This window comes from Bradyrhizobium cajani (assembly GCF_009759665.1).
Lineage (GTDB): Bacteria > Pseudomonadota > Alphaproteobacteria > Rhizobiales > Xanthobacteraceae > Bradyrhizobium > Bradyrhizobium cajani.
This window is the reverse complement of record NZ_WQNE01000031.1, coordinates 57,411-103,530: the sequence shown is the minus strand read 5'-3', so window position 1 is coordinate 103,530 and position 46,120 is coordinate 57,411. Positions and strand designations below refer to the sequence as shown.

At 64.6% G+C, this 46,120-nt stretch carries 40 protein-coding genes, 3 pseudogenes and 1 riboswitch; of the genes and pseudogenes, 7 read left to right on the top strand and 36 right to left on the bottom strand.

Annotated elements, in window-relative coordinates:
* Positions 1–234: 234 nt before the first annotated feature.
* The 12 genes from surE to GPL20_RS29765 all read right to left on the bottom strand — a co-directional run bounded on the left by surE (position 235) and on the right by GPL20_RS29765 (position 12,264).
* Positions 235–1,002, bottom strand: coding sequence for a 5'/3'-nucleotidase SurE (surE, locus tag GPL20_RS29820; protein WP_157334413.1), 768 nt, complete (start codon positions 1,000–1,002; stop codon positions 235–237).
* Between the two features lie 108 nt (positions 1,003–1,110).
* Complete coding sequence (locus GPL20_RS29815; protein ID WP_157334411.1) at positions 1,111–1,476, bottom strand: hypothetical protein; 366 nt, start codon at positions 1,474–1,476, stop codon at positions 1,111–1,113.
* Between the two features lie 61 nt (positions 1,477–1,537).
* Positions 1,538–2,869, bottom strand: coding sequence for a serine--tRNA ligase (gene serS, locus GPL20_RS29810; protein ID WP_157334408.1), 1,332 nt, complete (start codon positions 2,867–2,869; stop codon positions 1,538–1,540).
* A 191-nt stretch (positions 2,870–3,060) separates the two neighbouring features.
* Positions 3,061–3,873, bottom strand: coding sequence for a twin-arginine translocase subunit TatC (gene tatC / locus GPL20_RS29805; protein ID WP_157334405.1), 813 nt, complete (start codon positions 3,871–3,873; stop codon positions 3,061–3,063).
* Complete coding sequence (gene tatB / locus GPL20_RS29800) at positions 3,870–4,364, bottom strand: Sec-independent protein translocase protein TatB (RefSeq protein WP_157334403.1); 495 nt, start codon at positions 4,362–4,364, stop codon at positions 3,870–3,872. Before tatB ends, tatC begins: the two co-directional genes overlap by 4 nt.
* A gap of 87 nt (positions 4,365–4,451) precedes the next feature.
* On the bottom strand, positions 4,452–4,685 hold the full coding sequence (locus GPL20_RS29795) for a twin-arginine translocase TatA/TatE family subunit (RefSeq protein WP_157334401.1): 234 nt from the start codon (positions 4,683–4,685) through the stop codon (positions 4,452–4,454).
* 166 nt (positions 4,686–4,851) lie between these two features.
* Entirely contained in the window at positions 4,852–5,616 is a 765-nt protein-coding gene (gene scpB / locus GPL20_RS29790) for an SMC-Scp complex subunit ScpB (protein ID WP_157334399.1), read from the bottom strand.
* Positions 5,617–5,637: 21 nt separating this feature from the next.
* Complete coding sequence (locus GPL20_RS29785) at positions 5,638–6,477, bottom strand: segregation and condensation protein A (protein WP_157334389.1); 840 nt, start codon at positions 6,475–6,477, stop codon at positions 5,638–5,640.
* On the bottom strand, positions 6,474–7,502 hold the full coding sequence (gene nagZ, locus GPL20_RS29780) for a beta-N-acetylhexosaminidase (RefSeq protein ID WP_157334386.1): 1,029 nt from the start codon (positions 7,500–7,502) through the stop codon (positions 6,474–6,476). Before nagZ ends, GPL20_RS29785 begins: the two co-directional genes overlap by 4 nt.
* Before the next feature lie 46 nt (positions 7,503–7,548).
* Complete coding sequence (locus GPL20_RS29775; RefSeq protein WP_157334438.1) at positions 7,549–9,114, bottom strand: SPOR domain-containing protein; 1,566 nt, start codon at positions 9,112–9,114, stop codon at positions 7,549–7,551.
* 141 nt (positions 9,115–9,255) lie between these two features.
* Positions 9,256–11,046 carry an arginine--tRNA ligase gene (gene argS / locus GPL20_RS29770; RefSeq protein ID WP_157334384.1) on the bottom strand — a complete coding sequence of 597 codons (1,791 nt, stop codon included), beginning with the start codon at positions 11,044–11,046 and terminating at the stop codon, positions 9,256–9,258.
* Between the two features lie 9 nt (positions 11,047–11,055).
* Positions 11,056–12,264, bottom strand: a complete 1,209-nt coding sequence (locus tag GPL20_RS29765) for a deoxyguanosinetriphosphate triphosphohydrolase (protein WP_254126184.1) — start codon at positions 12,262–12,264, stop codon at positions 11,056–11,058.
* 121 nt (positions 12,265–12,385) lie between these two features.
* On the opposite strand from GPL20_RS29765, the gene erpA reads away from it, so the two are divergent.
* Positions 12,386–12,715, top strand: a complete 330-nt coding sequence (gene erpA / locus GPL20_RS29760) for an iron-sulfur cluster insertion protein ErpA (protein ID WP_157334379.1) — start codon at positions 12,386–12,388, stop codon at positions 12,713–12,715.
* A 9-nt stretch (positions 12,716–12,724) separates the two neighbouring features.
* Here erpA and GPL20_RS29755 read toward each other — a convergent pair whose 3' ends face one another.
* A complete protein-coding gene (locus tag GPL20_RS29755; RefSeq protein ID WP_157334436.1) occupies positions 12,725–15,055 on the bottom strand; it encodes an ATP-binding protein in 2,331 nt (776 codons plus the stop codon).
* A gap of 133 nt (positions 15,056–15,188) precedes the next feature.
* On the opposite strand from GPL20_RS29755, the pseudogene xth reads away from it, so the two are divergent.
* Positions 15,189–15,986, top strand: a pseudogene (gene xth, locus GPL20_RS29750) (exodeoxyribonuclease III).
* A 53-nt stretch (positions 15,987–16,039) separates the two neighbouring features.
* Here the strand turns inward: xth and GPL20_RS29745 are convergent.
* From GPL20_RS29745 to GPL20_RS29735, 3 genes are all read right to left on the bottom strand, one after another.
* Positions 16,040–16,885, bottom strand: a complete 846-nt coding sequence (locus GPL20_RS29745; RefSeq protein ID WP_157334377.1) for a tetratricopeptide repeat protein — start codon at positions 16,883–16,885, stop codon at positions 16,040–16,042.
* Positions 16,872–18,596: a dihydroxy-acid dehydratase gene (gene ilvD, locus GPL20_RS29740; protein ID WP_157334375.1), complete on the bottom strand. Its 1,725-nt coding sequence runs from the start codon at positions 18,594–18,596 to the stop codon at positions 16,872–16,874. The genes GPL20_RS29745 and ilvD overlap by 14 nt, the downstream gene beginning before the upstream one ends.
* Positions 18,597–19,053: 457 nt before the next feature.
* Positions 19,054–19,248 (bottom strand): hypothetical protein, encoded by a 195-nt coding sequence (locus GPL20_RS29735; protein WP_157334372.1) that lies wholly within the window; start codon positions 19,246–19,248, stop codon positions 19,054–19,056.
* A gap of 103 nt (positions 19,249–19,351) precedes the next feature.
* Here GPL20_RS29735 and GPL20_RS29730 point away from each other — a divergent pair, with 103 nt between their 5' ends.
* Entirely contained in the window at positions 19,352–19,972 is a 621-nt protein-coding gene (locus GPL20_RS29730) for a hypothetical protein (RefSeq protein WP_157334369.1), read from the top strand.
* A gap of 362 nt (positions 19,973–20,334) precedes the next feature.
* Here GPL20_RS29730 and GPL20_RS29725 read toward each other — a convergent pair whose 3' ends face one another.
* From GPL20_RS29725 to GPL20_RS29705, 6 genes are all read right to left on the bottom strand, one after another.
* Positions 20,335–20,913 carry a hypothetical protein gene (locus GPL20_RS29725; protein WP_157334367.1) on the bottom strand — a complete coding sequence of 193 codons (579 nt, stop codon included), beginning with the start codon at positions 20,911–20,913 and terminating at the stop codon, positions 20,335–20,337.
* A gap of 73 nt (positions 20,914–20,986) precedes the next feature.
* Positions 20,987–23,221: a TonB-dependent receptor gene (locus GPL20_RS29720; protein WP_254126188.1), complete on the bottom strand. Its 2,235-nt coding sequence runs from the start codon at positions 23,219–23,221 to the stop codon at positions 20,987–20,989.
* Between the two features lie 114 nt (positions 23,222–23,335).
* Positions 23,336–23,549, bottom strand: a riboswitch (cobalamin riboswitch).
* An 86-nt stretch (positions 23,550–23,635) separates the two neighbouring features.
* Entirely contained in the window at positions 23,636–23,893 is a 258-nt protein-coding gene (locus tag GPL20_RS29715; protein ID WP_157334365.1) for a hypothetical protein, read from the bottom strand.
* 136 nt (positions 23,894–24,029) lie between these two features.
* Positions 24,030–24,239 carry a hypothetical protein gene (locus GPL20_RS29710; protein WP_157334363.1) on the bottom strand — a complete coding sequence of 70 codons (210 nt, stop codon included), beginning with the start codon at positions 24,237–24,239 and terminating at the stop codon, positions 24,030–24,032.
* A gap of 153 nt (positions 24,240–24,392) precedes the next feature.
* Positions 24,393–24,569 (bottom strand): hypothetical protein, encoded by a 177-nt coding sequence (locus tag GPL20_RS39040; protein WP_167533278.1) that lies wholly within the window; start codon positions 24,567–24,569, stop codon positions 24,393–24,395.
* Between the two features lie 104 nt (positions 24,570–24,673).
* Positions 24,674–26,410, bottom strand: a complete 1,737-nt coding sequence (locus GPL20_RS29705) for an adenylate/guanylate cyclase domain-containing protein (protein WP_157334361.1) — start codon at positions 26,408–26,410, stop codon at positions 24,674–24,676.
* Positions 26,411–26,731: 321 nt separating this feature from the next.
* Here GPL20_RS29705 and GPL20_RS29700 point away from each other — a divergent pair, with 321 nt between their 5' ends.
* Positions 26,732–28,927: a lytic transglycosylase domain-containing protein gene (locus GPL20_RS29700; protein WP_157334359.1), complete on the top strand. Its 2,196-nt coding sequence runs from the start codon at positions 26,732–26,734 to the stop codon at positions 28,925–28,927.
* A 75-nt stretch (positions 28,928–29,002) separates the two neighbouring features.
* Here GPL20_RS29700 and GPL20_RS29695 read toward each other — a convergent pair whose 3' ends face one another.
* The 3 genes from GPL20_RS29695 to GPL20_RS39705 form a co-directional block, all read right to left on the bottom strand.
* Positions 29,003–29,218, bottom strand: a complete 216-nt coding sequence (locus tag GPL20_RS29695; RefSeq protein ID WP_157334346.1) for a hypothetical protein — start codon at positions 29,216–29,218, stop codon at positions 29,003–29,005.
* Between the two features lie 143 nt (positions 29,219–29,361).
* Entirely contained in the window at positions 29,362–29,550 is a 189-nt protein-coding gene (locus GPL20_RS29690) for a hypothetical protein (RefSeq protein ID WP_157334344.1), read from the bottom strand.
* Between the two features lie 443 nt (positions 29,551–29,993).
* On the bottom strand, positions 29,994–30,359 hold the full coding sequence (locus tag GPL20_RS39705) for a hypothetical protein (RefSeq protein ID WP_246251079.1): 366 nt from the start codon (positions 30,357–30,359) through the stop codon (positions 29,994–29,996).
* Between the two features lie 305 nt (positions 30,360–30,664).
* Here GPL20_RS39705 and GPL20_RS29680 point away from each other — a divergent pair, with 305 nt between their 5' ends.
* The 3 genes from GPL20_RS29680 (at position 30,665) to GPL20_RS29670 (ending at position 33,800) form a co-directional block, all read left to right on the top strand.
* Entirely contained in the window at positions 30,665–32,650 is a 1,986-nt protein-coding gene (locus tag GPL20_RS29680) for a PAS domain S-box protein (RefSeq protein WP_157334342.1), read from the top strand.
* A complete protein-coding gene (locus tag GPL20_RS29675; RefSeq protein WP_254126190.1) occupies positions 32,647–33,318 on the top strand; it encodes a response regulator transcription factor in 672 nt (223 codons plus the stop codon). Before GPL20_RS29680 ends, GPL20_RS29675 begins: the two co-directional genes overlap by 4 nt.
* Before the next feature lie 95 nt (positions 33,319–33,413).
* Positions 33,414–33,800, top strand: a complete 387-nt coding sequence (locus GPL20_RS29670; RefSeq protein ID WP_157334427.1) for a response regulator transcription factor — start codon at positions 33,414–33,416, stop codon at positions 33,798–33,800.
* A gap of 42 nt (positions 33,801–33,842) precedes the next feature.
* Here the strand turns inward: GPL20_RS29670 and GPL20_RS29665 are convergent, their stop codons facing one another.
* The 11 genes and pseudogenes from GPL20_RS29665 to adh form a co-directional block, all read right to left on the bottom strand.
* Positions 33,843–34,814: a tripartite tricarboxylate transporter substrate binding protein BugD gene (locus GPL20_RS29665; RefSeq protein WP_167533277.1), complete on the bottom strand. Its 972-nt coding sequence runs from the start codon at positions 34,812–34,814 to the stop codon at positions 33,843–33,845.
* A gap of 186 nt (positions 34,815–35,000) precedes the next feature.
* Complete coding sequence (locus tag GPL20_RS29660; protein WP_157334338.1) at positions 35,001–36,242, bottom strand: threonine synthase; 1,242 nt, start codon at positions 36,240–36,242, stop codon at positions 35,001–35,003.
* Between the two features lie 136 nt (positions 36,243–36,378).
* Positions 36,379–37,800, bottom strand: coding sequence for a dihydrolipoyl dehydrogenase (gene lpdA, locus GPL20_RS29655; RefSeq protein WP_157334336.1), 1,422 nt, complete (start codon positions 37,798–37,800; stop codon positions 36,379–36,381).
* 17 nt (positions 37,801–37,817) lie between these two features.
* Positions 37,818–38,048, bottom strand: coding sequence for a hypothetical protein (locus GPL20_RS29650; protein ID WP_157334334.1), 231 nt, complete (start codon positions 38,046–38,048; stop codon positions 37,818–37,820).
* A 24-nt stretch (positions 38,049–38,072) separates the two neighbouring features.
* Positions 38,073–39,422: a pyruvate dehydrogenase complex dihydrolipoamide acetyltransferase gene (locus GPL20_RS29645; RefSeq protein WP_157334332.1), complete on the bottom strand. Its 1,350-nt coding sequence runs from the start codon at positions 39,420–39,422 to the stop codon at positions 38,073–38,075.
* 62 nt (positions 39,423–39,484) lie between these two features.
* Entirely contained in the window at positions 39,485–39,937 is a 453-nt protein-coding gene (locus tag GPL20_RS29640; protein ID WP_254126192.1) for a nucleoside deaminase, read from the bottom strand.
* Positions 39,938–39,939: 2 nt separating this feature from the next.
* Complete coding sequence (locus tag GPL20_RS29635) at positions 39,940–40,242, bottom strand: DUF5076 domain-containing protein (protein ID WP_092181243.1); 303 nt, start codon at positions 40,240–40,242, stop codon at positions 39,940–39,942.
* 3 nt (positions 40,243–40,245) lie between these two features.
* Positions 40,246–41,634, bottom strand: a complete 1,389-nt coding sequence (locus GPL20_RS29630) for a pyruvate dehydrogenase complex E1 component subunit beta (protein WP_157334330.1) — start codon at positions 41,632–41,634, stop codon at positions 40,246–40,248.
* A 30-nt stretch (positions 41,635–41,664) separates the two neighbouring features.
* Positions 41,665–42,687, bottom strand: coding sequence for a pyruvate dehydrogenase (acetyl-transferring) E1 component subunit alpha (gene pdhA, locus GPL20_RS29625; protein ID WP_157334328.1), 1,023 nt, complete (start codon positions 42,685–42,687; stop codon positions 41,665–41,667).
* 254 nt (positions 42,688–42,941) lie between these two features.
* A pseudogene (locus GPL20_RS29620) lies at positions 42,942–44,150 on the bottom strand (glycerophosphodiester phosphodiesterase family protein); the annotation flags it as partial.
* Between the two features lie 341 nt (positions 44,151–44,491).
* Positions 44,492–46,010 (bottom strand): annotated as a pseudogene (gene adh, locus GPL20_RS29615) (aldehyde dehydrogenase).
* Positions 46,011–46,120: the final 110 nt, after the last annotated feature.

The following is a 46,120-nucleotide window of genomic DNA, read 5'->3' as shown; positions in this document are numbered from 1 at the left end:
GGTTCCTTTCCCTCGGCGACCCATCTCAGTTCCTCTCGATCTGAGTGAATCTGCTCTAATACCTCGATTCTCAGTTCGATCGGATTGCGATTTTCTGACTCAGTAAGACTAAAGCGCGATGAGATTGAGACGAATCGTCATCGCGCTTTAGGTTATTGTTGGAGCATGATCTTTTCGGAAAACCGCTTCACACTTTTCCGGATCATGCTCTAGCCGCCATTTTCAGGCCGTCCCTTACTTCAACGTCGCGCTCAGCGCTTCGGAGAACGCTTCGTTGGTGCGGTCGAGCCTGAGCGGCGTGACCGAGACATAGCGCTCGCGAAGCGCAGCGAGATCCGTGCCGTCGGCGGGCGTGTCCATCATCGCCGCGCGCTCGAAGCCGATCCAGAAATAGGGATTGCCGCGGCCGTCCTTGCGCTCGTCGATCCGGAGAAAGCCGAGATTGCGCTTGCCCTGACGGGTCACGCGGATGCCGAGCACATCCTCCGGCGCGCAGGCCGGGAAGTTGACGTTGATGACGGTGTCCTTCGGGATACCCGCGGCGATCACCTTGCGTAGGATATCGGGCCCGAACTTGCGCGCGGTATCCCACGGCAGCCGCTCGCGCGTCTCGACGCTGAACTCCTGCGACAGCGCGAATGACGGCAGGCCCAGGATGGTGCCTTCCAGCGCGCCGGCAATCGTGCCGGAATAGACCACGTCTTCGGCGACGTTGCGGCCCTTGTTGACGCCGGACAGCACAAGATCCGGCGGCTTGGTGCCGAGGATGTGACGCGCGCCCATGATGACGCAGTCGGTCGGGGTGCCGCGCACGGCGAAGTGCCGCGGGCCGACCTCGCGCAGGCGCAGGGGATCGTTCAGCGACAGGGAATGCGACACGCCGGACTGGTCGAGTTCGGGCGCCACCACCCAGACGTCATCGGACAATGCGCGCGCGATCTCCTCGACCACCTTGAGGCCGGGGGCGTGGATGCCGTCGTCGTTGGTGCAGAGAATGCGCATGCGAAGGGTCGATTCCTGAAGCGGGTCCGAGCCGTCTTATCCGGCTATGGCCGATCAGGCAAACTTGGCCGGCCGCAGCCCGGTGGCCGGTTCCGGGGCTTCCCCGTCTCAGCGGCGGATGCGCCATTGCGGCAGGAAGCGCGCCAGCCGGCCTTCCGCACGCAGCCTCATCGCCGGCAGCATCGGACTCAGCGCGGGTGAGGCTTCGATCGCGCCAAGCGCTTCCAGCTGCGCCACGATCGGAGCCGAAACCGGGGATTTGGGATAGCGGCCCCGCGCCACCGTCAATGCCTTGTCGAAATCCGCAGCATTGACCCCGGGCTTGGCGCGCCGGCTCTGCACGAGCTCGTCGTCCCAGAGCCGTGCGATCTCGATGTCGAGCACGCCGCGCAGGCGCTGATCCACGGCCTGGATTCCGGCACCTGTCACAGCCCATTGTCGGCCGACCCAGAAGATGTCGCGGTGCAAGGCCATGAACGGCGGGGGTTCGCGTGGACGGGCCGGCAGGATAGCCGGCCGCCCGATCTTCGCAACCCTACTCGCGCGCGATCACCTTCAGCCCGCCCATGTAGGGCTGGAGCACGTCGGGGACCGCGATCGAGCCGTCCTCCTGCTGGTAGGTTTCCATCACCGCAATCAGAGCGCGGCCGACCGCTGTGCCGGAGCCGTTGAGCGTGTGCACGAAGCGCGGCTTGCCGTCCGGCCCGCGCGAGCGCGCATCCATGCGCCGCGCCTGGAAGTCGCCGCACACTGAGCAGCTCGAAATCTCACGGAACATGCCACCGTCGCCCTGCCCGGGCATCCAGACCTCGATGTCATAGGTTTTTTGCGACGAGAAACCCATGTCGCCTGCGCAGAGCGTCATCACGCGGTAGTGCAGATCGAGCTGGCGCAGCACCTCCTCGGCGCAGGCCAGCATCCGCTCCAGCTCGTCCTTGCTCGTTTCCGGCGTCGTGATCGACACCAGCTCGACCTTGGTGAACTGGTGCTGGCGGATCATGCCGCGCGTGTCGCGCCCGGCAGCGCCCGCCTCGGCGCGGAAGCACGGCGTCAGCGCGGTGAGCCGCATCGGCAATTGCTTCTCGTCGAGGATGGATTCGCGCGCGAGGTTGGTCAGCGACACCTCGGCGGTCGGGATGAGGCCGAGGCGCTCGGTCTTGAGCCGTTCATGGTCGGGCGCAGCGAGCAGCTCGCCCTTGATCGCCCAGAACTGATCGTCCTCGAATTTCGGCAACTGCCCGGTGCCGAACATCACCTCGTTGCGCACCAGAAGCGGCGGGTTGATCTCGGTGTAGCCGTGCTCGGTGGTGTGCAGGTCGAGCATGAACTGGCCGATCGCGCGTTCGAGCCGCGCCAGCCCCTTCTTCAGCACGACGAAGCGCGCGCCGGAGAGTTTTGCCGCCGCCTCGAAATCCATGTAGCCGAGCGCGGTGCCGAGATCGTCGTGCAGCTTCGGCGCAAAGCTGTAGTTGCGCTTGGTGCCGAACACGTGGTGCTGCACGTTGCCGTGCTCGTCTACGCCATCGGGCACGTCGTCGAACGGAATGTTCGGGATAGCGGACAGCTCTTTTGTCAGCTCCTCGTCGGCGGCCTTCGCGGCCGCTTCGAGCTCCGGCATTGTCGTCTTCAGCTCGGCCACCTCAGCCATCAGCTTCGCAGCACGCGCCTCGTCCTTCGCCTTCTTGGCATCGCCGATCTCCTTCGAAGCCGCGTTGCGCCGTGCCTGCGCCTGCTCGGAGGCCAGGATCGCCGCGCGCCGCATCTCGTCGATCGCGAGCAGCGAGGCCGACAACGGCTTCAGGCCGCGCCGCGCGAGGCCGGCGTCGAAGGCTTGCGGATTGTCGCGGATCGATTTGATGTCGTGCATGGCGGTGGTCCTGGATCAGCGCGTACACATACAACGGCGAACGTTGTACGTCAGCGCGTCTCCTAGCACGGCTGTCATCGCCCGCGAAAGCGGGTGATCCAGTATTCCAGGGACGGCAGCGATTCTCCGAGAGGCCGCGGCGTGCTGGATTCCCCGCCTTCGCGGGGAATGACGGCGGAGAATGGGGCGCCCTACTCCGCCGGATTCGCCGGCGACGACACGTCGGTGCCGGTGGCGGCCTGCGCGGCAGCCGCCTTCTTCTCCACCATCCCCACCGCGATGATCGAGCCCTCGTACAGTGCCAGCAAGGGGATCGCCAGCGAGCACTGGCTGAGCACGTCAGGCGGCGTCAGCACGGCCGCAATGACGAAGGCGATCACGATGAAATAGCGGCGCTTCTCGCGCAGCATTTTCGAGGTGACGATGCCGATGCGGCCGAGCAGCGTCAGGATCACCGGAAGCTGGAAGGCGATGCCGAAGGCGAAGATCAGCGACATCATCAGCGACAGATATTCGCCGACCTTGGGCAGCAGCTGGATTTGCGCGGTCTCGTCGCTGCCGGCCTGCTGCATGCCGAGCGAGAAGCGGACCAGCATCGGCAGCACCACGAAATAGACCAGCGCGGCGCCCAGCACGAAGAAGAACGGAGTGGCGACCAGATACGGCAGGAAGGCCTGCTTCTCGTGCTTGTAGAGCCCCGGCGCCACGAACTTGTAGATCTGGGTCGCGACGATCGGGAACGAGATGAAGCCCGCGCCGAACAGCGCCAGTTTGAGCTGGGTGATGAAATACTCCAGCAGCGCGGTGTAGATGAACTTGGAGTTCTCGGGACCCGCGACCCACACGAACGGCCAGACCAGCACGTTGTAGATCTGCTTGGCGAAGAAGAAACAGAAGATGAAGGCAACGCCGAAGCCTAGTAGCGCCTTGATCAGCCGCGACCGCAGCTCGATCAGGTGGTCCATCAGAGGGGCTTTGCTGGCCTCGATATCGGCGTCGGTCATGACGCTTTGGCGTCCTTGATCGCTTCGGATGGCGCGGTGTCCTGCGTGACCTGCGCCTGCTCGACCTCGCGGGTGATCGCGAGCGGCTCGTTCGCGGCTGCATGCGCCTCTGCTTCCATGAAGGTCGCCGGCGTCGGGGCTTCCGGCGTGGTGGGCGTCGTCGGCGGTTCAACGGCAGTCGTCGTGGACGTCTCGGCCGGCTTGTCCAGCGCATCGACGCGCAGTGCGTCGCTGACGTCCTTCTGGAGTGAGGTCAGCGGATTGAAGCCGGTGGCGGCTTCCTTGACCTCATCAAAGCTCTTCTTGAGGTCGGCCATCTCGGCTTCGCGCATCGCTTCCTGGAACTGGCCCTGGAATTCGGCGGCCATCTTGCGGGCCTTGCCCATCCACTGTCCGACCATGCGCAGCACGCCCGGCAGCTCTTTCGGGCCGATGGCGACCAGGGCCACGACCCCGATGAGGACCAGTTCACTCCACCCGATGTCGAACATGAGGTCTTCCGTTCACGCCAGCCGTAACCGGCCCAATCCTTGCGCGCAGGATCGGGGCCGCTACCCGCGTCTCGCGTGCTCTCTGGCTCAGACGGCCTTGCTGCCGACGTCGGACCGTGCCGCGGTCGGCGCAGCATTGTTCTCGATGGACTTGGCCGGCTCGGGCTTGTCGGCGACCTTGTCGTCGTCCTGCATGCCCTTCTTGAACGCCTTGATGCCCTGCGCCACGTCGCCCATCAGATCCGAAATCTTGCCGCGGCCGAACAGCAGCAGGACCACTGCGATCACCAAGATCCAGTGCCAAATGCTGAGTGAACCCATCCTGCAACCCTCCAAACGCGCATGGCCGGGGACCCGGCCGATCTTCACCGAAACCTAGGCTTGGCGGGTCTCAAAAACAAGGACCAAGGCAGCGCCAATTCGCTGTTGGCGCTACGTAATCTTGCTAGTGTTAACCGGTCGCAGGGGCCCGCAAACGGACGGACCGTCAGTCCTCGGCGCCGCCTTCGCTGCCACCCTCATTGCCGCCCTCCGGCGCCTCTTCCGGGGTCTCGGGCTCGACCGCAGGCGCCAGCGCGAGATCGAGGTCCTCGCCCGGTTCCAACGGATCCTCGTCCTCACGCAGTGCCGGATCATCCGACGGCGTCGGCACGCTGAATCCGGTCGGCAGCCGCGAATCCAGGAGGCCGGTGCCCTTCAGCTCTTCGAGGCCGGGCAGATCACCGAGCTGTTCCAGCGTGAACTGCGACAGGAAGTCCTCGGTGGTTCCGAAGGTCAGGGGACGGCCAGGCGTCTTGCGACGACCGCGCGGCTTGATCCAGCCGGTCTCCAGCAGCACGTCGAGCGTGCCCTTCGAGGTCACGACGCCGCGGATCTCCTCGATCTCGGCACGCGTCACCGGCTGGTGATAGGCGATGATCGCCAGCACCTCGATCGCCGCGCGCGACAGGCGGCGCGTCTCGGTGCTCTCCCGCGTCATCAACCAGGCGAGATCGCCGGCAGTGCGGAAGGTCCATTTGTTGGCGACGCGCACGAGGTTCACGCCGCGCGAGGCATAGTCCGCCTGCAATTGCTCGAGCGCGGCCTTGACGTCCACACCCTCCGGCATGCGCTTCGCCAGCGTCGCGGTATCCAGCGGTTCGCTCGAAGCAAACAGCAGCGCTTCGAGCAGCCGCAATTCCTCGGGACGTGCCTGGGACTCGTTCTCCATCGGCTCGGCCTCTTCTACCCGCACTTCAGCCAGGCTTGCCATGGCAGATTCTCCTTCTTGCACTTAACCGACCGGCGCATCGGGCGCAGGAGCTGCGTCCACGACCGGTTTGGGGCGCCCCTTCCGGAAATAGATGGGCGCAAACGCCTCTTTCTGGTTCAGCTCGAGCTGACCTTCGCGCACCAGTTCGAGCGCGGCGGCGAAGCTCGAAGCGAACACCGTCGCGCGCTGCGTCGGATCGGCGACATGCCGGATGAGAAAGTCGTCGAGAACGCCCCAGTCGTCCTGTTCGCTGATGCTGCCGACCAGCCGCTCCAGCGTGGCGCGCGCCTCCGCGAGCGACCACACCGTCCGCTTGGCCAGATGCACGCTCGCCAGCACGCGCGACTGGCGCTGCGCGGCATAGGCGGTGAGCAGGTCGTACAGCGTCGCGGTGTATTTCGGATGCTTGATCTCGGCGATCTGCTCGGGCTCGCCGCGCGGGAAAATGTCGCGCTGCAATTGCGGCCTGTTCATCAGCCGGTTGGCGGCTTCGCGAATGGCTTCCAGCCGGCGCAGGCGGTTGGCGAGCGCGGTCGCCATCTGCTCTGCGCTCGGGCCTTCCGCACTCGGCGGCTCCGGCAGCAGCAGGCGCGACTTCAGGAAGGCAAGCCACGCCGCCATCACGAGATAATCGGCGGCAAGCTCGAGCCTGATCTTTCGCGCAGCTTCGATGAAGTGGAGATACTGGTCGGCCAGCGCCAGGATCGAGATCTTGGCCAGATCGACCTTCTGCTGCCGCGCCAACGCGAGCAGCAAATCGAGCGGGCCTTCATACCCCTCGACGTCCACCACCAACGCCGGCTCACCCTCGGCAAGCTCTGCGGGCCGCCCGGTTTCAAACGATAGGATTTCTGCGGTCATGCGGATGCCGTGTTTGCCCGTGCGATCAATGCGTCCAGTTCGGCGCGCGCGCCGATGCGGTCGAACGGCTGCGGCGCCCTGCGCGCGGCGAGCGCGGCATTCGCCCGCTCCAGCGCCCTGCCCGCCAATTCAGGCGTCTGGCCAGCGACCTCGCGCATCTCCTCGATGTTGCCGTTGCAATGCAGGGCCACGTCGCAACCGGCCGCGAAGATGGCGCGGGTCCGCTCGGCGATGCCTCCCGCCAGCGCGTTCATCGACACGTCATCACTCATTAACAAACCCTGGAACCCGATTGCGCCGCGAATCACCTGAGTGATCATTGTCGCAGATGTCGTCGCCGGATGGGCGGGGTCGAAGGCGCTAAACACAACATGTGCAGTCATGGCCATCGGCAAGTCCGACAGCGGCTTGAACGCGGCGAAGTCGGTCCGCTCGAGCTGATCCCTGGGCGTATCGACCGTCGGCAGCTTGAAATGGGTGTCCGCGGTGGCCCGGCCATGGCCGGGGATGTGCTTGAGGACCGGCAGCACGCCGCCCTGCTCCAGTCCCTCGGTGACCGCACGGGCAATCGCCGCGACCTTGCCCGGCTCAGTCCCGTAGGCCCGGTTCCCAATGACCGCATCGGCGCCCGGCACCGGCACGTCGGCCAGCGGCAGGCAATCCACGGTGATACCGAGATCGGCGAGATCGGCCGCGATCAGGCGTGCACTGAGGCGCGCCGCAGTCAGCCCCAGAACCGAATCAGTGTCGTACAAGGTCGCGAACACGGCTCCCGGCGGATAGACCGGCCAGTGCGGCGGCCCCAATCGCTGCACCCGCCCGCCCTCCTGGTCGATCAGGACCGGGGCGTCGGCGGCTCCAGCCACCGCTCGCAATTCCGCAACCAGTGCAGCAACTTGGGCCGGCGTATCGACATTGCGCTTGAAGAGAATGAAGCCCCACGGCCGTTCGGCACGGATGAACTCCCGCTCGGCGGCGGTCAGTTCCGTTCCGGATACGCCGGTAATGAAGGCCCGCGTGCTCATAAGGGCCGATTAACCCTGCCCCGCGAGGGGGTCAAGGAAACGGCCGTTAATTCCTCTGGACGAAGCAGCTCGGTAAGCCGGCGGACTTCAGGCTGTTGCAGGCCTGCGTCGCTTCCTCGGCCGCACCGTAGGGCCCGGCGAAGGCGCGGTAGACAACTCCCTTGCCCTTGTCGGTGAGATCGACCCGCTTGATCACTGGCGAGCGCGAGCCGAGCACGCTGCCATACTTGCTCTGAAGCACCCGGTAGGACGCGGCGGCGCTGTCCTCGCTCTGCTGCGAAGAAACCTGCACGACGTAGCCGCCACCGCCATTGCTGGCGGGCGCAATCTGTGTCGGGCTGGTCGCAGCCATCCGCTGCGGCGGCTCGGCTGCCGGTGACGATTGCGGCGCGAGCGACATGGGTTGATTGGCGCTGGCATTCGCTGACGTCGGCGGATTGCGCGGTGCGATCGGTGCAGCCGGCGCCGCAACAGGCTTCGGCGCAGCTGTCGGCTTGGCGGCGGCGGATTGCGGCACAGCGCTATCGGTCTGATCGCCCTTCACCGCCACGGTCCTGATCGGGCGCGGCGAATTGTTTGGCAGCGTGCCGTTGCTCGGGGTCGGACCCGCGCTCGGCGGCGGCACCGTGGACGGCGAAACGCTCGCCACCGACGGCGGGTTCGCATTCTGGTTCAGCGGCGGAAACACCACGCGTGGACCGCCCGCCTTGGCGGCGACGTCGACGGGCGCCTCCTCGCGCGGCACGATCTTCTCGCTGCCGTCGCCGCTCACCATGCGATCCGGCACCTTGGCCGAGGAGTCCGTCGGCGCCGGCACGATCTTGGTCGGCGTGTTGTCGGCCTTGATGATCGGCGGCTCGCCGCTGCGGGGCGAACCGACATAGGTCTTGTAGGCGAAGGCGGCGCCGGTCCCGACCACGGCAAGCGCCAGGATCGCCGCGACCGTCATCATGCCGCCGCGCTGCTTCTTCGGCTCGTCGAGATCAGCCTCGGGATAGTCGCTCTGGAACGCGTAAGGATCATCCGGATAGGCCGGATCGCGCTGGTAATCCTGCTCGCCCGTCTCCAGTCGCCCGTAGAGCGCATCATCGTAGCGCGACGGATCGGGCTGCTGGTACGGCTGCTCCTCGTAAGCCTGATCGGGCTGCTGGTAAGCCTGATCCTGATAGGCCTGAGCTTGATAGGCGTGATCCTGATAGGCTTGCGGCTGATGAGCATCAGGCTCAGGCGCGGTCGGCTGGGCTGAATAGCGATGCAACGGATGAACCGGGCTCACGGTAACGGGATAGTCAGGCTCCGGCGCAGGTACCGGCTGCGGCTGCACGTTGGCGCGCCGCATCCATGAGGGCGGCCCGGGCGGTGGTGGCGGGGCCTGCTCGGCATAGTCCTGCCGATAATCGTCCTGCGGATAATCGTGTTCCTGATAGCTCGGGATCGGTGCAGGAGCCGCCGGCGGCTTTGCAGTGGGACGCCCCTGCGCCGCGAACGGATCGGTCTGTCCGATCAGGCGGGCGAGTTCGGCCAAGGGATCGTTTTCCGCCTTCCCATGCTGATCGCTACCGCGACCATAGTCATCGGAGGGAAACGGTCTGTCCTGATATCGTTCGGCCATCGTGATGATGCGTCCCTTCGGGAAAGCCGCGCGCCCCTCGACCAAGGCGCGGCCTTCAACCCACAAGGCTTTCAACCAAGTCTAAGCGATCCGGCTTCTGCCGGTTACCCCCAAAAGTCCCCTTAAGTAGTTCGCCCCAAACTACCGCATCTCGTCCGGAGCATGGACGCCGAGGATGGCGAGGCCCGATGCCAAGACAGAGACGACGCCCTGGACCATTGCCAGCCGCGCCTTTGTAAGATCTGCATCATTATTGATAATGAAGCGTAAATAGGGCAAATCGCGCCCCTTCGTCCAAAGTGCGTGAAATTCGCTGGCTAAATCATAGAGATAAAAGGCAATTCGGTGCGGCTCATGGGCCGCCGCTGCCGCTTCCAGCATCCGCGGATAAATTGCAAGACGCTTGAGAAGATCGAATTCGACCGGGTCAGACAGGCGCTCCACCGCCGACTCACTGAGCCAGGCGATGCGCTTGCCGGCATCCTCCGGGAGTTCCGGGAACACCTCGGCCCGCGCGTTGCGGAAGATCGAGTGGCCGCGGGCGTGACCGTACTGAACGTAGAACACGGGGTTGTCGCGCGACTGTTCCATGACCTTGGCGAGGTCGAAGTCGAGCACCGCGTCGTTCTTCCGGTAAAGCATCATGAAGCGGACGGCGTCCTGGCCGACCTCATCCACCACCTCACGCAAGGTGACGAAGTCCCCGCTCCGCTTGGACATTTTCACCGGCTCGCCGTTGCGCAGCAACTTCACGAGCTGGACGATCTTGACGTCGAGCGCCCCCTTGCCGGAGGTCGTCGCCTTCACCGCCGCCTGCATGCGCTTGATATAGCCGCCGTGATCGGCGCCCCAGACGTCGATCATCTCGGCAAAGCCGCGGTCGAACTTGTTCTTGTGGTAGGCGATGTCGGAGGCGAAGTAGGTGTAGGAATTGTCCGACTTGATCAGCGGACGATCGACGTCGTCGCCGTAGGCGGTCGCCTTGAACAGCAGCTGTTCGCGGTCTTCCCAATCCTCGACCGGCGCACCCTTCGGCGGCGGCAGGCGCCCCTCATAGATGTCGCCCTTGGCGCGCAGGAAATCGATGGTCTCGGCCACCTTGTTGTTGCCGTCCTCGATCAGCGAGCGCTCGGAGAAGAACACGTCGTGGCGGATGTTGAGGGCGGCGAGATCGTCCTTGATCTCATCCATCATCATCGCGATCGCCTTGGCGCGAACCGTCGGCAGCCACGCGCCCTCGCTCAGCGCAAGGAGCTTATCGCCATGCTCCTTCGCCAGCGCGGTGCCAACCGGCTTCAGATAATCGCCGGGATAAAGCCCCTCCGGGATCGCGCCGATGTCCTCGCCAAGCGCCTCGCGATATCTCAGGAAGGCAGAGCGCGCGAGCACGTCGACCTGGGCGCCAGCATCATTGATGTAATATTCGCGCGTGACGTCATGGCCCGCGAACTCGAGCAGGCTCGCCAGCGCATCGCCGAACACGGCGCCGCGGCAATGGCCGACATGCATCGGACCGGTGGGATTGGCCGAGACGTATTCGACATTGACCTTGGAGCCGCCGCGAAGGCGGCCGTAATCGGCGCCCTCGCGCAGCACCGTGCGCAGCGCCTCCGCCCAGGCGGCCGGCTTCAGCGTCAAATTGATGAAGCCAGGACCGGCGACGTCGACCTTGGCGATCAGCGCATCGGCGCGCAGCCGCTCGGCGATCTGCTCGGCGAGGTCGCGGGGCTTTGCCTTTGCCTCTTTCGCCAGCACCATGGCGGCGTTGGTCGCCATGTCGCCATGGGAGGCATCGCGCGGCGGCTCGACCACCACGCGCGAGAAATCAATGCCCTCGGGCCAGTTGGCGTCCGCCGCGAGCGCGCGGCAGGCGGCGTGCACACGCGCGAGCACGTCGGCGAACAGATGCAGGGATGAGGATGTGTCGGGCATGGCCGCCGCCTAACGCAAATCCGGGGTCGAGTCAAAGAGCCGCTGGTGCTCGGTTAGGGCGAAACGGTCGGTCATTCCGGCAATGAAATTGCCGATCCGGCGTGCTCGGTCGCCCTCATTGTCCGCCTCCGCTCCCACCAGCCATTCGGGCGGCAACTCGTCCGGCGATGTCAGGTATTTCGCGAACAGGTCGAACAGGATCTGCTCCGCCTCCGCCATCACCCGCATCACCCGCTTGTGGCGGTACATGTGCTGATAGAGAAAGCGCTTGATGGCGGCCTCCTCCTCCGCGACATCGGCCGGGAACGCGATCAGCGCCCGGCTCTGCTGGCGGACATCCTGGGCCGATTGCGGCTTGACCGCCGCAAGGCTCTTCTGCGCCTCGGCGAACACCGCACCGATCAGGTGCGAGATCAGCTCGCGCACCAGCTCGGCGCCGCGCCTGACGTCTTCAAGCTCGGGGTAATGCGCCGAGGTCTCGGCGATGATCTCCGCGGTGAGCGGCATCACCTTCAGATCGTCGAGATGGAACAGGCCGGCGCGCAGGCCATCGTCGATGTCGTGGGCGTCATAGGCGATGTCGTCGGCGATCGCGGCGACCTGCGCCTCGAGCGAGGCGAAGCTCCAGAGCTCGAGATCGTAGGCTTTGTTGTACTCGGCAATGCCGACGGGAACGCCGTGCTCGCGATAGCGCCCGACCGGCGCGCCGCTGCGGTCAGTCAGCGGACCGTTGTGCTTGACGATGCCCTCCAGCGACTCCCAGGTCAGGTTGAGCCCGTCGAACTCGGGATAGCGGTGCTCCAGCGCCGCGACGACACGGAGCGCCTGGGCATTGTGGTCGAAGCCGCCGAACTCTTTCAGGCAGGCATCCAGCGCCCGCTCGCCCGCGTGCCCAAACGGCGGGTGACCGAGATCATGGGCAAGCGCCAGCGTTTCCGTGAGGTCCTCGTCCAGCCCGAGCTGCCGGACCAGTGCGCGGGCGATCTGCGCCACTTCCAGCGAATGGGTCAGCCGGGTGCGGTAATGATCACCCTCGTGGAACACGAACACCTGGGTCTTGTACTTCAGGCGGCGGAACGCGGTGGAATGGATCACCCGGTCGCAATCGCGCCGGAACGGGCTGCGGGTCCGGCTCGGGGGCTCGGTGACCAGCCGGCCGCGGCTGCGATCGGGATCGCAGGCATAGGGCGCGCGGGGGGCTGCCATTCCGACGGACACGGCGAATTTAGTCCCTATCCATTTGATTCTGCGTATGGTGGCACTTAACTATGTCGGACGCGGGATACCAAATGAATTGGGCAAGACTCTTGTGTGACCGCGGGACTATCGGAGACCAATAATGACGACTGAAGTGACCATCAGCGACCGGGCCGCACGCCGGATTGGGGAGATCCTCAAGGGCGAAGGTTCGGGGGCGATGCTGCGCATCTCCGTCGAGGGCGGCGGCTGCTCCGGCTTCCAGTACAAGTTCGATATTGACCGGGCCCGCACCGACGACGATCTCGTGATCGAGCAGGACAATGCGGTGGTGCTGGTCGATTCCGCCTCCCAGCCGTTCCTGGCGGGCTCGCAGGTCGATTTCGTCGACGATCTGATTGGCGCCTCGTTCCGCGTCAACAATCCCAACGCGACCGCCTCCTGCGGCTGCGGGACCAGCTTCTCGGTCTGACATTGCCGGCTACACGCCGGCGATCTGCTTTTCCTCGTCCGTCCACTCCATCTCGACCGGCATCAGATCCGGCTGAAGCGGCGTTTCCTCCCATCCAACGTGGCCGTCCAGCGCGTGCAGCAATGCCGCGACCAGCGCCGGTTTGCGCAGCGGCTTTGCCAGGAAGTCCGACATGCCCGCCTCGCGGCAGATCGTGACGTCTTCGGGGAATGCGTTGGCGGTCAGCGCGATGATCGGCAAGGCTCCGAAGCGCCCCCCTCTCGCGCGGATCGCCCGGGTCGCGGCAAGCCCGTCCATATCCGGCATGCGCACGTCCATCAGGACGACATCATAATCACCTTCCGAGGCCGCCTCGACGGCCTGGACGCCGTCGGTGACGACACGCAGCTCGACGTCGAATGCGCCGAGCATCTTGCTCACGACCATGCGGTTGACGGCGTCATCCTCCGCGACCAGCACCTTCAGCGGCCGGTCGAGCTCGGCGATCCGCGCCTTGAGCTCATCGGCCTCGTCGCCGCCGGCCGCCTGGTCGGATGCCTGCGCCTGGCTCCAGGGCAGCACCAGCGTGAAGCGGAAGGTGGAGCCCTCGCCCGGCGTCGAGGTGACGCCGATGGTCCCGCCCATCTGTTCGATGATGCGCCGGGAGATCGCAAGGCCAAGCCCGGTGCCGCCGAAACGGCGGCTGATCGAGGCATCGGCCTGGGCGAAGTCGCTGAAGAGCTGGCCGAGCTTTTCGGGAGCGATGCCGATGCCGCTGTCGGTCACCGTCCATTCGACGGTGGCGAGCAGATCGCGGCGGGCCTGGCAGACGGCTGATATGGTCACCTCGCCCTGATCGGTGAATTTCACCGCATTGGAGGCGAGGTTGAGCAGCACCTGGCGGATGCGCGCGACGTCGCCGCGCAGCGTCGGGGGCAGGTTCGGATCGAGCTCGACCCTGATCGCCAGCCCCTTGCCCTTGGCGCTCGCGCGCGCAACGGTCGCGACCGTCTCGACCAGCGCCTGCGGCGCGAAGTCGATCGCCTCGAACGCGAAGCGCCCGGCCTCAAGCTTGGAGAGGTCGAGGATGTCGTTGAGGATACGCTGGAGATTGTCGCCGGACTCGCGGATCGTGGTGACGGCCTCGCGCTGCTCCGGATCGAGCTCTGTCTCCAGCAGCATGCTGGCAAGCCCAAGCACGCCGTTCATGGGCGTGCGGATCTCGTGGCTCATCACGGCCAGAAAGTCGGACTTGGCACGGCTCTCGGCCTCGGCCTTCTCGGCGCGCCAGCGCTCGGTGACGTCGCGGCCGAAGCCGCGATAGCCGAGGAACTGGCCGTCGCGATCATAGGCCGGCTTCGCCGTCAGCGACCACAGCCGCGCCTCGCCGCCGGCGACGACCTTGAGATTCATCTCGTGGAGCGGTTCGGCATGCTCCATGAGGCCGACGACATTGTAGGCCGCGGTCTTGTCCTCGGGGCAGAGCATGTCGAGCACGTCGGCGAAGTGCGATCCCTTCAGCAGCGGAAGCGGTAGCTGCGCGACGTCGGCGAAGCGTTCGGGCACATCGACAAGACGCCCTTCGGCATCGGTTTGCCACAGCCAGTCGCTGGCGTTCTCCTGAAAGTCCTTCAGCAGCAGCGAGATGATCTCGGTCTGGCGCTCGAGCTCGAGCTGGGCCTTGAGATTGCCGAGGAACAGATTGCCTTGCAACACGATATTGCGCGCCATGAAGAACGCGAACAGCAGCAGGAACACCGCGGTCACCAGGTAGGGTCCGGTGCCGCACAGCAGCATGGCGCCGGCGCAGGCGATCGTCATGGTGGCGAGATAGACGAGGCCGGCGCGCGGGAAGGTCGACAGCGTGAAGGCGCCGCCGGACATCATGCCGACCATCAGGCAGGCCAGGATGAGCTGGCTGGTCGGCTCGATCCGGCTGAACAGGGCGAGCGGCAGCGTGCCCCAGATCGCGGCGAGGAAAAACGCCTGCCGCAGCATCTGCCGCGCGGCGCGGGGCGAAGCTTCCAGCGGCGGGCTGCGATGCGACCGCCGCCACGCGCGAACCGCGAGCGAGGCGGTGACGGCGAGGGTCATGCCCCAGATCGCGAGGAAGTCGTTCCAGCCCCTGCCCCAGAACAGGATCAGCACGATGGCGACGTTGAGCATGGTGACCGCCATCGTCACCGGGATCAGGCGCGTCACCGCGTCGATCTGCTTGGCGCGGATGCGGCGCATCTCGCGCTCGCTGAGATCGGCGGTCAGGCCGTCCTCGATCTCGAAGCCGCCGAGCCAGTACAGGAACGCACCGATCAGGCCGTCGCGCGGCTCAGTTCGCGTCATGGATTTGTCGGGCCATCCCATCCGTGGAACCATTTTGGACTCAATGGCCCATCGCGCGCTTAAGCCGGGTTAATTTTGTGGGAGATTTTGCGGCGTCCTTGACGGGCGCGTTTGCAGTTTGTTCTAACCATGGCCCCTGCCCGGAGCCGCCGAAATGCCCATCAGAGTTGCTACCTGGAACGTGAACTCGGTCCGGCAGCGGATCGACCTCCTGCTGACCTGGCTGAAGGAATGCCAGCCGGACATCGTCTGCCTCCAGGAGATCAAATGCGTCGACGAGGCCTTTCCGCGGCTGTAGATCGAGGCGCTCGGCTACAACGTGGTCACGCACGGGCAGAAGACATTCAACGGCGTCGCCCTGCTCTCCAAGCTCCGGTTTGACGAGACCAAGTCGGGGCTGGCCGGTGACGACGAGGATGCCCATGCCCGCTTCCTCGAGGGCGTGGTGACGCTCAAGCGCGGGGTGATGCGGATCGCCTGCCTCTATCTGCCCAATGGCAATCCGGTCGGCACCGAGAAATATCCCTATAAGCTCAAATGGATGTCGCGGCTTCTTGAGTATTCGAAGGAGCGACTTAAGACCGAGGAGCCGCTGATCCTCGCCGGCGACTTCAACGTCATCCCGCATGCCCGCGACGTGCACAACCCGGCCGCCTGGACTGAGGACGCCCTGTTCAAGGCCGAGACGCGGGAGAGCTTTCAGTCCCTGCTCGGGCTCGGCCTGACCGACGCCCTGCGGGCGGTGACGGACGAGCCGGGGCTGTATACCTTCTGGGACTATCAGGCCGGGGCCTGGCAGAAGAACCAGGGCCTGCGGATCGACCATTTGCTGCTGTCGCCGCAGGCCAGCGACCGGCTCGCCAATGTCGGGATCGACAGCTATGTGCGCGGCTGGGAGAAGCCGTCGGACCACGTTCCGGTGTGGGCGGATCTGGATCTGGAGGCGGCGTAACTTACGCCGCTTTGGTGGGCACGCTACGCTTTGCCCACCCTAGGGGACCCCGCCTATTCGCGGCGGCCCTGGACCCACTGCTCGAGCATTTGCAGGCACATGGCGCGGTCGTCGTCGGAGGCCTTGGCGAAGGCGCGATTGTAGCTTTCCTTGATCCAGGTCTCTTCGGCGCCGGCGCTGTCGCGCGCCAGGGTCAGCCACATCAGGCCGCGCGCGGCCTGCCGCGGCAGGCGGTCGCCGTTGAACAGCATCTGGCCGAGCAGCGCCTGCGCCTCATGCTGGCCCTTCTGCGCGGCAAGGCCGAGCCAGCGCGCGCCATAGCGGAAATCCTCGCGCGAGGCGTCCGGCGTCTTCAGGTACAGCCGGGCGAGGTCGTATTGCGCGTCCGCATTGCCGAAATAAGAGGCTGCATAGGAGAACATCTCCCGCGCCCGTTCCTGGTCCGGCTTGATCTTCGAATTCGGGATGCCGCTGAGATAGTAGCGGCCGAGCGCGACGAAGGCGTTGGCCACGATCTGCGCCTGCGGCGCCGACGGGCTGTCCTCGGCATGCGCGTTGGCGATCCGGCTGAAATATTCAAAGGCGCGGACGTCGTCCTGGGCCACGCCGTCGCCATTGGCGTACATACGCCCGAGCTTCCACTGCGCGATCGGATGGCCGCCCTCGGCGGCATATTGCAGGGCGCTGAGCGAGGCTTCCTGGGTTGCGACTGCCGGCGGAACCTTGGTGCGCACCGCACCCGCCGCGCTCGGCAAGGTGGTCACGACGGGGATTGTCGCGTCCTTGACGGGGATTGTCGCGTCCTTATTGACCGGCGCACCGTCGAAGGCGAGCGCCGGTGCGGCCAGCGCGGCTGCCCCCAACACAAACGCAACTATGGCACGCCTAGATGTCCGCATAGCACTGTTTCTCGTGCGCGCCGCCCGGATGGGTTACTGCCCCCCCGACCGCGGGTCCAACCTGCTGAGCATATTTCCAGAGCGCACCCGACGTGTGGTTAGTCGCGCGAGCGCTCCATTTGGTTTTGCGCTGGGCGAGCTCCTGGTCGCTCAATTTTACGTCAAGGGTACCGGCGACGGCATCGATCTCGATGATGTCGCCATCCTCGAGCAGCCCGATCGGGCCGCCGACCGCCGCCTCGGGCCCGACATGGCCGATGCAGAAGCCGCGGGTGGCCCCGGAGAAACGGCCGTCGGTGATGAGCGCGATCTTGCCGCCCATGCCCTGGCCGGTCAGCGCTGCGGTGGTCTGGAGCATCTCCCGCATGCCGGGGCCGCCCTTCGGCCCCTCGTAGCGGATCACGATGACTTCGCCTTCGCGATAGGTGCGCTTCTGGACCGCCTCGAAAGCATCCTCCTCACGGTCGAAGCACCTGGCTGGACCGGTAAACCTGAGGTTGGACATTCCCGCGACTTTCACGATCGCACCTTCTGGCGCCAAATTGCCCTTCAGACCGACCACACCGCCCGTCACGGTAATCGGCTTGTCTGCCGGGTGCACCACGTCCTGGTGCGGATTCCATTTCACGCTCTTGAGGTTTTCGGCGATCGTTCGACCGGTGACCGTAATGCAGTCCCCGTGGAGAAATCCGTTGTCGAGCAGCGTCTTCATCAGAAGCGGGATGCCACCTACTTCAAACATGTCTTTGGCGACATAACGGCCGCCCGGCTTCAAATCCGCGACATATGGTGTCTTTTTGAAGATTTCGGCGACGTCGAACAGGTCGAACTTGATTCCGGCCTCGTGTGCGATCGCCGGCAGGTGCAGCGCAGCATTGGTCGAGCCGCCCGAGGCGGCGACAACGGCGGCGGCATTCTCCAGTGCCTTGCGGGTGACGATGTCGCGCGGCCGGAGGTTGGATGCGATCAGGTCCATCACCTTCTCGCCCGCGGTCATGCAGAACGCGTCGCGGATCTCGTACGGTGCCGGGGCACCGGCCGAATACGGCAGTGCGAGCCCGATCGCTTCGGAGACAGTCGCCATGGTGTTGGCGGTGAACTGCGCGCCGCAGGCGCCCGCCGAGGGGCACGCCACCCGCTCGATCTCGTCGAGGTCCTCGTCCGACATGGCGCCGACCGAATGCTTGCCGACCGCCTCGAACATGTCCTGAACGGTGACCTGCTGCCCGCGGAAGTTGCCGGGCAGGATCGAGCCGCCGTAGATGAAAATCGAGGGGACGTTGAGGCGGACCATCGCCATCATCATGCCCGGCAGCGACTTGTCGCAGCCGGCAAGACCGACCAGCGCGTCATAGGCGTGGCCGCGCACCGTCAACTCGACCGAGTCGGCGATGCATTCGCGCGACGGCAGCGAGGAGCGCATGCCATCGTGGCCCATGGCGATGCCATCGGTGACGGTGATGGTGCAGAATTCGCGGGGGGTACCGCCGGCCGACGCGACGCCCTTCTTCACTGCCTGCGCCTGGCGCATCAAAGCGATGTTGCAAGGCGCGGCCTCGTTCCAGCACGAGGCAACGCCGACGAAGGGCTGGTGGATCTGCTCGGTGGTCAGACCCATCGCGTAGAAATAGGACCGGTGCGGCGCGCGCGCAGGGCCTTCCGTCACGTGACGGCTCGGCAGCCTCTGCTTGATGTCGGTCTTCGCGTCCATCGCAAACCAGTTTCCCCGGTCAACCCTTTCAGACCCGAAAAATCAGAACCAAGATTTGAATCGACCTTGGGATTTCCCGTCGCCTTGAGGACTGCCGTCGCCTCCTAAAACATTAGAGCGATTTTATTCATGTTCGGGTGTGGCCAAAAAGCGGCGGTGATGCGAACAGCCGGTGATGAGGGTTAAATCCGGCGTGAGTGTTGCGCAGACGGCACAATCGTTACCGGGAAGACACGGATAAGGCTACTGAAATACCTTCGCGGAGATAGCAATTCACAACTTGAGATTTTGTGGCATGCGTAGCACGCCCAACCTTGCACGGGCGACGGCAACACACCGCACCTGAGTCGGCGCCGCCTCTCGTTGGCGCCATAGCGAACTCGCACTCGTGTCCCGGACGCGCTGCAACGCGCATGAACGCGCTTATGCAGAATCCCTCCGCGGAAAAGACAATGTCCTACTTCCTTCGGGTCTGTCCGGACTGCACGTCGAATCTCGCGACCGGCCGATCGCGTTGCCAGAGCTCCACATCGTGGCTGTCGACGAGTTTCGCGGCGCGAGAGATCGCGGATTCGTCGTCGATACAGTCCATCTGAACCACTCCGATCGGGACGCTGTGTCGTCCCACCACAAAGGCGCGATATGCCGGCATTCTGGCCTCCGAGATAAGTGGACGTTACGCGTCAGAACATGATGCCGGACACGTTTGAATTCGATGGAGATCGCACCGCCAGTTTCTAGGAATGGCATAGTGGGTGCGCCCGATCCTATGCCGAACCTATACAATCGGGACCGCGCTCATCTCGAAATCATATCGCGACCGGCAACATATCGAGCCGGTCACGCATGTCGGCGTGACGGATCGCAGGGAGCGCGAGCCAAGCGACAACGTGCCATTCCGCCACGGCCTGTCCCGCATGGTTCAGCCTGCCCTGCCAGGCAACAACAACCGAACCGGTGAACTCATGTCTACCTCAGAGGCCAGCGACAGAATCATTGAACCGATGATCGCGCTCGCAGGCTGCTCGCCCGGGCAGCGCATTGTCATGATGGATCTGCAAAAGCGCGGGTATTTTTTGGCCGCATCGGCCGGCAATTGCGGCCTCCCGGCTGCCCAGTACGACGCAGCTCTCGTGGACTGGCGACGACGCCCGCTCAGCGCGCTCGATGCGGCGATGGATTGGATCGACGGCTTCCTCGGGCCCCGTGCCGTGCTGGTGATCTGGCTCGACGCGCAGAAGCCGGCAGCGAAGGACAATCTTCGCGCCGCGGTGGCGAAGCGCGGTTTCGTCGTCCTCCAAGGCGCCGAACATCCGTGCGGCAGCGCCCTGCTCGCGCGACGTTCGCAAGCGTATCCGATGCAAAAGGCCGCATAGCACGCTGCCGTTCACGGAGAGGCTGGACCAGCCGCATGGCTTGATCCTGCCCCTTTTGATCCGGCCCGTTGGAGGCCCACAAATGTTGAAATCGAAGATTCGGCGAGCCATCATTCGCGAGTGGATGGCGCGCGCGCCCGAGCAGCGGCGATCCAGCCAGCAGGCCCTAACGTTCGCAAGGGATGCGAGCGAAAAGCACAGGCTGCCACGCAGCCGTCGAACGCCGTCCGCCGTGATCATGGGATGGTTGAAGCCACGCACGGGACGCAGCTAAGGGCCGCCGGTGCCGGACGGCGGTCGCCTTGCGGCGATGGGCCAAGATCCGGTCATCGCCGTGACCGGACCTCATGCGCCGGTGGTGCTCAGGCGTTTCGCATCGCGCGTCCGAACGGATCGATCAGGCGGACGATCTCGCAGGCGGCGACGAGGCCGGCGAGCCAGGCGGCGCTGGTCAATCCGATGCGCGCCACGATGGCGGCGGTGAAGGCGCCCTCGCCGCCGAGGGCCGGCGTTGCGGCAAGCAGCACGAGTTCATAGGTCGCGTAGGCGGCAACGAGCGTGATCGCCAGCATCAGCGGCGTGCGCCCCTGCGGCAGCGTGCGGAGCACGGCGGACGAAACGGCGGTCGCCAGCAGCGCAGCTGCGCCAATCACAAAGCCCCAGGCGACGGTGCTGCCGTCAACGGGATAATGCAGCACGCCGAAGCCGATGGTCTGGTTCACGAGCCAGGCACCGGTGACGACGAGCAGTGCCGGGCGCAGCGGCAGCATTGCCGCCGCGAGCACCGCGAAGGCCGCAAAGGGCGTGGCGCAGGCGAGTGCGAAGCTCGCGAGCGCGCATGACACCGTCAGCAGCGCACAGCAGAACATCGGCGCGAGGCGCGGCGCGACCGAATGAAGGCGGAAGCGGTCGGCGTGAGACGGCAGGATGCTGAGGGCCATGGGTAATCTCCTTCTCTTCGAATTCTAGTCCATTTGCTGGCCTGTGACAGCCCTGTCGAGGTCAGGGCCTTGATCAGAATGTGGCGCCGGCCTTGAGCAGATAGGTGCGACCGGGCAGCGGATAGGCGCTGAAGCGGCCGTCGGTGAAGGTGCTTGCGATCGCATAGTCGTAGTAAAGCGCGTTCAGAATATTGTTGACACTGAGCGACCAGAAATAGCGCTCGTACTGGCCGCTGAGCTTGAGGTCGATCGTGCCATTGGCTGGGATCGGCTTCTGGGTCCCGGCCTGGTCGTTGTCCATGCGACGCTCGCTCCAGAATCGCGCGGTGGCGTCGAGCACCACATAGTTCTGCCAGATGTTCCATGTGATGCCCGCACTCGCGGTGTAACGCGAGACCAGCGGCACATCGTTGCCGGCCCAGACACCTTCGCGGAAGACGGACCTCGTATAGGCCATGCCGGAGCGCAGCAGCAGAGCGTCGTTGACGCGATAGGAGACAGTGGTCTCCGAGCCGTAGCGGCGGGTCGGATCGAGATTGGTGTTGTAGAACAGGATCGGATTGAAATGGACCTCGTTGGTGAGGTCCATCAGATAGAGACTGCTCTGTATCTGAAGACCGCCTGCCTTGATGCGCAGCCCACCCTCGACATCCTGCGAGGTCTGGGTCTTGAGCTGGAACGTTTGCGGGAGCGGATTGAAGAAGGGGTCGAAAGATGGGCCCGACGACACGCGCTCGTCGACGTCAGGCGTGCGGAACGCGCGCGCTGCGCGGCCGAACAGCGAGAAGACGTCGTTGAGGCGATGCTCGGCACCGAGGTGCAGCGCATATTGCGTCTCATCGCTCCTCAGCGGAAGCGCGCCTATGTCGGCGTTGAACGGAGCTGTCAGATCGAAATTGTCGCGCGCCGAGAGCCTGATGGTCTGTACTCGCGCGCCGTAGGAGATGTCGGTCGTCGGCGCCACACCCAATGTGTGCTGGACATAGCCCGCGACCGTCTGCTGCCTGAGGTCGTAATTGTGCCAGGGGGCGAGACCCTGGCCGGCGCCGCGGTCTTGCCGGTAGCTCGCGTCGTAATAGTCGATGCCGGTCAAGAGCTGCGACGGCAGTCCGAGCAGCAGGCTCTTCACGCTGAGCCGCGGTGTGATCGACCAGGTCGTCAGGTCGGCGTCGACAAAGGTCGACGTGAAGAAGGCGGGAATCGGCGCAGGGCTGGAGAAGAACACGCTCTGCTGCTTCTTGTCGCGCATGCTGCCGTCGACGATGAGATCGACGCCGTTCGCCAGGGTTTTCGTCAAGCCCGCCGTCGCGCTGAAGCCCTGCTGGTTGGCATAGTTGAAGGGGGTGCTGGTCCCCCTTCGGTTGGTCACGAGTTCGTCGACGCCTATGGACGGATCGACAGTGCGGCCACCCGGCAGCCGCAGTTCCTGATTGTCACCGGTCACGGTCAGGAAAGCGGTCAAACCGGGCGTCGTGTAGTTGAGATTGCCGACGCCGTTCTCCTGGACGTAACGATTGTTGTCGCGGTAGCCGTCGGTCTTGGCGGCATTGCCGTAGAACGAGGTTGACCACGGACCGGAATTGAGCGCCGTCGAGACGTTGCCGAGCCTGGTGTCGAACGAGCCGAAGCCGGCCTCGATGCGCGCAGCAATTGGCGGTCCGCCGACGCCGTTCCTGGTGACGATGTTGATGACGCCACCGACCGCATTGTCCCCGTAGAGCACCGCACCGGAATTGCCGCGGGTGATCTCGATGCGCTCGATGGCGTTGAGCGGGATGGTGGAGAGGTCCACCTGCGCCATGTCGACGTCGTTCAGCCGACGTCCGTTGATCAACACCAGCGTGTTGGCGGTGGCGAAGGCACCGAAGCCGCGCAGATCGACGCCTGTCTTCGCGCCGATCTGGCCGCCATAGAGCGTCGTGATCTGGGCACCCGGGACTTGCGTCGCGATGATCTCGGCAAGGGTCTGCGACGGCGCATGGGCGATGTCCGCGGCCGTGATGACGGTGGTGGCGGCCCCGACAATGCCTGCGTTGCTAGTGGCGGCCCCGCCGACAGAGTCGGATGAACCGGCCCGCACTCCACTTGGGGCGACATCCGGTGCTGCCCGGCGCATGGCCGCATCGTCATCGCCCGTCGCCCTGGCGCGCGTGCGGTTCTGATCGTCGGACTTCGTGACCTCTATCGGCGGCAGCTGCTCGCCCACGGCTTGCTGCGCGCGGGCGATGGACAGATCGAGCGAATACAGGAAAGCGGCCGCGAAGAAGCCGGCGCTCAGGCGCCTGGCGGCAAAGAGAATACGGGACACAAGTGTAACCTCGGTATGACGTCAGTGGCACGTCACAGCGAACGAGGCTTTACCGCGGAGCGATCGATTGCTCCGGTGAAGCTAATGTCTGTACTCCCCGACCGACATCTTCGCGTGTGACCACGGCTGACGGCAGGTCTCCTGGCTCGCGGGTCGTTACCTTGCGTCGCCTTCCCAGGACCGAGGTTCCCAGTGGCATAGGACGAAAGATTCACCGCTTACAGTTGCGGGGGCAGCCGCGGCATTGAGAAGATCCCGGCGTTGGGACTTTCCCGCACCACGTTCCCTTTTGATCTCCCGAGGGAGAACCGTCACCAACCAATTTACGGGTCGTTCAAGGCGGGAGTCAATCGACTGGTCGGGACCCGTTCCGGATCGGGATCGCGTTGGCGGCCGGCGCGAGCGCGGCGCGGCTTACGTCCGTCCTCTCGGGCGCTGGGCCTGGGCCCAGGCGACCGCGACGTCGTGTGGGGGAACGTCGATGCGCTTGATCGGCGTCAGTTCGCCAGAGGCCGAGACGATCGCGGTCTCCTCGCGGCGACAGCGCGGGCAGACGAAACGAACCTCATGCGGGGACGCCGACCAGCTCGAACGCTTGACGTTGGCAGCCATCGGCCAAGCGTCGCAATGCGAGCACGACACCAGGAACCGACCGGGATCGAGCATACCCATTCCATAGGACTCCGCGTCCTGCCCGCTTCCTTCAATGATTGATCCATGTGAATCGTTCCGGTGCCATCGCACCGCAAAGTTCTGGTCGCCCAGGATAGTGCAGTTGCGATCCCTGCAGGGACAGCGGGCGGTCCGCTCAGCGAGCACCCTTGAGGCTGCAGGAGGTCGTGCAGGTGACCGTGGTGCCGCGGTCGCACGACTTGCAGGCGTTGACGCACTGGTTCATGTCGCGGGGGTTATAGCTGTAGTTCCGCATCGGACAGGTCGGCGTCGAGCCGGTGATATCCTGCTCCTGATCGCAGGCCGCAGTCATGAGCGCAAATATGATCACTGCAACGAGGCGCATGGGATTGCCTGTCAGGCATGGCAACGACACAGCTGCGAGGTGCGCTGCATCGCAACGAACCCCGGCCTTCCCACCGCGAGCGATCGCCAATCGACAACGCTCGCATGTCGCAGAGATTGCGCGCAAAATGTTAAGAACGGATTGCAGCCGGCTTCAGGCCGCAGCCTTCACCGCGATCGCCTGCCGCGTCTCCACGGCCGCCTGGCGGTACTGCTCCGCCAGATTCAGATAGAACTCGCGCTTGGTGCTGTCGGTGGCGAGCTTGGTGATCAGCTCGCATTCGGCGGTGAGCGTCTCGAACCGTTCCAGCCTGTCCTGAAGCTCTGTCATCGGCGTGTCCCCATCAAACGCCTCAAGGACATCCAACCTAAGCCCAGGAAATAGGTCACGGCGAACATCGTTATCGAGTAAAAGCAATTTTTCCGCGCGGCCGGCTATTTCTGCTCCAGCCGCCAGGCGCCGTCCCAATTGGCATCCGGCGGATCGGTCTCGAACTGCGCAATGCGGCCGAGCAGTGTGCGCGATGGTCCGTCGCCCGGGACGGCTTCGAGCGCCGCGTTGAGCGCGGCGCTAGCCTCGTCGAAGCGGCGAGCGCGATAGGCGGCGAGACCTTCGGCATAGTGCTTGCGCAGGCTCGCTTGCGCAGCGGCGAGCGCGCCGCTCCTGCCCATCACCTCAAAGATGGCCTGCGGCGCGCTCTGGCCGGCGACCGCGAGACAATCGATCTCGCGCAGTTCGAGGTGCGAGCCGATCGCGTCCGCCGTCGCCTGCGAGATCAGGATGCGGGTACCGTAGACCTTGTTGACGGCCTCGAGCCGCGAGGCGAGGTTCACGGCATCGCCCATCACGGTAAAGCTCATCATCAGCTCGGAGCCGATGCTGCCGGTCAGGACCTCGCCTGTGGCGATGCCGATGCGCAAGTCGCACAGCGCCGGCATGGCGCGGATGCCGAGCAGATCCGGCAATTGCTTCTGGAGCGCGGGCACCTGCTCGGCCATGTCGATTGCGGCAAGGCCGGCGAGCCGCCCCTGCTCGCCCTCCTCGATGAAGGGCGGGCCCCAATAGGCCATGATGGCGTCACCGATATATTTGTCGATGACGCCGCGATTGTCCCTGATCGGACCGGACATCACGGTGAAATAATGGTTCATCACCTTGACGAGGCCGCGCGGGGTCATGCCCTCGCTCATCGAGGTGAAACCGCTCATGTCGCAGAACATGATGGTCATCACCCGGCGCTGGCCGTCGACGGCAACTTCCGGCCGGTCGATCAGGCCCTGCACGACCTTGGGGTCGATGTAGCGGCCAAAGGTCTCGCGGATGCGCTCGTTGTGGCGCAACTGCTCGATCATGCGGTTGAAGGCCGCGGCAAGCTCGCCGATCTCGTCCTGCGTGGAGACGGTGATGGGTTTGTCGAACCGGCCTGCCTCGACCTCGCGGGTGCCGGCGAGCAACATCCGCACCGGCCGCGTGATACCGCTGGAGACCAGCAGCGCAAAGGCAAACCCGACGACCGCTGCGAGCACGGTCACGATGCCCGACACGATGATCGCCTTATGCTGATGGCCGATCACCTGCGACGTGCTGGCGTAAACCTGCTTCAGCATGTCGGCGCGGATCAGATCGATCTTCTGGTTGAATTGGTCGCGTATGGCGTCGATATGCTCCAGCGTGTTGCGGGCCTCCGCTATCTGCTTGGCGTCGACTTGCTTGACGAGCTTTGCGTGGTTCTCATTCATATCGCGGCGCAGCTCGGCGACGGAGGTCTCGATGCGGGCCTCGATCCGCGCCAGCGCGGCATTGTCCGATGGGGTCCTGGGATCGTCGATAATCGCGTTGATGAGCTTGCGCGCGCGCTCGGCTTCCTCCTCGATCCTCCGGTCCGATTCCTCGAATTCACGAAGGCGCGCCGCGTAAGCCTCCTCGTCCGATGGCGACTGCATCCTGGTCATGACCATTCGCCGCAGCGCCACCGCCCGTTCCAGCGAGCGGATGTTGGCGCGCGCCAGATCTCCATAGGCCGGGATGTAACGGTTGGTCAGCTCATCGAGCAGGACGCCGACCTGGCTCGACATCACCATCGACAGAATCGAGGTGACCAGCATCAGGACGATCAGTCCGAGGGCGATGCCGACGATCTTGCGCCGGATCGACTGGTTGAAAATCGGCATTGGTGCGGGCAAAGGCTGAAAGGACGGATCAGGGAACTCAATACACCGGATTTGCCCGCGGGAACACGCAATCTGGGCCTTGGCGGCGTCGGGAACCCGGCGCGACGTCGCACGAGTCCCAATCGTTAACAAAGATTAAAGCCCCTACCCCTTCCGCGTTTCGGAAGTTCCCGAGTTCCTATCCGTTTTTTGCCGCATTGTTGCGGGAGCGTGACCAATCCGAAACGATGCCGTGCCATCATCCTTGGCGTCGTCTTTGATTCTCAAGCCGCATGTCGTCGCGGACCTTGGTTTGTAGTGGTTTCGCAGGGGGACCATGGAATGAACCAGTGCCTACGCTCGCTCGCGTGTGTCGTTGCCATGGCCACTTTCGCGCTCCTGCCGACGGAGCTGGCAGCGAAGAGCAGTCACAAATCAGCCGCACCGAAGAAGACGCATGAGGCGAAAGCCGGCAAGCAGCGCCATGCCGCGGCCAAATCCTCGGTCAAGTCGCGGCACGGCAAGCACGCCGAGGCCAGGCGCAAGTCGAAGAAGCAAGACGAGCCGTCGGACAAGCCGGCGCCGCCGCCGCTGACCGGCGACCTCGCCGCGCTGAAGAACGCGATCGACCTCGCGCGCCGGGGCAAGACGGATGACGCGAGCGCCGCGCGCGACCGCATCGCTGACCCTGCCGGACAGAAGCTCGCCGACTGGTTCATGCTGCGCCATTCCGAGAGCACGGCGAATTTCAAACGTTACGCCGCCTTCCTCACCGCCAATCCGGACTGGCCGAGCAGCGCGCTCTTGCGCCGGCGCGCCGAGGCGCGGCTGTGGCAGGAGAAGAGCGACGCGGCCACCGTGCACAAATTCACCATGGACCGGCCGACCAGCGCCAAGGGCAAGTTCGCGCTCGCACGCGTGCTGATCTCCGAGGGCGACAACGACCGGGCCGCGCGTCTGGTGCGCGATGCCTGGCGCACGGACGAATTGTCCGAGCGCAGCGAAGAGGATTCCTACGAGGCGTTCCGCGAGCTCCTGACCGCGGATGATCATCGCGCCCGCATGGACAAGCGGCTCGGCGCCAAGGATTATGCCGGCGCAACGCGCGCAGCCAAGCGGCTCGGCGAGGACGCGCTCGCGATCGTCAAGGCCTGCGCCGCGGTCACCGGCAAGGCCAACAAGGCCGGGGATTATCTCGAGGACGTGTCGGCAGAAGCGCGCCGCGATCTCGGCTATGTGCTGTGCCGCGCGCAATGGCACCTCCAAAAGGACCGCATCGACGACGCCGCCGAAGTGATCCTGGCCGCCGCGCCCGACATGATGGCGGCCCAGGACACGGACGCCTGGTGGCGCGAGCGCCGCCTGCTTGCGCGCAAGCTGCTCGACCAGGGCAAATTCAAGACCGCCTATGACGTCGTGCGCATGGCCGCAGTGCCGGAGAAGGAGGTCTATCGCGTCGACTACCACTTCATGTGCGGCTGGATCGCCCTGCGCTATCTCCACGATCCCAAGACCGCGATGATGCACTTCGCCGCGATCGACGAGGGCTCGGCCAATCCGATCGCGCTGTCGCGGGCCCATTACTGGCGCGGCCGCGCCGCCGAGGCACTGGGGGCAACGGCCGACGCGCGCATCAGCTACAAGGCCGCCGCGCGCTACCCGACCGCCTATTACGGCCAGCTTGCGCGTGCGAAGCTCGGCGTCGACCGGATCGAGCTGCGCGCGCCCTCGCCCGTGCTGGCCGCCGCCGACACGCCGGCCGCGGATGAGCGTGTCCGCGCCGCTGACATGCTCTACGGCATCGGCGAGCGCGACATGGTATTCTACTATGCCGAGGATTTCGCCAAGGAGAGCACCGACGTCGCAGCGCTCGAAGCGCTCGGCGAGCTCGCCGGCCGGCGCAACGATGCCCGCGTGATGCTGGAGGTCGGCAAGTCGGCGCTGGCCCGCGGGCTTGCGCTCGACCATTACGCCTTCCCGACCATCGGCATCCCCGAGCACAGGCAGGTCGCGCCCGCGATCGAGACCAGCGTGATCTATTCGGTGGCGCGCACCGAAAGCTCGTTCGACCAACGCGACAAGTCGCCCGCCAATGCGGTCGGCCTGATGCAGGTGACGCCGGAAGCCGGGCGCGACACGGCAAAGCGCTTCGGCCTGACCTATGACTGGGACAGGATGGTCTCCGATCCCGTCTACAACACGCAGATGGGCGCGGCCGAGCTCAGCGCGCTGTTGTCCGAATATCGCGGCAACCAGATCATGACGTTTGCCGGCTACAATGCCGGCCGCGGCCGGGTGCGTGAATGGGTGCAGGCGCGCGGCGACCCCAGGGATCCCAATGTCGATCCGGTCGACTGGGTCGAGCGCATTCCGCTGTCGGAGACGCGCAACTACGTTCAGCGCGTGATAGAGAACGTGCTGGTCTATCGCGCGCGGTTCGAGGGCAGCGGCATGATCGCCGGCAAGAACGATGAGCGCGTGGTCACACACGAGGTCAGCGCAACTGCACCCGCGGCGGCCGCAGCACCCGCTCCCTAGTCGACGCCGCCGGGGCTGGACGCGGCGTCTGCGAGGTCACGTTGCTGCGGCTTCCACGCGAGTGCAGTCGCGCAGCTAGGTGTCACCTCCTTCCATCGTGATCAGGCCGCGACTGCCCAGGTAGGCGCCGGTCAGGGCCCTTGCGAAGGTCCAGAACTGTATCGTGCAGCTCCAGTACGAGACGGCACTCAGGACCGCCAACATCTCGATCATGTTGCCGGCAGCGACCTCGACGTTCCCGGCGGCCGGCTCCGCGCGCCCGGGCATCGGCCATTGCATCAACAGCGTCACGAGTTCACCTCGCCGGTAGCAATCGGTGTCACAGTAACGACGCTGTGTCCGCGCATGCCGGACATAGCCGGACCGGATTGACCGCGCGCATGTGCTGCACGTGGCCGCGTGCAACGGGGGCTCGTGATTGACCACCACGAATTTCATGAAGCCGCCCTCATGCGATCTTTCGCGAGCGCCTCGCAGTACAGCGCGTAGCACTGATGGTCGCAGTAAGGCAGACGGGTTGCGATCTCGCGGAGATAGCCGCCGCCGATCGGCTCGCAGCACTGCATGCACCAGGTCTGCCGGAACGGGGTCCGGCCGTTCACCAGTACGAACGCGAATCTCATGTGGCACCTCCCAAAGCGAAGCAGTAAACGCTGTCGAGCGGAGACAGTGCGGGCGGTGGAGCGCAGAGATGGTTTCGGCCGTCCGGATTATCCCTGTTTCGCTCCACTTTCTGCGGTGGGATCAGGAGGTATCTCCCGTCCTCCCTGCGCCGCGCATAGATCTGGCCGTCGATGTACTTGATGTCGGTCGGATAGCAGTCCGAGCTGTTGCAGCAACTGAGGCCCGGATTGTCCGGCATGTGCCAGGTCGAATAGAATTTTTCGTGCAGCGCCTGGTCCTGGGGTGGGTGCTGGCGATGAACGGCACCGTGTCCCGCCTCCTGCGCCTGGACCGTGGCCGTGGAGCCGAGGAGAACCATCGAGCACAAGAGCTTGCATGAGCGGTTCAACGCACGGGCTCCCGGATCAGACCTGCTGAACGAAGTCAGCTCCTCAATTCAGCCTCATGCGACCTGCGCACGGAACAGCCACCGGCGGTCGCGTTCGCGCCGCGTGCGGAAGCGTTCGACGCACTTCTTGGAGCAGAGCGCGGTGCGCCAGGAATAGTAGCGGATCAAGCCAAACTTGCCGCCACATACCGCACAGCCGTTGACTGAAGAGCAACGTTCGGACTCGAATAGGCGACGCTCAGGAAGTTCCACTGTATCGCACATGGTTGTCTCGCTTTGTTGCTTGCGCTCTTGCCAGTTCGTTCCCTTCGACCTCACGCGGGTCGTGAATTGCCCGCGATCGCGGCTGCGTGTCGAGAAATGCAGCGGCCTCGTCCTTGCGATCGCTGCGATTGGCTGGTCGACACTCCCGATGGTCATGAGGCTAGTCCGCCGAGCACAAGGCGCTCAATTGTACGGAGGTAAATGGCCGACATGACTAGGAATGGACGAGCTATACCTAGGTTTGTCCCGTATTCACCCGGGGGAACGTTCGCGCTGGCTCATGTTCAACGAGACGGCGCACGACGCGCCGGCTGCACGGCCACCGCGAGAAACTTGCCTCGCGGTGCGCGCAGTCAATTCGAAGGCGGCCGTGACCGCCCATCCGACTTTGGCCGGAATTGCTCCTCTGGCGGCAACGTGCTCTACTTGTGTTCACGCAGAGAGCGCCGGGAGCGTCTGCGATGAAGCCTGGCCGGGCAGCAACGTTCGGGAAGTCAGCCGCACAATTCCTCGTCGGCTGCGTCAGGCAAACTGTCACCACCAAGCCGCGCACCGAGCCCGGTGACGCCAGTTTGCTGGAGGCGGTCAAGCAGTGGCAGCAAGTCTTCGAGCACAACCCGGTCATGTACTTCATGGTCGATCCGACCGGAACTGTGATCAACGTGAACACGTTCGGCGCCGCGCAACTGGGCTATACGGCCGCGGAGTTGATCGGCCGATCGGTGCTGGATGTCTTCTTCGAGGAAGATCGCGACTTCGTCCGCGCATGTGTCGCGCTGTGCCTTGAGACCGTCGATCAGTCACACACCTGGGAAATCCGCAAGGTTCGCAAGGACGGCTCGGTGCTATGGGTGCGCGAGAACGCCAAGACCATGCTGAGGGCCGATGGCGGGCCGATCGTGCTGGTCGCCTGCGAGAACATCACCGAGCGCAAGGAAGCGGAGAATGCACTGCGACAGAGCGAGGCTTATCTCGCCCAGGCGCAGGAATTGAGCCACACCGGCAGTTTCGGCTGGAGGTCAGCGACCGGCGAGATTACCTGGTCCAAAGAGACCTATCGCATCTTCCAATGCGACGAGGGAACCGAGCCAAGGATCCCGTTCATGCTCCAGCGGATTCATCCGGAGGACCGGCTCGCAGTGCAGCAGGCCACGGGTCGGGCGGCGCGCGAGGGAAAGGATTACGATCACGAGTACCGGCTCGTGATGCTCGACGGCTCCATCAAATACGTCCGGGCGGTGGCCCGGGCCATGCGAGACTCCTGCGGTCGCGTGGAGTTCGTCGGATCGGTGACCGACGTCACGGCGACCAAAGAGGCAGAGCGAAGGCTCCGCGAGAGCGAGCAGCGCTTTCGCGATTATGCCGAAACCGCGTCCGACTGGTTCTGGGAGACGGGGCCAGACCATCGCGTGACCCAGATATCGGAACACTCCGATACCGTCACCGCCCCCGCGGGCCTAATCGGGCTCACGCGCTGGGACATTGCGCCGGACGCCGATCTCGAGCCCGAAAAATGGCGACAACATCGGGCGGCGCTCGACGCCCACATCCCGTTCCGCGACCTGGTGTATCGCAGCAAGGACCGCAACGGGCAGCCGATCTACGTCCGGACCAGCGGCAAGCCGTTCTTCGACGCCGACGGCGTTTTTCTCGGTTATCGTGGCGTCTGCACCGACGTGACCGCGGCCATCCGGGCCGATCAGGCCGAAGACGCGCTGCGCAAGGCCCAGGCCGAGCTCGCCCACGTGACGCGCGTCACGACACTGGGCGAGCTGACGGCTTCAATTGCCCACGAAATCAACCAGCCCCTCGCCGCCGTGATCGCAAACGCCGACGCCTGCCTCGCCTGGCTGCAGCGCAGTCCGCCCGACCTCAAGGCGGCGCGCCGCTCCGTGGAGTGGATCGTCGAGGACGGCAAGCGTGCCAGCGACGTGATCCGCCACGTCCGGGCGCTCGCCAAGCGGACCGACATCGAGATGGCTCCGCTCGACGCCAACGCGGTCGTGCGCGAGGCCGTCGCACTCGTTCAGCGCGAGATGGCCAGCCACGCCGTCTCGGTGCGCATGGAGCTGTCGTCGGCACTGCCCAGGATCTTTGGCGATCGAATCCAATTGCAACAGGTCCTGATCAACCTGATCATGAACGGGATCGAGGCCATGGAAGGTGTCCATGATCGCCCGCGCGAACTGGCAATCCGCTCAGCCGCGAACGGTGACGACACGGCGCTGGTGAGCGTCGCCGATTGCGGCGTCGGCCTCTGCGAACAGGCAATCGACCGCCTGTTCATGCCGTTCTTTACCACGAAGGCGTCCGGCATGGGCATGGGGCTGTCGATCTGCCGCTCCATTGTCGAGGCCCATGGCGGACGACTTTCCGCCACTCCGAACCAGGAGCGCGGCGCAATTTTTCAGATCACCCTGCCGCTCTATCGAGAGGAAGCATCGTGATCGAGCGCGCGGAACCTTCGCGGCCGCAGGAGGACGGCGATCAGCCAATCGTCTTCATCGTCGACGACGACGCGTCCATGCGCCGTGCGCTCACCAATCTGTTCGAGTCGGTCGGCCTCAAGGTCGAAGCATTCGGCTCGGCGCCGCAACTCCTGCAGGCCAAGCCGCCGGAAGTCCCCAGTTGCCTGGTGCTCGACATCCGCCTGCCCGGAGTTAGCGGCCTTGACCTGCAGACCGATCTCGCCAAGGCAAATATCCACACGCCCATCATCTTCATCACCGGCCACGGTGATATCCCCATGACCGTTCGGGCCATGAAGAGCGGCGCGATCGACTTCCTGACCAAGCCGGTTCGCGACCAGGACATCCTGGACGCAGTCCAGGCCGCGATCGAGCGAGATCGCAAGCGCCGCGACCTCAACAGGACGGTCTCGACCGTCAGATCACGCTTCGAGTCCCTATCCCCGCGGGAGCGGGACGTACTGTCACTGGTGACGTCGGGCCTGATGAACAAGCAAGTGGCGGCCCAGCTCGGATTGGCGGAAATCACCGTCAAGATCTATCGTGGCCAGATCATGCGGAAAATGGGCGCGAAGTCGCTGGCGGACCTGGTGAGAATGAGCGAGGCGCTCGGGATTCGGCCCGGCAAGCCCAACGTACAAACCTAAGTATGAGTTTCCAATGATGACTGGCAGGTCCACCTTAAGTGTTTAGGTGTGGCCGTGGCGACGGCAAGCGCAATCCGGAGCGAGGAGCGGACGTCTTGTCAGTGGCTTCGGTCATTTCGGTGCTTGATGATGACCCTTACGTGCGGGCTGCGCTCAACAATCTCCTGGAGTCGCGCGGATACATCGTCCACACATTCGCGTCCGCCGAGGAGTTCTTGAGGTCGACCGATTCAAACGACACCTCGTGCGTGATCGCGGACGTACAGATGCCGTTGACAACCGGCATCGATCTTCTGACGCAGATGCGCGCGCAGGGTTCAGCCACGCCCTTCATCTTCATCACGGCTTTCCCGGATGAGAGCGTGCGTGCACGTGCGCTCAAGGCCGGGGCAATCTGTTTCCTCGGCAAGCCGTTCGCCGCCGCGGATCTGATGCAATGCCTGGAGCGGGCGCTGGTGGCAGGTGACGAAACCATCGAGTGATTGCCGGCGGTCAGCGAATACGCGAAGCGCGCGCTGCCCGCCTCAATCCACCTTGATGTTTGCCGCCTTGATGATCGGCCACCATTTTGCGATCTCAGCCTTCTGGCGGGTGCCGAGCGCTTCAGGCGTAAGCTGGTCCCGGGGCGTCATCTCCAGGCCCTGGCTCTCGAGTTGCTTCTTCACTCCGGGATCGCTCAACGCTTCGACGGCCGCCACGTTGAGCTTCGTCACGATCTCCTTCGGCGTGCCCTTCGGCACCCACATGCCCGACCACAGCGTCATGTTGAAGCCCTTCAGGCCCGCCTCCTCCGCGGTCGGAATCTCCGGCGCCGAGGCCAGGCGCTTGTCGTCGGTGATGGCGTAGGCGCGGATGGTGCCAGCACGCACCTGGTTGATGGAGTTGGAGGTCTGGTCGACTATGAGGTCGATCTGGCCGGCAATGAGATCGTTCAGCGCGGGCGCGGTGCCGCGATACGGCACGTATTGCAGCTTGATGCCGGAGACGCTCTCGAAATAGACACCGGCGATGTGGCTGCCGGAGCCCGCACCGGCGGTGCCGGCGGTCGGCGGCGACGGCCGTGACTTCAGCCATTCGATCAGCTCTTTCAGCGAGGTCGCGGGCACCGCGCTCTTGCTGACGACGATCATCGGGTTGCTCGGCAAGAGCACTACCGGCTCGAGATCGGTGACGAGGTCGTATTTGAGCTTATAGACGGCGCCGTTGGCAACATGGGTGCCGAGATGGCCGAAGGAGATGGTGTAGCCGTCCGGCGGCGATTGCACGGCGCGGCCGACGCCGATCGAGCCACCCGCGCCGGTGACGTTCTCGATCACCACGGGCTGACCAAGCGACACCCGCATCCGCTCGGCGAGCACACGCGCCATCGCATCCGATGGCCCGCCGGCCGCGAACGGCACGATGATGGTGATGGGACGCGTAGGATAGTCGTCGGCGCGCGCGGCACCCGTGAACGCGAGAATACCAATCAGCGCAGCCCAGACGGCCTTCTTCATTGTCTTCTCCCCAGCGATTTCGTTTTTGTTCTTCTTCGCCTCTCCCCGCTTGCGGGGAGAGGCCTGAATTCGCGCGTAGCGCAGATTCAGGGTGAGGGGGAGCCTCCACAAATTCGGCTGTCACCGCCCCCGCGGAGACTCCCCTCACCCCGACCCTCTCCCCGCAAGCGGGGCGAGGGAGAATTACTAGAACTGCGTGTAGTCGATCGGCTTGTGGCGATCGAGCGTGCGGGTGACCGGCGGCAGCGGATATTTCAGGCCGGTCGCGCAGTTGAACAGCATCACGCGGTCGGACTTGCCGACGCGGCCGTCGGCGAGGCTCTGCTTGTAGGCGGCATAGGTGGCGGCACCCTCGGGGCAGAGCAGCAGCCCCTCCTCGCGCGCAACCTCGCTCAGCGCCGACGAGATCTTGTCGTCATCGACCGCGATGGCAAAACCCTTGCTCTCGCGCACGGCGCGCAGAATGAGGAAGTCGCCGATCGCCTGGGGCACGCGGATGCCGGAGGCGATGGTGTGGGCGTCCTCCCAGCGCGTCGCGTGCTCGGTCCCGGCGTCATAGGCGCGCACCATCGGCGCGCAGCCCGACGCCTGCACCGCCACCATGCGCGGGCGCTTGCTTCCGATGAAGCCGATCTTCTCCAGCTCGTCAAAAGCCTTCCACATGCCGATCAGGCCGGTGCCGCCGCCGGTCGGATAGAAGATCACGTCCGGCACGTCCCAGCCGAGCTGCTCGGCGAGCTCGAGGCCCATCGTCTTCTTGCCCTCGATGCGGTACGGCTCCTTCAGCGTCGAGGTGTCGAACCAGCCGACTTTTGCCTTACCCTCGCCAACGATCTTGCCGCAATCGTCGATATAGCCGTTGACGCGGTAGACGGTCGCGCCCTGGAGCTCGATCTCGCTGACATTCACCTCCGGCGTGTCGGCCGGGCAGAAGATCGTGGTCTTGATGCCGCAGGAGGTCGCATAGGCCGCGAGCGCCGCGCCGGCGTTGCCGTTGGTCGGCATCGCCATGTGCTTGATGCCGAGCGCCTTGCCCATCGACACCGCCATCACCAGGCCGCGCGCCTTGAACGAGCCGGTCGGCAGCCGCCCCTCGTCCTTCACGATGATCTCGCCACCGCCAAGTTTTGCGCCGACCTTGGGCAGCCGAATCAGCGGCGTCGTGACCTCGCCGAGCGAGACGATGTCCTTGGATTTGCGCACCGGCAGCAGCTCGCGATAGCGCCACATGTCGGCGGGGCGCTGGGCGAGTGCATCCTTGGTCAGCGCCTTCTTCACGCCCGCGAGGTCGTAGCGCACCAAGAGCGGCTTGCCGGCCTTGGAGAGATTATGGACCTGGTCGGCAGCGTAATGATCGCCTTCCATCGCGCATTCGAGATGGGTGACGAAGGTCGGGCGTTCGATGGTGAGGTTGTCGTTGTCGTGCATGTTGCTTCTTTCTTCTTGTTTATTCAAATCGCTCTTTCCACTCGTCATTGCGAGGAGCTCTTGCGACGAATCAATCCAGACCATTTCCGCGGAGGCACTCTGAATTGCTTCGCTTCGCTCGCAATGACGGCGGATGTCATATATTCAGCACCCGTCCATACGCATCCAGCACGGCTTCCTTCATCATCTCCGACAGGGTCGGATGCGGGAACACTGTGTGCATGAGTTCCTCTTCCGTGGTTTCCAGGTTCATGGCGACGACGTAGCCTTGGATCAGCTCGGTGACTTCGGCGCCGATCATGTGGGCGCCCAGGAGCTGACCGGTCTTCTTGTCGAAGATGACCTTGACCAGGCCTTGATCCTCGCCGAGCGCAATCGCCTTGCCATTGCCGACGAAGGGGAAGCGGCCGACGCGGATCTCGCGGCCGTTCTCCTTCGCCCTGGCTTCCGTCAGGCCGACCGAGGCGACCTGCGGATGGCAATAAGTGCAGCCCGGGATCATGTCCTTGTCCATGGCGTGCGGATGCAGGCCCTTGATCGCCTCGACGCAGATCACGCCCTCATGCTCGGCCTTGTGCGCCAGCATCGGGGGACCGGCGACGTCGCCGATGGCGTAGATTCCGGGAATATTGGTCTTGCCGTAGCCATCGATGACGATGCAGCCGCGATCGGTTCTGACGCCGAGCTTTTCGAGGCCGAGATTTTCGATGTTGCCGACCACGCCGACGGCGGAGATCACCCGCTCGAACTCGGCCGTCACAGGCTTGCCCTTGCCGTCGTCGATGGTGGCGACGACGCTGTCGGCCTTCTTCTCCAGCTTGGTCACCTTGGTCGAGGACATGATCTTGATGCCCTGCTTCTCGAAGCGCTTTCGCGCAAGGCCCGCGATCTCGGCATCCTCGACGGGCAGGATCTGCGGCAGCACCTCGACCACGGTCACATCCGAGCCCATGGTGTGGAAGAACGAGGCAAACTCGATGCCGATCGCACCTGACCCGACGACGAGCAGCGACTTCGGAATCCGCTCCGGCACCATCGCCTCGAAATAGGTCCAGACCAGCTTCTTGTCGGGCTCGAGCCCCGGCAGCACGCGCGGCCGAGCGCCGGTCGCGACGATGATGTGCTTGGCCTGATAGGTCCCCTCGCCCAGCGCGCCCTTCGGCGCCTCGACGTCGGACTTCTTCACGGTGACCTTGCCGGGCGCGTCGATCGAAGCCGCGCCCCAGATCACGCTCACCTTGTTCTTCTTCATCAGGAAGCCGACACCGTCGTTCAGCCGCTTGGAGACTCCGCGCGAGCGCTGCACCACGGCCTTGGCGTCGAACGACACCTTCTCGGCCGACAGGCCGTAATCCTTGGCGTGCTGCATGTAGTGATAGATCTCGGCCGAGCGCAGCAGCGCCTTGGTCGGGATGCAGCCCCAGTTCAGACAGATGCCGCCGAGATAGGACTTCTCGACGATCGCGACCTTGAAGCCAAGCTGCGCGGCCCGGATCGCGGTGACATAGCCGCCGGGGCCGGAGCCGATGATGATGACGTCGAAGGATGTATCGGCCATGGTGGCTCCCGTTCAACTCAAGACGTGACGCCGTGTGCGCGGCGTTTTGAAACGATCGACCTGACCAGCCATTCGATCAGGCAGATCGAGATCAGAATCGCAAGGCCGATGAAGGCGATCGGCTGGGCAATGCTGCGCGAGAGCTGCTCGCTGCTGAAGAGCGCATCGTGCAGCACCTCGGTGCCGATCGGGCTGATGAGGACGATGATCGACAGCAGCATCGCGATCCAGGGCCAGCGCGTTCGCATTCAACCCGGTCCCCTCGCGCCGCGTCAGACCATCATCATGACGGGGTTCTCGATCAGCTGCTTGAACGCGCCGATCAGCTCGGCGCCGAGCGCACCGTCGATGGCGCGGTGATCGCATGACAAGGTCACGCTCATCATGTGCGCAATCTCGATCTTGCCGCCGCGCACGACGGGACGCTCCTCGCTGGTGCCGACCGCGAGGATGGTCGCGTGCGGCGGGTTGATCACGGCGGTGAAGTGGCTGATGCCGTACATGCCGAGGTTGGAGACCGCCGTGGTGCCGCCCTGGTATTCCTCGGGCTTCAGCTTGCGCGAGCGGGCGCGCGCGGCGAAATCCTTCATCTCGTTGGAGATGGTCGAGAGCGTCTTGGTCTCGGCCTTGCGGATGATCGGCGTGATCAGGCCACCGGGCATCGCCACGGCAACGCCGACATCGGAATGGTGATGCTTGACCATGCCGCTTTCGGTCCAGCTGACGTTGCAGTTCGGGATCTTCTGGAGCGCGACTGCCATCGCCTTGATGACGAAGTCGTTGACCGAGATCTTGTAGAGCGGCTTCTTCTCCTTGTCCTTGGGAGCAGCCGCGTTGATCTCCTCGCGCGCGGCGAGCAGCTTGCCGATGTCGCAGTCGATGGTGAGATAGAAGTGCGGAACGTTCTGGATCGACGCGGTCAGACGTTGGGCGATCGTGCGGCGCATGCCGTCATGCGGGACGATGTCGTAGGAGCCGGGCTCGAGCAGCGACAGGATCTGCTTGTCCGACATGGTCGGCGCGATCGAGGGCGCACCGGAGGGCGCCGCCGCGGGTGCCTTGAGTCCCTTGCCGGACTTGGCCTGCTCGACGTCGCGTGCGACCACGCGGCCGTGCGGGCCGGTGCCGGCGACCATCGCAACATCGATTCCGGCATCCTTTGCAATGCGGCGCGCCAGCGGCGATGAGAACACCCGGCCGCCATGGCCGTTGCCCTGCGGAGCGGGTGCCGCAGCCTGCGCGGCCGGTGCAGCGGCAGGCGCCGGCGCAGCCTTCGGTGCGGCCGGAGCAGGTGCCGGTGCAGCAGCAGGCGCTTCAGCGGCCTTGGGCGGCGCAGCCGAGGCGGTCGGCTTCGCAGCACCTGCCGCCTTCACATCTTCGCCCTCGCCAGCGAGCACCGCGATCACGTCATTGACCGGAACGTCTTGCGTGCCCTCGGGCACCAGGATCTTGGCGATCGTGCCTTCGTCGATGGCCTCGACCTCCATGGTCGCCTTGTCGGTCTCGATCTCGGCTATGACGTCGCCGGACTTGACCTTGTCGCCTTCCTTCTTCAGCCACTTGGCGAGGTTGCCCTTCTCCATCGTCGGCGACAGAGCGGGCATCAGGATGTTGATGGGCATGCTGACCTCACGAAGAACTTCTCAAAACGTCGTCCCCAAAAGCGAGGACGAACAGACCAGGTTTAGTTGCCGATGTCGCCCTGCCAAAGGCGCTCATTGGCAGGGATGGAACGCCAATTCTTCATCATGGTGATGGAGCGGTCGTCGGCAAGGTCGATCCAGGGGATGCCGAACTTGTCGAGGATGTCCTTGGATCCCTCGAAGGTGACGGATTCCCCGATCACTACCAGCTTGACCTTGAACAGCGCGAGCGCGCCGGCGCACATCGAGCATGGCGACAGCGTAGTGTACATGACGGTGTCATGGAACGTGATCGCGCCCGCCTCGCGCAGGCAGCTCATCTCGCCGTGCAGGATCACGTTGTTCTCCTGCACGCGGTTGTTGTGGCCACGGGCGATGACCTTGTTGTCGCGGGTCAGCACCGCGCCGATCGGCAGGCCGCCCTGCGCGATCGATGCCTCCGCCTCGCGGATCGCCTCGAGCATGAAGTCGTAGTGATGGGATTCGATCGCCACTGTCAGTGCCCCTTGCCGCGCGGCGTCGTGGTGCCGGTGTCGGTGGGACGCTCGATCTCGGCCTGGAACATCTCCAGGATCCGGTTGAGGGCATCCTCCTCGGTATATTCGCTCTCGCGCGCATAGGCGCGCGCGGCGTGGCGGGCGAGATCGACGAGCAGCAGGCCCCACATGTCCGGCTCCTCGAAGGCGCGCTGGAACGCCATCGACAACCCGCCGTCCAGCACGAACACGCGCAGGATCTCGACCGCGTCCTCGCGGGTCATGACGTCGGGCGGCAGTGGCTGCTCCTTCGGGCCCGCCATGGTCTACCTGTAGCAGACGGCTTTGGCGGCCTCGACGACTTCCGCCGCCGCCGGCAGTGCGAGCTTCTCCAGGTTCGCGGCATAGGGCATCGGCACGTCCTTGCCGGAAACGCGGGCGACCGGCGCATCCAGATAATCGAAGGCGTTCTCCATGATGCGCGCGGCGATCTCGGCGCCGACGCCGCTCTGCGCCCAGCCCTCTTCCACCGTGACGGCGCGGCCGGTCTTCTTGACGGAGTTGATGATGGTTTCGGTGTCCAACGGCCGCAGCGTGCGCAGGTCGATCACCTCGGCCTCGATGCCGTCCTTGGCGAGTTCGTCGGCGGCCTTCAGCGCATAGGTCATGCCGTTCGACCAGGAGATGATGGTGACGTGGCTGCCGGAGCGAACGATGCGGGCCTTGCCGATCGGGATCACGAAGTCGTCGAGCTTCGGCACTTCGCCACTGTGGCCGTAGAGCACCTCGTTCTCGAGGAAGATCACCGGATTGGGATCGCGGATCGCAGCCTTGAGCAGACCCTTGGCATCGGCGGCAGAATATGGCGCAACCACCTTGAGGCCCGGAATGTGCGAGTACCAGGCCGAGTAATCCTGGCTGTGCTGGGCGGCGACGCGCGCGGCCGCACCATTGGGCCCGCGGAACACGATCGAGCAGCCCATCTGGCCGCCGGACATGTAGAGCGTCTTGGCTGCGGAGTTGATGATCTGGTCGATCGCCTGCATGGCGAAGTTGAAGGTCATGAACTCGACGATCGGCTTCAATCCGGTCATCGCGGCGCCGACGCCGATGCCGGCAAAGCCGTGCTCGGTGATCGGCGTGTCGATGACGCGCTTAGCGCCGAATTCCTGAAGCAGGCCCTGCGTGACCTTGTAGGCGCCCTGATATTCCGCAACCTCTTCGCCCATCACGAAGACGTCGGCGTCGCGGCGCATCTCTTCGGCCATGGCGTCGCGCAAGGCTTCGCGGATGGTCTGCGTCACCATCTCGGTGCCGGCAGGCACTTCCGGATCGGGCTCGGCAACGGCTTGCGGCGCAGGCGCGGCCTTGGGCGCAGGCGCCTCGCCCTTCGCGGCGGCAGGCGGCGCGGACTCCGCGGCCTTCTCCTGCTTCGCGGGCGCAGGTGCCTTGGCCAGATCAGCGGCGCTTTCGCCATCGGCGAGAATGGTCGCGATCGGCGTGTTCACCGCAACGTCGGCCGTACCTTCCGGGATCAGGATCTTGCCGAGCGTCCCCTCGTCGGTCGCCTCGACCTCCATGGTCGCCTTGTCGGTCTCGATCTCGGCGATGACATCGCCAGACTTGATCGTCTCGCCCTCTTTTTTCAGCCATTTGGCGAGGTTGCCCTTCTCCATCGTGGGCGACAACGCGGGCATCAGCACTTGAATTGGCATATCGACTCCAAAAGAAAGCTTGCGCGCGTCTTAGCGATAAACGTCGGTCCAGAGCTCGGCGGCATCCGGCTCGGGATCATGCTGGGCGAAATCGGCGGAGGCGTTGACGATGTCGCGCACTTCGGCGTCGATCGCCTTCAGATCCTGCTCGCTGACCTTGGCCGCCAAGAGGCGGTTGCGCACCTGCTCGATCGGGTCCTGGTCGTGGCGGACCTTCTCGACCTCCTCGCGCGTGCGATATTTTGCAGGGTCGGACATCGAGTGACCGCGATAGCGGTAGGTCTGCATCTCCAGGATGTAGGGGCCCTTGCCGGCGCGGCACCAGGCCGCCGCCTCCTCGCCCGCGGCCTTCACGGCGCGGACGTCCATGCCGTCGACCTGCATGCCGGGAATGTTGAAGGACGCGCCACGCTTGGAAAAATCCTGCTGCGCCGAGGCGCGCGAGACTGACGTTCCCATGGCGTAGCGATTGTTCTCGATGACGTAGATCACCGGCAGCTTCCAGAGCTCCGCCATGTTGAAGCTCTCATAGACCTGGCCCTGGTTGGCCGCGCCGTCGCCGAAATAGGTGACGCTGACATTGTCGTTGCCGCGATAGTGATTGGCGAAAGCAAGCCCGGTGCCGAGCGAGACCTGGGCGCCGACGATGCCGTGGCCGCCGTAGAAGTGCTTCTCCTTGCTGAACATGTGCATGGAGCCGCCCTTGCCCTTGGAATAGCCGCCGCGGCGTCCCGTGAGCTCGGCCATGACGCCGTTGGCGTCCATGCCGGTGGCGAGCATGTGTCCGTGATCGCGGTAACCGGTGATGACCTGATCGCCCTGCTTCAGCGCCATCTGCATGCCGACCACCACGGCCTCCTGGCCGATATAGAGATGACAGAATCCGCCGATCGCGCCCATGCCGTAGAGCTGGCCGGCCTTTTCCTCGAACCGCCGGATCAGGAGCATGTCGCGGAGCGCCTTCAGCTCCTGCTCCCTCGTGAATTCCGGGGGCGAGCCGCCGTTGGTCTTGTCCTGTGCTGCGCCTGCGGCGGCTTTCTTGGGTGCGGCCATGGGAATTCCGGGTCAGAGAAAACTTCTGCCCTCTCTAACCCAAGTCAAACGCCCTTGGAAAGCACCGCGGCGGCATGGCACGATTTTCATTATGCCGCAGTGCAACGTGGCCGAAACTTTGCAAAACCTTTAGGCTTGATTGGGCAACATTAGCTCCCCACCAGCGAAGCGGGTGCAAGCAGCCGACGCAGCTAAATCAGACACGGTTACGTTCAGATCCGAAACGAGAGCGCCGGTCCGATTCGCCGTTTCGCCTACCAGCCGAGTTCTCGCAAATACGCTGCGCGGGCGGCAACGCCGGTATGCGTGAAGTCGGTGAAGACCCCATCGACGCCAAGTCGGAAAAATTTGAGATATTCAAGGCTTGGATCACCGCGATAGTCGGCGGCCAGATATTTCTTCTCGTTCCGGAAGGTGAAGACATGCACGAACAGGCCGAGCTTGTGCGCGTCCGCGATCAGGCTGGTCGCCTCCTGCGTCGAAGCGTCCGGCGTCGATCCCTTGTAGGGCGTGCCGTCGGCGTTGCGGTCCTTCCACGGCGCAATCTTGAGCGGAACGATGTAGGGCTTCCACGGGCCGATGCCGTCGGCATAGGTCTTGATCTCGGCAAGGCCCTCGGGCGTCAGCATCGCGTCGTACAAGCGGGCGTCGCTCGCAACCGTCCAGTCGAATGGACGCGAATTGGTGATGTTGTCGAGGAGGACCTTGCCGGTCTTGAAGTCGATCCCGTTGCCGTCGATGAGCTGCACCTGCTGCGTCTGAAGGCCATGGCTGCGCATATATTTCAGGCTGCCGGGCTCGAAGCTCTGAACGAGGATGGGCGCATCCTTGGTGTTGAGATCATTGTCCTTGACGATCTTGATCAGGGCATCCTCAAGCGGATGGCTGCCGGGCGCGCCGCAGCCATTCGCAATCGCCTGGGTATTGTTCCAGGTCGGGTTCTTGGTTTCGGGATAGACGAGGATCGTACGCCCCGTCGCCCTGCTCTTGGCCTTGGCGATGTCGATGACGTCCTGGAAGCTGATGACCGGGAACTTGCCGTTGAAGACCTTCGGCCTTTCGTTGGCCGCATCATAGGTGGTGCCGGCGATCCATTGCTTCAGCTCGGCCATGGTGAAGTCGGTGATCGACCAGTCATTGGTATGATCTTCACCGTCAACGATCAGCGATTTCAGCACTGATTTGGGATCGGTTGGATCGGTAAGATCCGTCAGGTAATCGGCGGGCACGCCGGTCGCAGACGGAGCCTTGACGCGCACGCCGGGCACCGTGCGCTTGCGGGCCGCAACAGCCGCATTGGTCTTCGCCACCTCGGCAACGTTGGTGTTGTCGCTCAGCCAGGGATTGTGACGTACCACTAGCACGCAGTCCTTGGTGAGGTGCAGGTCCTCTTCGAGCGCGTCGGTTCCCAGCGCTGCGGCAAGGTCATATGACGGCTCGGTCTCTTCAGCGACCAGTCCAGGCAGGCCGCGATGTCCGAGGATCAGTGGCGCCTTTCCATCAACGGTCAGGAACGGTTTGGCGCCGGCGGGCGCCGCAGCGGTTTGTGCGAAGGCCATCGATGGCGGCAACAGGGCCAAAGCCGCCGCACCGACCAGCATCGCGCCAACACACGCGTTCCGTCGTGAAGGACCGTCCCGCATCGCCAAGCCTCCGTCTTTGCCCGGCATCGCTTCGATGCCACACGCGCCGAACCGATAAAGTTCAGCGCTCCCGTCTTGTCTCAATTCCCTGACAGACGGATGACGGCAGGCCCGGCCGGCAAGAGAGCGGCGCAGGATTGCGCCGCCCTCTCCTCCGCCGATCAGAAGAAGCCGAGCTTCTTCGGGCTGTAGCTGACCAGGAGGTTCTTGGTCTGCTGGTAGTGATCGAGCATCATCTTGTGGGTCTCGCGCCCGACGCCCGACTGTTTGTAGCCGCCGAAGGCCGCATGTGCGGGATAGGCATGATAGCAGTTCGTCCAGACGCGGCCGGCCTGGATTGCCCGGCCGAAGCGGTAGCAGCGATTGGCATCGCAGGCTCCAGACACCGGCGCCGAGGCCATAGAGCGTGTCGTTGGCGATCGCGAGTGCCTCCTCGTCGGTCTTGAAGGTCGTGACCGAGACGACGGGGCCGAAGATCTCCTCCTGGAAGATCCGCATCTTGTTGTGGCCCTCGAACACGGTCGGCTGGACGTAGAAGCCGCCGGCAAGATCGCCCGCGAGCTCAGCGCGGCCGCCGCCGGCCAGCACCTTCGCGCCCTCCTGCTTGCCGATGTCGATATAGGAGAGGATCTTGGCCAGCTGCTCGCCCGAGGCCTGCGCGCCGATCATGGTGGTGGCGTCGCGCGGATCGCCCTGCTTGATCGCGGCGACGCGCTTCAGCGCCCGCTCCATGAAGCGGTCATAGATGTCGGCGTGGACCAGCGCCCGGCTCGGACAGGTGCAGACTTCGCCCTGGTTCAGCGCGAACATGACGAAGCCTTCGATCGCCTTGTCGAAGAAATCGTCGTCCTCGGCGGTGACGTCGTTGAAGAAGATGTTCGGCGACTTGCCGCCGAGCTCCAGCGTGACCGGGATCAGGTTCTGGCTGGCGTACTGCATGATCAGCCGGCCCGTCGTGGTCTCGCCGGTGAAGGCGATCTTGGCAATGCGGGGACTGGACGCGAGCGGCTTGCCGGCCTCGATACCAAAACCGTTGACGATGTTGAGGACGCCGGGCGGCAGGATATCGGCGATGATCTCGGCCCAGACCATGATCGAGGCCGGGGTCTGCTCGGCAGGCTTGAGCACCACGCAATTGCCTGCAGCAAGCGCAGGCGCAAGCTTCCAGCAGGCCATCAGCAGCGGGAAGTTCCAGGGGATGATCTGGCCGACCACGCCGAGCGGCTCGTGGAAATGATAGGCGATGGTGTCGTGGTCGATCTCGCCGATCGAGCCTTCCTGCGCGCGCACCACGCCGGCGAAATAGCGGAAGTGATCGATGGCGAGCGGCAGGTCGGCAGCGCGAGTCTCGCGGATCGGCTTGCCGTTGTCCCAGGTCTCGGCAATGGCGAGACGCTCGAGATTTTCTTCCATGCGGTCGGCGATCCGGTTCAGGATCGCGGCGCGCTCAGCCACGCTGGTGCGGCCCCAGGCGCCCTTGGCAGCATGCGCCGCGTCGAGAGCTGCTTCGACGTCCTGCGCGTCGGAGCGTGCGATCTTACAGACGATCTGGCCGTTCACCGGCGAGGCGTTGTCGAAGTATTTGCCGGAGATCGGCGCGACGAATTTACCGCCGATGAAGTTGTCATAACGTTCGGCGAAGGGAACTTTGGTGACGCTGAGGAATTCCACCTTGTTCATTGATCACTCCCGATGTTTGCTGTCTGCGCAATTCGTCGCGTTGTCACGACTTGCGCCGACGATGTCGCGGGAGGCGTTTTCTGTCAGCCCAGGCGGGAGCGATGGCCGGG

Excerpts from the sequence above, each read along its gene's own strand:
- scpB (WP_157334399.1), bottom strand. The coding sequence starts at position 5,616 with ATGGCAAGCCTGGCTGAAGTGCGGGTAGAAGAGGCCGAGCCGATGGAG.
- GPL20_RS29660 (WP_157334338.1), bottom strand. The coding sequence starts at position 36,242 with ATGCACGACAACGACAACCTCACCATCGAACGCCCGACCTTCGTCACC.
- GPL20_RS39705 (WP_246251079.1), bottom strand. The coding sequence starts at position 30,359 with ATGACCATCGGGAGTGTCGACCAGCCAATCGCAGCGATCGCAAGGACG.
- GPL20_RS29710 (WP_157334363.1), bottom strand. The coding sequence starts at position 24,239 with ATGCGCCTCGTTGCAGTGATCATATTTGCGCTCATGACTGCGGCCTGC.
- tatB (WP_157334403.1), bottom strand. The coding sequence starts at position 4,364 with ATGTTCGACATCGGGTGGAGTGAACTGGTCCTCATCGGGGTCGTGGCC.
- ilvD (WP_157334375.1), bottom strand. The coding sequence starts at position 18,596 with ATGGACGCGAAGACCGACATCAAGCAGAGGCTGCCGAGCCGTCACGTG.
- GPL20_RS29725 (WP_157334367.1), bottom strand. The coding sequence starts at position 20,913 with ATGGCCCTCAGCATCCTGCCGTCTCACGCCGACCGCTTCCGCCTTCAT.
- surE (WP_157334413.1), bottom strand. The coding sequence starts at position 1,002 with ATGCGCATTCTCTGCACCAACGACGACGGCATCCACGCCCCCGGCCTC.
- erpA (WP_157334379.1), top strand. The coding sequence starts at position 12,386 with ATGACGACTGAAGTGACCATCAGCGACCGGGCCGCACGCCGGATTGGG.
- GPL20_RS29795 (WP_157334401.1), bottom strand. The coding sequence starts at position 4,685 with ATGGGTTCACTCAGCATTTGGCACTGGATCTTGGTGATCGCAGTGGTC.
- GPL20_RS29700 (WP_157334359.1), top strand. The coding sequence starts at position 26,732 with ATGAACCAGTGCCTACGCTCGCTCGCGTGTGTCGTTGCCATGGCCACT.
- GPL20_RS29775 (WP_157334438.1), bottom strand. The coding sequence starts at position 9,114 with ATGGCCGAACGATATCAGGACAGACCGTTTCCCTCCGATGACTATGGT.
- argS (WP_157334384.1), bottom strand. The coding sequence starts at position 11,046 with ATGCCCGACACATCCTCATCCCTGCATCTGTTCGCCGACGTGCTCGCG.
- tatC (WP_157334405.1), bottom strand. The coding sequence starts at position 3,873 with ATGACCGACGCCGATATCGAGGCCAGCAAAGCCCCTCTGATGGACCAC.
- GPL20_RS29745 (WP_157334377.1), bottom strand. The coding sequence starts at position 16,885 with ATGCGGACATCTAGGCGTGCCATAGTTGCGTTTGTGTTGGGGGCAGCC.
- GPL20_RS39040 (WP_167533278.1), bottom strand. The coding sequence starts at position 24,569 with ATGACAGAGCTTCAGGACAGGCTGGAACGGTTCGAGACGCTCACCGCC.
- GPL20_RS29715 (WP_157334365.1), bottom strand. The coding sequence starts at position 23,893 with ATGGGTATGCTCGATCCCGGTCGGTTCCTGGTGTCGTGCTCGCATTGC.
- GPL20_RS29735 (WP_157334372.1), bottom strand. The coding sequence starts at position 19,248 with ATGCCGGCATATCGCGCCTTTGTGGTGGGACGACACAGCGTCCCGATC.
- GPL20_RS29650 (WP_157334334.1), bottom strand. The coding sequence starts at position 38,048 with ATGCGAACGCGCTGGCCCTGGATCGCGATGCTGCTGTCGATCATCGTC.
- nagZ (WP_157334386.1), bottom strand. The coding sequence starts at position 7,502 with ATGAGCACGCGGGCCTTCATTACCGGCGTATCCGGAACGGAACTGACC.
- GPL20_RS29690 (WP_157334344.1), bottom strand. The coding sequence starts at position 29,550 with ATGAGATTCGCGTTCGTACTGGTGAACGGCCGGACCCCGTTCCGGCAG.
- GPL20_RS29630 (WP_157334330.1), bottom strand. The coding sequence starts at position 41,634 with ATGCCAATTCAAGTGCTGATGCCCGCGTTGTCGCCCACGATGGAGAAG.
- GPL20_RS29815 (WP_157334411.1), bottom strand. The coding sequence starts at position 1,476 with ATGGCCTTGCACCGCGACATCTTCTGGGTCGGCCGACAATGGGCTGTG.
- GPL20_RS29645 (WP_157334332.1), bottom strand. The coding sequence starts at position 39,422 with ATGCCCATCAACATCCTGATGCCCGCTCTGTCGCCGACGATGGAGAAG.
- lpdA (WP_157334336.1), bottom strand. The coding sequence starts at position 37,800 with ATGGCCGATACATCCTTCGACGTCATCATCATCGGCTCCGGCCCCGGC.
- GPL20_RS29665 (WP_167533277.1), bottom strand. The coding sequence starts at position 34,814 with ATGAAGAAGGCCGTCTGGGCTGCGCTGATTGGTATTCTCGCGTTCACG.
- GPL20_RS29680 (WP_157334342.1), top strand. The coding sequence starts at position 30,665 with ATGAAGCCTGGCCGGGCAGCAACGTTCGGGAAGTCAGCCGCACAATTC.
- pdhA (WP_157334328.1), bottom strand. The coding sequence starts at position 42,687 with ATGGCCGCACCCAAGAAAGCCGCCGCAGGCGCAGCACAGGACAAGACC.
- GPL20_RS29755 (WP_157334436.1), bottom strand. The coding sequence starts at position 15,055 with ATGGGATGGCCCGACAAATCCATGACGCGAACTGAGCCGCGCGACGGC.
- serS (WP_157334408.1), bottom strand. The coding sequence starts at position 2,869 with ATGCACGACATCAAATCGATCCGCGACAATCCGCAAGCCTTCGACGCC.
- GPL20_RS29785 (WP_157334389.1), bottom strand. The coding sequence starts at position 6,477 with ATGACCGCAGAAATCCTATCGTTTGAAACCGGGCGGCCCGCAGAGCTT.
- GPL20_RS29705 (WP_157334361.1), bottom strand. The coding sequence starts at position 26,410 with ATGCCGATTTTCAACCAGTCGATCCGGCGCAAGATCGTCGGCATCGCC.
- GPL20_RS29635 (WP_092181243.1), bottom strand. The coding sequence starts at position 40,242 with ATGGCGGGCCCGAAGGAGCAGCCACTGCCGCCCGACGTCATGACCCGC.